The 57,671-nt window shown below is 64.6% G+C and carries 52 protein-coding genes (1 of these 52 running past the window's edge); 16 read left to right on the top strand and 36 right to left on the bottom strand.

Annotation, left to right across the window (positions count from 1 at the left end; translation table 11 throughout):
* Positions 1–32: 32 nt before the first annotated feature.
* The 3 genes from BLU88_RS03720 to BLU88_RS03710 form a co-directional block, all read right to left on the bottom strand.
* Positions 33–1,712 (bottom strand): flotillin family protein, encoded by a 1,680-nt coding sequence (locus BLU88_RS03720; RefSeq protein WP_092010119.1) that lies wholly within the window; start codon positions 1,710–1,712, stop codon positions 33–35.
* 130 nt (positions 1,713–1,842) lie between these two features.
* Entirely contained in the window at positions 1,843–2,304 is a 462-nt protein-coding gene (locus BLU88_RS03715; RefSeq protein WP_092010117.1) for a DUF3817 domain-containing protein, read from the bottom strand.
* A gap of 255 nt (positions 2,305–2,559) precedes the next feature.
* Positions 2,560–4,677, bottom strand: coding sequence for a M28 family peptidase (locus tag BLU88_RS03710; protein WP_092010115.1), 2,118 nt, complete (start codon positions 4,675–4,677; stop codon positions 2,560–2,562).
* 383 nt (positions 4,678–5,060) lie between these two features.
* Between BLU88_RS03710 and BLU88_RS03705 the strand changes: the two genes are divergently transcribed.
* Positions 5,061–6,164 (top strand): VIT1/CCC1 transporter family protein, encoded by a 1,104-nt coding sequence (locus BLU88_RS03705; RefSeq protein ID WP_092010113.1) that lies wholly within the window; start codon positions 5,061–5,063, stop codon positions 6,162–6,164.
* Complete coding sequence (locus tag BLU88_RS03700; protein WP_092010111.1) at positions 6,161–7,048, top strand: aminotransferase class IV; 888 nt, start codon at positions 6,161–6,163, stop codon at positions 7,046–7,048. The genes BLU88_RS03705 and BLU88_RS03700 overlap by 4 nt, the downstream gene beginning before the upstream one ends.
* Before the next feature lie 24 nt (positions 7,049–7,072).
* Here the strand turns inward: BLU88_RS03700 and BLU88_RS03695 are convergent, their stop codons facing one another.
* Positions 7,073–7,273, bottom strand: a complete 201-nt coding sequence (locus BLU88_RS03695) for a hypothetical protein (RefSeq protein WP_092010109.1) — start codon at positions 7,271–7,273, stop codon at positions 7,073–7,075.
* 246 nt (positions 7,274–7,519) lie between these two features.
* Between BLU88_RS03695 and BLU88_RS03690 the strand changes: the two genes are divergently transcribed.
* Positions 7,520–7,819 carry a DUF4235 domain-containing protein gene (locus BLU88_RS03690; protein ID WP_092010107.1) on the top strand — a complete coding sequence of 100 codons (300 nt, stop codon included), beginning with the start codon at positions 7,520–7,522 and terminating at the stop codon, positions 7,817–7,819.
* A gap of 85 nt (positions 7,820–7,904) precedes the next feature.
* On the opposite strand, the gene BLU88_RS03685 is transcribed toward BLU88_RS03690, so the two are convergent.
* Entirely contained in the window at positions 7,905–8,753 is an 849-nt protein-coding gene (locus BLU88_RS03685; protein ID WP_092010105.1) for a type I 3-dehydroquinate dehydratase, read from the bottom strand.
* A 57-nt stretch (positions 8,754–8,810) separates the two neighbouring features.
* On the opposite strand from BLU88_RS03685, the gene BLU88_RS03680 reads away from it, so the two are divergent.
* The 5 genes from BLU88_RS03680 (at position 8,811) to BLU88_RS03660 (ending at position 13,845) form a co-directional block, all read left to right on the top strand.
* Positions 8,811–9,611, top strand: coding sequence for an alpha/beta fold hydrolase (locus BLU88_RS03680; RefSeq protein ID WP_092017135.1), 801 nt, complete (start codon positions 8,811–8,813; stop codon positions 9,609–9,611).
* A gap of 336 nt (positions 9,612–9,947) precedes the next feature.
* The gene (locus tag BLU88_RS03675) at positions 9,948–11,258 is read left to right on the top strand and encodes a quaternary amine ABC transporter ATP-binding protein (RefSeq protein WP_092010103.1); all 1,311 of its coding nucleotides are present in this window, start codon (positions 9,948–9,950) and stop codon (positions 11,256–11,258) included.
* The gene (locus BLU88_RS03670) at positions 11,258–12,157 is read left to right on the top strand and encodes an ABC transporter permease (RefSeq protein ID WP_092010101.1); all 900 of its coding nucleotides are present in this window, start codon (positions 11,258–11,260) and stop codon (positions 12,155–12,157) included. Before BLU88_RS03675 ends, BLU88_RS03670 begins: the two co-directional genes overlap by 1 nt.
* Positions 12,158–12,211: 54 nt before the next feature.
* A complete protein-coding gene (locus BLU88_RS03665) occupies positions 12,212–13,117 on the top strand; it encodes a glycine betaine ABC transporter substrate-binding protein (protein WP_092010099.1) in 906 nt (301 codons plus the stop codon).
* A gap of 203 nt (positions 13,118–13,320) precedes the next feature.
* Complete coding sequence (locus BLU88_RS03660; RefSeq protein ID WP_092010097.1) at positions 13,321–13,845, top strand: methylated-DNA--[protein]-cysteine S-methyltransferase; 525 nt, start codon at positions 13,321–13,323, stop codon at positions 13,843–13,845.
* An 82-nt stretch (positions 13,846–13,927) separates the two neighbouring features.
* On the opposite strand, the gene BLU88_RS03655 is transcribed toward BLU88_RS03660, so the two are convergent.
* The 4 genes from BLU88_RS03655 to BLU88_RS03640 all read right to left on the bottom strand — a co-directional run bounded on the left by BLU88_RS03655 (position 13,928) and on the right by BLU88_RS03640 (position 17,529).
* Positions 13,928–15,241, bottom strand: coding sequence for a Dyp-type peroxidase (locus tag BLU88_RS03655; RefSeq protein WP_092010095.1), 1,314 nt, complete (start codon positions 15,239–15,241; stop codon positions 13,928–13,930).
* Positions 15,228–15,896: a copper chaperone PCu(A)C gene (locus BLU88_RS03650; protein ID WP_092010093.1), complete on the bottom strand. Its 669-nt coding sequence runs from the start codon at positions 15,894–15,896 to the stop codon at positions 15,228–15,230. Before BLU88_RS03650 ends, BLU88_RS03655 begins: the two co-directional genes overlap by 14 nt.
* A 261-nt stretch (positions 15,897–16,157) precedes the next feature.
* A complete protein-coding gene (locus BLU88_RS03645) occupies positions 16,158–16,853 on the bottom strand; it encodes a hypothetical protein (RefSeq protein WP_092010091.1) in 696 nt (231 codons plus the stop codon).
* 67 nt (positions 16,854–16,920) lie between these two features.
* On the bottom strand, positions 16,921–17,529 hold the full coding sequence (locus BLU88_RS03640) for a ferredoxin reductase domain-containing protein (RefSeq protein ID WP_092010089.1): 609 nt from the start codon (positions 17,527–17,529) through the stop codon (positions 16,921–16,923).
* A gap of 337 nt (positions 17,530–17,866) precedes the next feature.
* On the opposite strand from BLU88_RS03640, the gene BLU88_RS03635 reads away from it, so the two are divergent.
* The gene (locus BLU88_RS03635) at positions 17,867–19,573 is read left to right on the top strand and encodes an HNH endonuclease signature motif containing protein (protein WP_092010087.1); all 1,707 of its coding nucleotides are present in this window, start codon (positions 17,867–17,869) and stop codon (positions 19,571–19,573) included.
* Positions 19,574–19,645: 72 nt separating this feature from the next.
* Here BLU88_RS03635 and BLU88_RS03630 read toward each other — a convergent pair whose 3' ends face one another.
* The 13 genes from BLU88_RS03630 to dcd all read right to left on the bottom strand — a co-directional run bounded on the left by BLU88_RS03630 (position 19,646) and on the right by dcd (position 34,763).
* Positions 19,646–20,839 (bottom strand): N-acetylglucosamine-6-phosphate deacetylase, encoded by a 1,194-nt coding sequence (locus BLU88_RS03630; protein WP_092010085.1) that lies wholly within the window; start codon positions 20,837–20,839, stop codon positions 19,646–19,648.
* A 97-nt stretch (positions 20,840–20,936) separates the two neighbouring features.
* A complete protein-coding gene (locus BLU88_RS03625) occupies positions 20,937–22,952 on the bottom strand; it encodes a S9 family peptidase (protein WP_092010083.1) in 2,016 nt (671 codons plus the stop codon).
* 86 nt (positions 22,953–23,038) lie between these two features.
* Positions 23,039–23,755, bottom strand: coding sequence for a hypothetical protein (locus tag BLU88_RS03620; RefSeq protein WP_231939573.1), 717 nt, complete (start codon positions 23,753–23,755; stop codon positions 23,039–23,041).
* 5 nt (positions 23,756–23,760) lie between these two features.
* Positions 23,761–25,182, bottom strand: a complete 1,422-nt coding sequence (locus BLU88_RS03615; RefSeq protein ID WP_092010078.1) for a sensor histidine kinase — start codon at positions 25,180–25,182, stop codon at positions 23,761–23,763.
* Positions 25,179–25,931, bottom strand: a complete 753-nt coding sequence (locus tag BLU88_RS03610) for a response regulator transcription factor (RefSeq protein ID WP_092010076.1) — start codon at positions 25,929–25,931, stop codon at positions 25,179–25,181. The genes BLU88_RS03615 and BLU88_RS03610 overlap by 4 nt, the downstream gene beginning before the upstream one ends.
* Positions 25,921–26,316 (bottom strand): monovalent cation/H(+) antiporter subunit G, encoded by a 396-nt coding sequence (gene mnhG, locus BLU88_RS03605; RefSeq protein ID WP_092010074.1) that lies wholly within the window; start codon positions 26,314–26,316, stop codon positions 25,921–25,923. Before mnhG ends, BLU88_RS03610 begins: the two co-directional genes overlap by 11 nt.
* Positions 26,306–26,857, bottom strand: a complete 552-nt coding sequence (locus BLU88_RS03600; RefSeq protein ID WP_092010072.1) for a monovalent cation/H+ antiporter complex subunit F — start codon at positions 26,855–26,857, stop codon at positions 26,306–26,308. The genes mnhG and BLU88_RS03600 overlap by 11 nt, the downstream gene beginning before the upstream one ends.
* Positions 26,854–27,513: a Na+/H+ antiporter subunit E gene (locus BLU88_RS03595; protein WP_231939572.1), complete on the bottom strand. Its 660-nt coding sequence runs from the start codon at positions 27,511–27,513 to the stop codon at positions 26,854–26,856. Before BLU88_RS03595 ends, BLU88_RS03600 begins: the two co-directional genes overlap by 4 nt.
* Complete coding sequence (locus BLU88_RS03590) at positions 27,510–29,093, bottom strand: Na+/H+ antiporter subunit D (RefSeq protein ID WP_092010070.1); 1,584 nt, start codon at positions 29,091–29,093, stop codon at positions 27,510–27,512. The genes BLU88_RS03595 and BLU88_RS03590 overlap by 4 nt, the downstream gene beginning before the upstream one ends.
* Positions 29,090–29,725, bottom strand: a complete 636-nt coding sequence (locus tag BLU88_RS03585) for a Na(+)/H(+) antiporter subunit C (protein WP_092010068.1) — start codon at positions 29,723–29,725, stop codon at positions 29,090–29,092. Before BLU88_RS03585 ends, BLU88_RS03590 begins: the two co-directional genes overlap by 4 nt.
* Positions 29,722–32,769 (bottom strand): Na+/H+ antiporter subunit A, encoded by a 3,048-nt coding sequence (locus BLU88_RS03580; protein WP_092017131.1) that lies wholly within the window; start codon positions 32,767–32,769, stop codon positions 29,722–29,724. Before BLU88_RS03580 ends, BLU88_RS03585 begins: the two co-directional genes overlap by 4 nt.
* 180 nt (positions 32,770–32,949) lie before the next feature.
* Positions 32,950–34,188 (bottom strand): hypothetical protein, encoded by a 1,239-nt coding sequence (locus BLU88_RS03575; protein WP_231939571.1) that lies wholly within the window; start codon positions 34,186–34,188, stop codon positions 32,950–32,952.
* Positions 34,185–34,763, bottom strand: coding sequence for a dCTP deaminase (gene dcd / locus BLU88_RS03570; protein ID WP_092017127.1), 579 nt, complete (start codon positions 34,761–34,763; stop codon positions 34,185–34,187). The genes BLU88_RS03575 and dcd overlap by 4 nt, the downstream gene beginning before the upstream one ends.
* Positions 34,764–35,052: 289 nt before the next feature.
* Between dcd and BLU88_RS03565 the strand changes: the two genes are divergently transcribed.
* The 3 genes from BLU88_RS03565 (at position 35,053) to BLU88_RS03555 (ending at position 38,700) form a co-directional block, all read left to right on the top strand.
* On the top strand, positions 35,053–36,525 hold the full coding sequence (locus tag BLU88_RS03565) for an LPXTG cell wall anchor domain-containing protein (protein WP_092010066.1): 1,473 nt from the start codon (positions 35,053–35,055) through the stop codon (positions 36,523–36,525).
* A 6-nt stretch (positions 36,526–36,531) separates the two neighbouring features.
* Positions 36,532–37,677 carry an ABC transporter gene (locus BLU88_RS03560; protein WP_092010064.1) on the top strand — a complete coding sequence of 382 codons (1,146 nt, stop codon included), beginning with the start codon at positions 36,532–36,534 and terminating at the stop codon, positions 37,675–37,677.
* A 63-nt stretch (positions 37,678–37,740) separates the two neighbouring features.
* Positions 37,741–38,700, top strand: coding sequence for a hypothetical protein (locus tag BLU88_RS03555; RefSeq protein WP_092010062.1), 960 nt, complete (start codon positions 37,741–37,743; stop codon positions 38,698–38,700).
* A 29-nt stretch (positions 38,701–38,729) separates the two neighbouring features.
* Here BLU88_RS03555 and BLU88_RS03550 read toward each other — a convergent pair whose 3' ends face one another.
* The 3 genes from BLU88_RS03550 to mmsB all read right to left on the bottom strand — a co-directional run bounded on the left by BLU88_RS03550 (position 38,730) and on the right by mmsB (position 42,737).
* Positions 38,730–40,664, bottom strand: coding sequence for an NHL domain-containing thioredoxin family protein (locus BLU88_RS03550; RefSeq protein ID WP_092010060.1), 1,935 nt, complete (start codon positions 40,662–40,664; stop codon positions 38,730–38,732).
* A gap of 179 nt (positions 40,665–40,843) precedes the next feature.
* Positions 40,844–41,584 (bottom strand): YggS family pyridoxal phosphate-dependent enzyme, encoded by a 741-nt coding sequence (locus BLU88_RS03545; RefSeq protein WP_092010058.1) that lies wholly within the window; start codon positions 41,582–41,584, stop codon positions 40,844–40,846.
* 244 nt (positions 41,585–41,828) lie between these two features.
* Positions 41,829–42,737 carry a 3-hydroxyisobutyrate dehydrogenase gene (mmsB, locus tag BLU88_RS03540; protein WP_407922848.1) on the bottom strand — a complete coding sequence of 303 codons (909 nt, stop codon included), beginning with the start codon at positions 42,735–42,737 and terminating at the stop codon, positions 41,829–41,831.
* Between the two features lie 137 nt (positions 42,738–42,874).
* Here mmsB and BLU88_RS03535 point away from each other — a divergent pair, with 137 nt between their 5' ends.
* A complete protein-coding gene (locus BLU88_RS03535) occupies positions 42,875–43,750 on the top strand; it encodes a LysR family transcriptional regulator (RefSeq protein ID WP_092010054.1) in 876 nt (291 codons plus the stop codon).
* 345 nt (positions 43,751–44,095) lie between these two features.
* A complete protein-coding gene (locus BLU88_RS03530; RefSeq protein WP_092010052.1) occupies positions 44,096–45,172 on the top strand; it encodes an IS110 family RNA-guided transposase in 1,077 nt (358 codons plus the stop codon).
* Between the two features lie 63 nt (positions 45,173–45,235).
* Here BLU88_RS03530 and BLU88_RS03525 read toward each other — a convergent pair whose 3' ends face one another.
* The 7 genes from BLU88_RS03525 to rpmB all read right to left on the bottom strand — a co-directional run bounded on the left by BLU88_RS03525 (position 45,236) and on the right by rpmB (position 51,249).
* The gene (locus BLU88_RS03525; protein ID WP_092010048.1) at positions 45,236–45,982 is read right to left on the bottom strand and encodes a 3-hydroxybutyrate dehydrogenase; all 747 of its coding nucleotides are present in this window, start codon (positions 45,980–45,982) and stop codon (positions 45,236–45,238) included.
* A 162-nt stretch (positions 45,983–46,144) separates the two neighbouring features.
* The gene (locus BLU88_RS03520; protein WP_092010046.1) at positions 46,145–47,503 is read right to left on the bottom strand and encodes an MFS transporter; all 1,359 of its coding nucleotides are present in this window, start codon (positions 47,501–47,503) and stop codon (positions 46,145–46,147) included.
* 398 nt (positions 47,504–47,901) lie between these two features.
* Positions 47,902–49,959, bottom strand: coding sequence for a cytochrome c oxidase assembly protein (locus BLU88_RS03515; RefSeq protein WP_092010044.1), 2,058 nt, complete (start codon positions 49,957–49,959; stop codon positions 47,902–47,904).
* Between the two features lie 217 nt (positions 49,960–50,176).
* Positions 50,177–50,464, bottom strand: a complete 288-nt coding sequence (locus tag BLU88_RS03510; protein WP_025779153.1) for an HU family DNA-binding protein — start codon at positions 50,462–50,464, stop codon at positions 50,177–50,179.
* Between the two features lie 69 nt (positions 50,465–50,533).
* Positions 50,534–50,839, bottom strand: a complete 306-nt coding sequence (gene rpsN, locus BLU88_RS03505) for a 30S ribosomal protein S14 (RefSeq protein WP_025779151.1) — start codon at positions 50,837–50,839, stop codon at positions 50,534–50,536.
* Positions 50,840–50,845: 6 nt separating this feature from the next.
* The gene (gene rpmG / locus BLU88_RS03500; RefSeq protein ID WP_092010042.1) at positions 50,846–51,013 is read right to left on the bottom strand and encodes a 50S ribosomal protein L33; all 168 of its coding nucleotides are present in this window, start codon (positions 51,011–51,013) and stop codon (positions 50,846–50,848) included.
* Positions 51,013–51,249 carry a 50S ribosomal protein L28 gene (gene rpmB, locus BLU88_RS03495; RefSeq protein ID WP_039211930.1) on the bottom strand — a complete coding sequence of 79 codons (237 nt, stop codon included), beginning with the start codon at positions 51,247–51,249 and terminating at the stop codon, positions 51,013–51,015. Before rpmB ends, rpmG begins: the two co-directional genes overlap by 1 nt.
* Positions 51,250–51,813: 564 nt before the next feature.
* On the opposite strand from rpmB, the gene BLU88_RS03490 reads away from it, so the two are divergent.
* Positions 51,814–52,773, top strand: a complete 960-nt coding sequence (locus BLU88_RS03490) for a protein kinase (protein ID WP_092010040.1) — start codon at positions 51,814–51,816, stop codon at positions 52,771–52,773.
* 72 nt (positions 52,774–52,845) lie between these two features.
* Here the strand turns inward: BLU88_RS03490 and BLU88_RS03485 are convergent, their stop codons facing one another.
* The 3 genes from BLU88_RS03485 to BLU88_RS03475 are packed head-to-tail and all read right to left on the bottom strand — an operon-like array spanning position 52,846 to position 56,037.
* On the bottom strand, positions 52,846–53,172 hold the full coding sequence (locus tag BLU88_RS03485) for an AtuA-related protein (RefSeq protein ID WP_231939570.1): 327 nt from the start codon (positions 53,170–53,172) through the stop codon (positions 52,846–52,848).
* Positions 53,156–54,580 carry an acyclic terpene utilization AtuA family protein gene (locus tag BLU88_RS03480; protein ID WP_231939569.1) on the bottom strand — a complete coding sequence of 475 codons (1,425 nt, stop codon included), beginning with the start codon at positions 54,578–54,580 and terminating at the stop codon, positions 53,156–53,158. Before BLU88_RS03480 ends, BLU88_RS03485 begins: the two co-directional genes overlap by 17 nt.
* Positions 54,577–56,037, bottom strand: coding sequence for a CitMHS family transporter (locus BLU88_RS03475; protein ID WP_092010034.1), 1,461 nt, complete (start codon positions 56,035–56,037; stop codon positions 54,577–54,579). The genes BLU88_RS03480 and BLU88_RS03475 overlap by 4 nt, the downstream gene beginning before the upstream one ends.
* A gap of 87 nt (positions 56,038–56,124) precedes the next feature.
* On the opposite strand from BLU88_RS03475, the gene BLU88_RS03470 reads away from it, so the two are divergent.
* Positions 56,125–57,021 carry a LysR family transcriptional regulator gene (locus BLU88_RS03470; RefSeq protein ID WP_092010032.1) on the top strand — a complete coding sequence of 299 codons (897 nt, stop codon included), beginning with the start codon at positions 56,125–56,127 and terminating at the stop codon, positions 57,019–57,021.
* 170 nt (positions 57,022–57,191) lie between these two features.
* On the opposite strand, the gene BLU88_RS03465 is transcribed toward BLU88_RS03470, so the two are convergent.
* Positions 57,192–57,671 carry the end of a dihydrolipoamide acetyltransferase family protein gene (locus tag BLU88_RS03465; protein WP_092010030.1) on the bottom strand. Its footprint extends 945 nt past the window's final position, so 480 of the gene's 1,425 nt are visible here — the last part of the coding sequence; its start codon lies beyond the right edge, outside the window; it ends in the stop codon at positions 57,192–57,194.

Genomic DNA, 57,671 nt, shown 5'->3' with positions numbered 1-57,671 from the left:
CGTGAGGTGGGCGCCCCTCACCCGGGCGGCGGTCAGCTCTGGGCGCCCCTGCCGTCGTCCTGTTCATCGCCGGGCTCATCGCTGGCGGGGATGTCTGCCGCATCCGCCCCGGACGCGCCTGCACCGCTCTCGTCGAGGCGACGCTTTGCTTCGTCGATATAGGCCTGCACATCGAAGCCGGTGGCCTTCTTCACCTCGTCGCCGATGCGGTCGAGGTCGACGCCGCTGTCATCAAGGAAAGCCTTCGGATCGAATCCCGTGCCCTTCGATCGCGGACCGACAGACGCATCCTCCGCAACTACCCCGTCGACGACATCGTCCGACTTCTCCCCTGCCGGAGAAGAAGCGTCCGATGCTCCACCGCCAGAGCCCTTCGCCTTGGCCACGAGGTCGGTGAGGTCGACACCAGTTGTTCCGCGCACGACCTCGAGGACCTGCGAGAGATTGTTCGACACGGAGTTCGAAAGCTTCGACTCGCCATCGGTGGACACGATCGAGAGGTCCTTGATGTTCGCATACGGTGCGACGAGTTCGCCTGCCACGGTCGGCAGCACTTCGAGCACCTTCGACAGCACGGCCGCATCGTTGAACTGCTTGTAGGCCTCGGCCTGGGCACGCAGCGCCTCGGCTTCGGCCTCACCGCGGGCACGAATCGCATCGGCCTCGGCTTCACCTTCGAGGCGGATCGCCTCGGCGTCCTTCGACCGACGGTGGAGCTCGGCGGCGGCCTCGGCCCGACCCTGCGCCTCGATCTCATAGGCACGGGCATCGGCCGCGGCCTGCTGCCGGTAGCGTTCGGCGTCGGCCGGGCGGCGCACCTCGGCGTCGAGCTGTTCTGCTCGCAGCTCTGCGGCCTCCTTCGCCACGATTCGGTCCTTCTCGAGCAGCTTCTGCTTCTCGGCTGCGGCGGCCAACGGGCCGGCGTTGTCGGCCGTGGCCTGTCGCTGATCGGCCTCTTCCTTCAGCGCGGCCCGACGCAGCGCCAGCTGCTGCTGCTGTTCGGCGATCGCCTGATCGGTCAGCGCCTGCTGCTTCTGAGTCTCCTCGTTCTGCTGCGCCTGCTCGACGGCCGAGGCGCGGCCGGCGTTCGCCTCGGCGATGGCGGCGTTCTTCGCCACCTCGGCGGCCTGCGGGCGACCCCAATCGCGCAGATAGCTGCCTTCGTCCTCGACCGCCGAGATCTGGAACGTGTCGATGATGAGGCCCTGATTGTTCATCGAGTGCGCGGATTCCTCCTGCACCTGCGCGGCGAAGGAAGCGCGGTCCTGGATGATCTGCTCGACGGTGAGCGTGCCGACCACGGCGCGCAGAGTACCCGAGAGGATCTCCTTCGAGTAGTGGTCGATCTGGTCCTGCTGATCGAGGAAGCGCTGTGCGGCCTTGCGCACATCATCCTCGGTGCCGCCGACCTTGACCTGGGCAACGCCGCGCAGACGCAGGGCGATGCCGTTGATGGAGATGCCGTCGATCTCGACGGAGATCTGCCGCGAGGACAGCGAGAGGACGAACGCCTTCTGCACGATCGGATAGACGACCGAGCGACCCCCGATGACGATGCGACCGGTGCCCGAGGCTCCCGACGCGTTCCGCCCGGTGATGATGAGAGCCTCGGACGGTGAGGCGATCTTGTAGGAGCGCAGGATCACGAACAGCACGATCAGAATAATGAGGACGAGGACGCCGATTCCTCCGGCGCCTATGAGCAGGTCCATCGGTGGGCCTTTCATCGCGGTGGGGTGTGCCGACCGACCGAGAGCCGGCCAGTCCCCTTCATCCTATGGGAACGCCCCGACACGCAACAGGGCGGGTTTCCTCCGCTGAGGAAACCCGCCCTGTCCAAGTTCACTTGCCCCATTCCCATGGCGGGCCGGCGATGAGCAGACCCGAGAAGACGACGATGACGAAGATGATGCCGATGCCGATGGCCAGCCACGGAAAGCGGATGCACCACGACGTGAACTTCTCGAACCAGGTCTGCGGGGTGCGGCCGTTGCGGCCCAGACCCCAATCGCCTTCGAGGGACCCGGTCTTCTCCACCGAACGCTCGAAGGGAATCGTGGCGTAGGGGATGATCGCCGACCCGAGGCCCGTGGCGATGCGACGCTTGCTCCACTGCTGCGAGGTGCCGACGCCGATGACGGCGATGACGAAGCAGATGAAGATGAAGCCGTGGATGCCTCCGCCGATGCGAACACCGATCTCGGTGGTGTGCGTGACGTATTTGAGGAACATGCCCAGCAGGAGCAGCGTCCACGTGACGGTCTCGGCGATGGCGAAGAATTTGAAGAAACGTTTGGGATTCACAGAAGACCATTGTCCCTTGACGGGTTGGGCGTCAGCTGAGGACTGCCGCTGACTGAGCGGAATCGTCTCAGCGCGGCCTCCCGGGTGCACGGAGTCGATACGACCTGGTCCGGGCCGGCCATGGACATGACCGCGCGGGCCGGCGACATGTTTCTGTCACCGGCCCGCTCAGTTCGTGCCCGCCACCGAGGCGCCGCGTCATCGACGATCAGATCTCGACGAAACCCCGCCTCGGCGAAGGTGCGGCTCTGCCGCTCAGCCGCGACGGCGGCGCGAGCCCAGCGTCATCGCCAGACCGAGGGCGATGAGCGCTCCGGCCGAAAGGATCAGCGGCAGGGCCTCGTTGCCGGTGCGCGGCAGGTCTCCTCCGCCGCCACCGTTGCCGCCGTCACCGGCGCCCGGTCCGTCACCCTCGGCGACGACCTCGAACGATCCGGTCAGTGGATCTCCGCCTTCGCAGTCGACGGTGACGTCGTAGGTGCCGATGTAGCTGTCGACCATCGACTCATCGAGTCCACGGACTCCGAATCGGGCGGTTCCGTCGGCACCGACCTCGGCGGTCTGTTCGAACTTCTCGATCTTCCCGTTGTTCGGAGTCACTGTCATCGTCGCCGTGGTGTCCGCGGTGCAGCCGGTAGCCGCAACCTGGACTCCCTTCTCACCGACGAAGTCCGGTGCTTCGATCGTCTTCGGATCGATGCTCAGCGCCCGTTCGTCAGGAGCCTCGGTCGGCGTCTCCGTGGGCGGATCGGTGGGATCCGTGGGCGGAGTCGTCGGATCGGTCGGCGGATCCGTCGGCGCGTCGGCCAGCTCGTAGGCCAGCGTGTGGACGGCGAATCCGATGGCGGGAGCGAAGATGTCGATGGATTCCTTGCTCACGTTCTCGATCGTGTCCGTGGGCTGGTGGTAGTTCGTGTCGTGCTTCTCACCGACGGTGCCTCCGAACATCTCGGCTTCTTCGGCGGTCTTCGTGCCGTCTGCTCCGGAGAACAAGCCGCTGGCCGGGATGCCGTTGTCGATGAACGCCTTGTAGTCCGAGCGTCCGGAGAAGTCAGTGCCCACGTTGGGCTGGTCGTTATCGGCGAAGTAATCCGTGAAGATCTTCTCGAGTTCAGCCGAGCCTTCCGGGACGTTGACGCCGTCGGGGATCGGCACATCGGAGCCGTCGGAATCAAGCGTGCCGACGATGTAGTTGTCGGAGCCGATCATATCGAAATTCATGTACGACTTGATCTTGCCCAGTTCGGCATCGTCGAGGCTCGCAACATACTCCGTCGATCCGACGAGTCCGACCTCTTCTGCACCCCACCAGCCGAAGCGGATGGCGTTGTCAACTTCGGTCGGCTGCTCGGCCAGCGCTTCGGCCGAAGCGAGGAGGGCCGCAGTTCCGGAGCCGTTGTCGTTGACCCCCGGGCCCTCTTCGACACCGTCGAGGTGGGCACCGAACATCTGCACGTTGTCATGGTCACCGGCCTTGGTCTCGGCGATGACGTTCCAGGTCTTCTCGGTGACGAACTCGGTCTCGAGCGTGAAGTCCGCGGTCAGGCCCGCAGCTTCGGCGGCAGCGTCGTCGGCGGCTTCATCGGCCTCTTCGGCACCCTGGCCGAGGCCCGCCTCGGCGCTTTCCTCGCTGCCGGCTTCGGCACCGGCCTCCGCGCCTGCGGCCTCGACCTTCTCAAGGAGGTCGGCGCCGACGTTGTAGGTGACCGTCACCGTCGGGGCACTGCCCTCCATGCGAGCGCCGAGAGTGGCGTTGAGGTCTTCATCGGGATTGGCTTCGTCGTTGTTGTAGATGATGACCGCCGCGGCACCGGCTTCGGTTGCGGCCTTGGTCTTGTCACCGAAGGCGCATTCGCCGCGGGACACGAGTACGAGCGCCCCTTCGGCGCTGTCATCAAAGTCGCTGGCCTGGCAGCCGAGCTGTCCGCCGGCGTAGTCGCTGTTGTCGTCATCGACCGGCAGCGCCACGGGCAGATCGGTCAGCGGCTCGGTCGTGCCCTCCGTGTATTCGGCGGTCGTGACCTTGACGGTCTCTCCGTCGACCTTGACGTCGACGGTGCCGAAATCCTGGCTCTCGACGTCGAAAGCCTGACGCTTCACATCGAAGGCGCCGGTCGCCTCGAGGGTGGATTCGACGTACTCCACGGCCTCTTCGTAGCCGGGGTTGCCGAGCGAGCGGAATCCCTCATCCGCGTGCGAGGTGGAGATATCGGAGATCTTCTGCAGATGCTCCATCACGGCGTCACCGTTGACGCCCATATCGGTGTGTTCTGTCGGTCCCGGGGTGCCCGCCGCCAGTGCCGGACTCACCCCGCCGAGGACCAGACCGGCCGTGGCGGTGGCCGCCAGCCAGCTCTTCGTGCGCAACTTCATGGAGTTCCTTTCGCTCCTTTGTCTGTGTCCAGAGGAATCGCACATGACGGCGCACCGGAAGCGACCGCCACGGCATGACAGTTTGTCGATACCCGTGTCGGCCTCTCCACGGCTGCACTTGCGGGGAAGCTCGATTCTGACGCTTCGCTATGACTCGTCATTGGTAACGAATCACATGCTTCTATAACGAAACGGTGACACAACTCACATTGGTTATTAATCTAACCCACCCCAGTCGGCTTTAATGTTACGAATTGATAACAAACGGTCACCGATTGGTTTCACGAGCAAGGACGGCCTGCGGTCCGCATGCGGATTCGCTGCGGCCGCTCACCACCGCCCGCCCCGTGCCGGACTCGAGTCGCACGACTAGACTTGGACCAGTGACGACTCATGACTCCGCAGGAGGGACTCCGCCCGCGTCCCCCGACAGACGGACCATTCGCCGCTGGCAGCGCTACCTCGCCAACGAACGGCTCGAGGAACGGGTGTATCGCAACCTCGCCGATCGCCGCAAAGGCGAGGACCGCGAGATCCTCCTCAGCCTCGCCGCCGCCGAATCCCGGCATCAGGAGCACTGGATCACGCTGCTCGGCGAACATGCGGAGAAGCGCCGCTCCGCCGACCTCCTCACTCGCTGCCTGGCGTTCCTCGGACGCATGTTCGGCTCCGTGTTCGTCCTCGCTCTTGCTCAGCAGTCCGAGACAAGCTCGCCGTATGACGAAGACGAAGCCGCCTCGGCGGAGATGGCCGCCGACGAACGCATCCACGCCGAGGTCGTCCGTGCCTTGGCCGCCCGTTCCCGTGCCCGCCTGTCGGGGAACTTCCGCGCCGCCGTCTTCGGCGCCAACGACGGCCTGGTCTCGAACCTCGCGCTCGTCCTCGGTGTCGGTGCTGCAGGAGTCTCGAATACCGTCATCCTGCTCACCGGCGTCTCCGGACTGCTGGCCGGCGCCCTGTCTATGGGCGCGGGCGAGTACATCTCGGTCCGCTCCCAGCGCGAACTTCTCGATGCCTCCACTCCGGACCCCGAGTCCCGGCATGCTCTGGCCGACCTCAACATCGACGCCAACGAGCTCGCCCTCGTCTTCCGCGCCCGGGGACTGGAGACCCGCGAGGCCGAGGCCCGCGCCAACCGCACTATTGCAGCGGCGAAGAACAAACAGGCACCGAGGCTGCCGAACCTCGATTCCGAAGTCGACCGTGACGAACTGGGCACCGGCATCGGCGCCGCCCTGTCCAGCTTCTGCTTCTTCTCCTCCGGCGCGCTCATCCCGATCCTGCCCTATATCTTCGGCATGTCCGGACTGCCCGCCGTATTCCTGTCCGCCGGCCTCGTCGGCATCGCGCTGCTGTTCACCGGGGGCGTGGTCGGCCTGCTCTCGGGCAAGTCGCCCGGCCCCCGCGCCCTGCGCCAGCTCGGCATCGGCTTCGGTGCCGCCGCCGTGACCTATGCCCTCGGCCTGCTCTTCGGAGGTACCGCATGACCGATCTGCTCATCCTCGTCGACCCGGAAGCCGCCACGTTCGAGCTCACCGATCTGCGTGCCGCTCAGCTGCCCGTTACGGACCTCTCCGCTCATCGCGGGGACGGCATCTTCGAAACCGTGCTGGTGAGCAAGGGCGCCCACGGCGCCACCGTGGTGTCGCGGGAACGGCACTTCACACGGTTCCGCGCTTCAGCCTCGGCGCTGGATCTGCCCGATCCGGACCAGGGACTATGGGATCGGGTCATCGATTCCCTCATCGCCGAGCTGGCCGCCGCCGAACCCGAGGACGTCGAGTTCGGGATCCGCTATGCCCTCTCCCGCGGGGAGCACGGTGCGGACGGGCAGTTCCGACCCCGCGGGTGGGCGTTCCCCGTGCCCGTCGACGACCACATCCGTACGGCCCGGAAGCAGGGAGTCACCGCCGTCAGCCTCGACCGCGGGTTCGACGCCTATATCGGCAGCAAAGCTCCGTGGCTGCTCATCGGCGCGAAGACTCTGTCCTATGCGGTCAATCAGGCCGCCGGCCGTCACGCCGCCGCGAACAATGCCGATGAGGCCCTGTTCGTCTCCCACGACGGAATCGTGCTCGAGGGGCCGACCGCGAACCTCGTCATCCGCCGAGGCGACCGCCTCCTCACGCCGAATCCGGACGCGGGTCTGCTGTTGGGTACGACGCAGCGCCTGATCTTCGATCATGCGGAGGATCTGGGCCTGCGGGCCGAATACGCCGATCTTCGTCTCCACGACGTCAAGGACGCGGACGGGGCCTGGTTCGTCTCGTCGATGCGCACGGCGGTTGCACTGCGCGAACTCGACGGCCATGCGATCTCTGTTGATCAGAATCTGACCGACCGGTTCCAGACGATCGTCCGCGGACGCTGAGCAGGGATGGGCCGCCCCGAGCTCTCAGGCTCGGGGCAGCGCGTCGGCGGGTTTCGCCGAGGGGAGAGTGAAGGCAAGGACGAGACCGAGGATGCAGGCTGCGCAGCTGATCAGCCACACCGGCCAGAACAGGCCGGACAGTCCGGGCAGCAGCGCAAGCAGGAATCCGAGAGCGCCGCAGACGAACAGTCCGGTGACGACACGCGTCTTCCATTTCCTCAGCATCGTGTGCCTTTCTCTTCACGTTTCGGCCCAGACCTTCCCTTGCCCGACCGAAGCGTGCTCTCACGCTATCTCGCTCGGTCTGCCCGGCACATCCCCCAAAAGTATGAAATGACCGAACTTTCTCGACCAGGTTCGACCGCAGGTGGCCCCGGCTGCACTGTTCTGCGTTAGTGTTGTCTTCGACGGAATACGTCCCTGCGGCTCGCCAGAGTCCTGGGACCCAAGGTTCAAGGAAAGGACACGAGCATGGGAAAGCTCGCTTGGCAGATCATCGGCGTGGGAGCGCCCATCGCAGCCGCGTTCGTCGCTCGCAAGACCCTGACCTTCGCGTGGGAGAAGTCGACGAAGCGCCCGGCGCCTTCGAACCCTGTCGATGACGAGATCTCGATGTCCGAGGCTCTGGCCTGGACGATCGTCTCCGGTGTCGGCGTGGCCGTGGCTCAGCTCGTCGTTCAGCGCATCGCCGCGAACACCGTGCGCAACAACTTCGGCGATGAAGCCCTGCCGAAGAAGTTCCGCAAGCAGATCGAAGAGGTCACCGACTGATCCTCCGCTGACCTTGCAGCAGAGGAATCGGCCCGCGAAGCAGTGCTTCGCGGGCCGCCTGTCTATCGGCTGCCTTTCGGCGTGGTCAGCCGGTGACTCGGTCGAGGACCTCGGCGAGGACTGATGCCTCGATCTGCCCCGGAGCCGAGGCTTCACCGATCTGCGCGAATGTGGCGCAGCTGCCGAAGTCGGCGCCCATGATCCGGCTCGTCCGACCCAAGGGTCCCATCGAGATCCCGAGCACGGGATGCGCCGAGGATGCGTCCGCCATGGCGGTCGCTTCCAGGAGATGCAGAACATCGGCCGGTGTCTGCGGCATCATCGCCACCTTGGCCACATCGGCGCCGGCTTCGTTCATCGCGGCGAAGGTCGCGAGCAGGCGTTCAACGGAGTCCGTGGCCCCGAAATTGTGGTGTGAGGCGACGACGGTCACGCCCGCTTCCCGCGCCGAGGTGATGAGCGAGCCCGACTCCGCCCGGTCGATCTCGACGTCGATTGCGACGGGAACACCTGACGAGGTCGGGCCGGCAATGGCGGGGTTGCCGGCCGCGACCCCATCCACCGCCCCAGCCTCGGCGACGCCGGAGATCAGCGCCCGCACCGCCTCGGCGTAGTCGTCTTCCGTGATCTCCACCCGGCCGCCTTCGTATCCGGTGCGCACGGTCAGGAGGATCGGCAGCCCGGCTGTCAGCGCGCGTGGAAGCAGACTCAGGGCCGCCTCGGCGCCGGCGAGCGCAGTACCTGGAGCGGCGGCGAGCAGCGGATCGATGCGCCATTCGACGGCGTCCACGATCCCGGTCGCGGCGGCTGCGGCGCACTCGGCCGCGAGCTCCTCGGCGTCGACCGCCTGCGTCGGCACGATGACGGCCGGTCGGCCGGGATTGCGCACCGCGGGCGATCCTGCGGCAGGATTGAGGAACGGCAATGGTTTCATCTCTCAAGCGTAGGCGGTGACGCGGTGCGCGCGGGCAGGAGGACACGGGTGGAGACGATGCAGGTGGACAGGATCACCGCACGCGATGGCTTCCCTCTCGAAGTCCAGGTCGGAGGGCCGGAGGACGCGCCCGCACTGCTCCTGCTGCAGGGTCAGTCGAATTCGCACAAGTGGTGGGACGATCTGCGCGCGGACTTCGAATCGGACTTCCGCACGATCACTTTCGACTATCGCGGAACGGGCGGCAGCCGGGGCGAGCTCGGCGAACTGTCGACGGCGAGCTTCGCCGACGATGCCGCGGACGTGCTCAACCACCTCGGGGTGGATCGGGCCGCAGTCTACGGCACGTCCATGGGCGGCCGCATCACGCAGATGCTGGCGCTCGATCACCCGGAGCGGGTGAGCGCCATCGTTCTCGGGTGCACCTCTCCCGGCGGTCCGCATGCAGTCAAGCGTCCGCGCGAGGTCGGCCAGGCACTGGCGAGGCTGAGCGGCGATGAGCACACTCAGTACCTCTTCGACCTCTTCTACACCCCCGAATGGACGGTGTCGGCGGAGTACAGCAAGATGCTCGGCGACAACTCGATGACGGCGGCCGAATCATCCGCCCATCTGCGCATCAGCGCCAATCACAATGCCTGGGGTCGGCTGCCGGAGATCTCTGCTCCGACGCTCATCATGCACGGCGATGCCGACCGGATGAACCCGGTCGGAAATGCCCGAATCCTCCACGACCGCATCCCCGGTTCTCAGCTGCGCATTCTGCCGGAGGGCCGGCACGGATTCTTCGAAGAATTCGCCGAGGTGGTCACTCCGGCCGTGGTCCGCTTCCTCACGGAATCGCTGCCGCAGTCCTGAGAGCAAGGCCGCCTACTGCATCAAAATCCCATATCCGGTAGCAAATCCATTAACGGCATATCTACATGCTCCAATCGACGATTATAACAATCAAGTAACGCGCGGGCTTCTGTTTGCCCAGGTCAGAGCGCCAGTCAAGGGTGACGCGCCGCGCAATGCCAATAAAATCTCTACCGAAAATCCTGAACAAAACTACAATGGTGGATCAGATATCCGTGTGCGGTGAGGCGCGTGCGCAATTGAGCTAATCGGATCTGATCTGCGAGCACCGAACCGTGCAAACGGGGGTGAAGCCTCTCGTTCTTGCGGACTGCCAAGAATGCAAGGAGGAAGCACGTGAGCGTTGTCAAAGCGTCACACGTCTACAAAGTCTTCGGAAAGCGCCAAAACGAAGTCGTCAAACGGCTCGAAGAAGGCGCCGACCGTGATGACCTGACGAAGCTCGGGACGGCCGCCGTCATCGATGCGAGCTTCGAAGTCCAGGCCGGCGAGATCTTCGTGGTCATGGGCCTGTCGGGATCGGGTAAGTCGACCCTGATCCGCACCCTCAACGGGCTCTGGGCACCGACAGCCGGTTCGGTCGAGGTGCTCGGCACCGACATAGCGAAGATCGATTCGGCCGCACTGCGCAAGGTCCGCAGCGAACACATTTCGATGGTGTTCCAGCACTTCGCATTGCTCCCCCACCGCACTGTCCGCGACAACGCCGCCTATGCGCTGGAGATCCGCGGAGTAGCGAAGGCGGAACGGGACAAGGCAGCCGACAAGTGGCTCAAGGCCGTCGGCCTCGAAGGCTGGGGCGACACGTTCCCCGAACAGCTCTCCGGCGGTATGCAGCAGCGCGTCGGCCTGGCCCGCGCGCTTGCGGCTGAGACCGACATCCTCCTCATGGACGAAGCCTTCTCCGCCCTCGACCCGCTGATCCGCCGCGAGATGCAGGAGCAGCTCGTCGAGCTGCAGCGGGAGCTGAAGAAGACCATCATCTTCATCACCCACGACCTCAATGAGGCGATGTTCCTCGGTGACCGGATCGCGGTGATGCGCAACGGACGCATCGTCCAGGTCGGCACCCCGGAGGACATCCTCACCGACCCGGCCAACGACTACGTCGCACAGTTCGTCCACGACGTCGACCGGGCACGAGTCCTCACCGCCAACAACGTCATGGAGAAGGCCCGTCTGACCGTGACCAACCAGAACGGTCCCCGAGTCGCGCTGCGCACCATGCGCGAGAACAACTCTTCGGGCGTCTATGTCACGGACAGGGACCGGAAGTTCCTCGGTCTCGTCAGCGACCGCGACTGCATCGATCACATCCGGAAGGATGCCACGACTCTCGACGACATCATCAAGCCGGTCACCCACCCCGCTTCTCCGGACGACCTGCTCATCGACCTCTTCCTGCCCACCGCAGAGATGCCGATGCCGGTGCCCGTCACCGACGCAGACGGCGAACTCGTCGGGGTTGTGCCGCGGGCCACCCTGCTCGCCGCGCTGGGCAACCAGAACGGCAATGACGAGCAGGCGACGGAAGCCGCTGTCGAAGACTGGCCCGAGCCGGTCGACACAGGGATCATCGACCAGGTGCTCGCCGAAGGTGATGATGCCGTCGCACAGCAGACCGCCGGCGAAAGGGGTGAGCGCTGATGGAGAACATCAGAATTCCGATCGGAGCCTGGGTCGATACAGCCTTCGACTGGCTCAAGGAGAACGTCGCCTGGTTCTTCGACGCCGTCACCTGGCTGTTCAACTTCCTCATCGAGGTCCTCACCGATGTACTCGTCGACCTCCACCCGCTCGTCATCATCATTCTGCTGGCGCTCATCGGCTGGATCTTCCGCTCGTGGCAGATGGCCGTGGGCACTCTCATCACCCTGTTCTTCATCATGACGATGGACCAATGGGTAGCCGCGATGCAGACCCTAGCGCTGATCATCATCGCCGCCGTCATCGCCATCATCATCGCCGTCCCGGTCGGCATCCTGGCCGCACGCAGCAACAGAGCTTCAGCGGTCATCAAACCGATCCTCGACTTCATGCAGACGATGCCGGCATTCGTCTACCTCATCCCTGCCGTCACCTTCTTCGGCATCGGCGTCGTTCCCGGCCTCGTGGCAACGGTGATCTTCGCTCTGCCGCCGGGTGTGCGCTTCACTGAGCTCGGCATCCGCGGAGTCGATTCGGAGACGGTCGAGGCCGGACAGTCCTTCGGTGCGACTCCCGGCCAGATCCTCCGCGGAGTCCAGCTGCCGTTGGCCACACCGACGATCATGGCCGGCATCAACCAGGTCATCATGCTCGCACTGGCCATGGCTGTCATCGCCGGCATGGTCGGCGCCGACGGACTCGGAAAGAACGTCGTCGAAGCGATCGCCACTCAGAACCTGCCGCTCGGTGTCGAAGCCGGACTCGGTGTCGTGATCATCGCGGTCTACCTCGATCGCGTCACCGCGGCCCTGGGCAATGCGAAGGACTACCCGCGCTCGCTCGTTGCAGGGATGCGTCGTCGCAGCGCGAAGAACAAGGCAGCTGCGGCAGCGGCCTGAGTCGATGGACTCATACAGTCTGAATTGTCGATCACTAGAGAAAAGGAACAAACAATGAAGAGAAGATTCCTCACCCCGATCGTCGCTGCAGTCGCAGCCCTCGGCCTTGCTCTGACCGGCTGCTCGCAGGAAGCGTCGAAGGACGACGGCGGAAGCGGCGACAAGGGCGACATCAAGCTCGGCTACGTCACCGGCTGGACCGACGGCCAGAGCATCTCGCTTCTGCTCGAAGATCAGCTGGGCAAGATGGGCTACAACGTCGAGACCGAGACCTTCAACGACGCCGCCGTCCTATATGCCGGTGTCGCCAACGGCGATATCGACATGTATCCGTCATCGTGGCCCGAGGTCACGCACAAGCAGTACATCGACGAATACGGTGACGACCTCGAAGATCTCGGCGCCTACTACAACAACGCCGTCCTCACGATCGCCGTCCCGAAGTACATGAAGGACATCAACTCGATCGAGGACCTCAAGGGCAAGGGCAAGGATTTCGGCGGCGAGATCATCGGAATCGAGCCCGGTGCCGGTCTGACGAAGGCCACCAAGGCGATGATTCCCGAATACGGTCTCGATGGCGAATACGAACTCGTCACCTCGTCGACCGCCGCCATGCTCACCGAGCTCGGCAATGCGACCGAAGCGAAGAAGGACATCGTCGTCACCCTGTGGCGTCCGTTCTGGGCGAACAACGAGTACCCGGTCAAGGATCTCAAGGACCCGAAGGGCGCGATGGGCGACCCGGAGAAGCTCCACTTCACCGCGACCAAGGGCTTCGGTGAAGAGTTCTCCGATGCCGCCGACTACATCGGCAACATCAAGCTCGATGACAAGCAGTACGGAGAGCTCGAGGACCTGGTCGTCAACAAGTACAAGGATGATGGCAAGAAGGCCATCGCCGAGTGGCTGAAGGCCAACCCCGACGCCTACGAAGGCGAGCTGCCTGACGAGAAGTGATTCTGCCGCCGCGGCAGCAGCCGCTCTGACGACGACTTCGTCTGCTCGGCTGCGGACTTCCCCGCAGCGCGGCGTACGGTCATGAATATGCTGTGCCCTCTCGACCTGGATGAGTCGGGAGGGCACAGCTGTGTGGGTAGACTCGGCTGAGTACCGCCGCCGACGCCGTGTCCAGTGAGCGGGCCGCGAACGGAGGACATCCCATGGCGACCATTTCGGCAGCCGTCGACACCTTCGTCGGCCCCCTCGCCGTGTCCAGCGATGGCCGGTCGATCGTGCGACTCGAATGGGGCACCTCCGCCGAAACGGCCGATGACTCTGTCTTGATCCCCGCCGAGGCGGCCGCCACCGAGGATCCGATCCTCGCCGAGGCGGTCGCTCAGTTGCGTGCCTACTTCGACGGCCGCCTCGGCGATTTCGATCTGCCCGTGGATTTCGGCAAGGTATCGGACATCGCCAGGACCGTGCTGACGACCCTGGCCGAAGTGGTCCCGGCCGGGACCACGGTCACCTATGGCCAGATCGCGGAAGCCAGCGGCACCGGGATTCCCGCGCGTGCCGTCGGCGGGATCATGGGACTCAATCCGGTCCCGATCATCGTCCCCTGCCACCGCGTTGTCTCAGGTAGTGGACTCGGCGGGTACTCGGGCGGACTGCCCGGGCACGAGCTCGAAACCAAGAGGCGTCTGCTCGAACTCGAAGACGCCCTGCCGCAGCCGCTGTTCTGACCGGCCCCACCGTCTGCGAATCACTCCCGACCGACGCGGCCGCCGAAACCGCTTCTGCGGGCTCGGCGGCCGCGCCGCTTTCTCACCCTTCGAACAGCTCCTGTCCGACGTATCCGTCCTCGGTCGCTCCGGGCGGGATCGCCCACACGGTCGACCCGATCGGGGTCGTCCATTCGTTGAGCAGATCAACCTCGGCGAGGCGGCGCTGGATCGGCAGGAACTGCCGTTCGATATCGGCCTGGAAGGACGCGAACAGCAGTCCCGAATCCCCACCCGCTCCGGTCTCGTAGTTGAACGTGCGCCGATGGATCTGCACCTCAGGCCTCAGTCCCTCGCGGGCCCGAGCGATATGCGCGACCGGCGAGATCTTCGTCAGTCCGCGCTCGTCGACAGCGGTGAAGTCCGGAACGTCGAACTCGGCCTTGCCTGACAGCGGCGCCCCGGTGTCCATGGTCCGCCCGACCGAGAACTCCCGGGCCGGACGGTCGGCCTTGTCCCAGGTATCGAGGTTCATGGCGATATCGCGCAGAACCAGCGTCGTTCCCCCATGCATCCACGTCGGCAGATGCGCACCGAGGTCGGCAGGCGGCTCCCCTCGTGCGGAGAACACCGGATCGGCGGTGTCGGTACCCTGCCCCCAGACGATCCGTGCGAAGTCCTCGGATCCGGGGCCCGGATTCGCCGTACCGTCGAGCTGGCCGAAGAGATTCCGCTGGGTCGCCCCCTCCCCCGAGCTGCCGTATGCACGTCGGAATCCGTCCCGCTGCCAGGCGACCTCGGCGAACGATCGCGAGTCCTTGAACAGCATGCGCCGAGCATGTGCCAGGGTCAGCGGATCGTCGCCGCAGATCTGCAGGAGCAGGTCGCCCTTGCACCGGTCCTGATCGAGGCGATCGACCGAGAATGCCTCCAAAGGTTTCAGCCAGTCCGGAACGTGCTCCTTTCCTGCCAGCACAACGAGCTCGGGACCGAACCCGAAGGTCACCGTCAATCGGGCGGGATCGACAGCGAGCTCGGATTCGGAATCGGCCAACGGCGCCTGCCCCTGCGTCAGCGCAGCTGCATCCGCGGTGAGCAGACGCAGCCAGCGCACCGCCTCGGCGGCCTTGATCCCGGGCTTGAGCGTGAACGCGATGAAGTGCGCGTACGACTGCGTCGGAGTCTCGACCCCGGATTGATGAATGCCGAAGAACGGTTCGGCCTGGGGCCCGTTCGCCCCGTCCAGATCTCGCCGAGGCGGCCCGCCGTCACCGGCGTTCGTGCCCTGAGATCCGGTGCCGCGGCCGAACGCATACCCGCTCGTGGCCCCGACGATTCCTGCACCGCCGGCCGCGGCCGCCGAGGTCAGGAGACCTCGGCGGCTGAAGCCGGTGCGACCGGGCTCAGTGGTCACCATGGTCTCCGTGGTCGGAGTCCTCCTGATCTCCGCTGTCGCCGCCGGTGTGTTTGCCGTCGTCGCCGTGCTCACCATGGTCGCTGTGGTCATCGCTGGAACCTTCGGCCTCACCGGGCGCGTAGTCTTCCTGGGCTCCCGAGTACTCCTTGGCCACGGCCGTGACCTCGACGGTCTCGTCATCGGCGGTGACGAGATCGAGCTTGATCTGCTCGCCCGGTTTGATCGCCTTCTTCAGTCCCATGATCATGATGTGATCGCCTCCGGGCTCGAAGCGGAGGCTCTCCCCGGCCGGGATGGTGAAGCCGCCCTCTTTCTCCTGCATGGACATTCCGCCGGAGCCGTCGCCTTCGGTTTCGTGGAGTTGGACCATCTCCGCGTCCGCGTATTTCGCCTCGACGAGGTTGATGTCGGCGTCGGTGTTGTTCTTCAGTTCCCCGAAGACTCCGGTCATTCCGTCGTCGGCGGACTTGACCCAAGCGCCGTCGAAGCTTAGCGCTTCGGCGTCGACCGCGCTTTCCGAGGATTTCGCCGAAGTAGAGCTGCCTCCGTCGGTCTGTGTCGAACCGGCGGCCTTGCTGTCGTCTTGGCCGCAGCCTGCCAGGCCGATGGCGACGGCGATGGGCAGGGCAAGGGCCAGAGTGATGTTCTTTCGCATGATGTCTGCACTTTCGTCATTCAGGTGCAGTCGAGCACATAGCTGTGCGCGCCTCTGGCGTCAGCACTGCTTTCGCATGCCTATTCGCGATGCCGGATTCGGCCCGCGAGCGGTCCGCGCACCGGGCTGTGCACAGCAGTATGCGTGAATGTGTTCGACTGTCACCGATGAGCAGGTCGCCGCTGATTCGACGAACGCCCGAAGGTGGATGGTCACCCGGAAGCCGGGTGTGAGTCGACGGTGTGACCGCCGAGTGAGGTGTCAGACAAGCACAGGTGGGCCACGGCGGTAGTTCGGTCCGACCACCGCCGAGGTGACCGGCTGCGGCACTCGGAACGAAGCGCAGAGCTTGCGGACCGGTTCGTCGGCCAGGACGCCGGCGGCCTCGGCGAGGGCACGCAGTGCACCGATCACCGGGCCCAGGGCGAGCTGCAGAATGCTGAGGACGATATCCTCACCGCGCTTGAGGATCACGGCGGTGACGAGGACGGCGACCAGGTGGGCGATGATCATCCCCACCGAGGTGGCGCCGTGGTTCGCATGCCCGAGCGCGGATGCGGCCGGGCCCAGGTCAAGGGAGCCGGAGGCCGGGACGATGTGTCCCGCATGGGCGTTGAGGGCCGCCTCGGCGGAGGTGGATCCGGTACCTGCAGCTCCGGCCTGCCCGCTTCCGGATTGAGCGGGTCCCGCGTGGGCCCCCGCATGGGCGAAGGTGTGTGCGGACCAGCTCATCGTCAGGTGCATGAGCACCTGTCCGAGGCCGAGCAGTCCGGCAAGAGTCACGTAGCCCAGGCGCCTACCGGCGACGATCATCGCCGCCCAGAGGACGAGAACGAAGACGACCACAGTGCCCGGAATCGAGACCGAGCCACCGGCGCCGAGGTGCATGAGCAGGGCAAGGAGAGTCGTGAAGAGCGCGGCGAAGAGCGCGCGCACGGATTTCGTCCATCCGGTCATGGGCCCTCCTCTCAGCTCGCTCCCACATTCTACTCAATGTAGAAACATTTCCGGAAGGCCGCTGAGCCTACATCCGCAGCCAGGTATCGGCGGTCTTCTTGACCATGGCACCGGCACCAGCGGCAGCATCGCCCCAGGCGACGAGGTTGCCATCGGGGTCAGTGGTGGAGTCGGAAAGGACGACCACATCGAAGTTGCAGACAAGGGCAGCCATCGCCGAGGCGTAGACGGCACCGGAGGCGTTCGCCGAGTCAGCACTGCCGTCCGTGGCGCCCTCCACCTGGTCAGCGGTGGCGCCTCCCTTTTGAGAGGCAGGGCCAGCAGTGACGCCATCAGCAGCGGTGGCTCCGTCACCTCCAGTTCCGGCCTCCCCTACTGTGGCGTCGGCGCCGGCGATGATGATCCGGTCGACGGACAGGTCGTGCAGACCCGCAGCCAGGTCGTCGACGCCTTCGAAGATATCGGGGCTCCCGGAACGGAGCACGAGGTCCTCTTCGTCGGGCACGAAGATGCTCAGCTCCTCGTCGGGAGTGTCGACCAGGTCAGCCTTAGTCGAAGCGAAGATGAGCACACCGCCCACAGCGCGGGTGCGGGTGACGATATCGCCGAGAGTCTCCATGGCGTCATCGCTGGGGTAACTGGCGTCGTCAGTGTCAATGAGGAGCAGGGCATCCATACTCCAATCGTGCCACGACCGGCTGACACATTCGAAGCCGGAGCGCGACGACAGGGGTCGCGGCGGCGCGGGTCGGGGCAGGCGGCAGGGGTCGCGGCCGCGCGGGCCAGGGGCAGGCGACAGAGGTCGCGGCAAGGCGGACCAGCGGCAACCTCAACACTCAACGCCGGGCGCAGGCACCATTCCCAAACGACAATCCTGGTTGATGCAGATATCGAACATCGGGGAACAATTGATTATTGTTCTATATTTTTTTCGATCACCTATGGTTTTCCATCTCATTGGAGAGTAAACTGGATCCCAACAACAACGATGTTGGTGAACGGAAATCATCCCCATGACCCTCACTCCCGAACGCAGCTCCGGTCAATCCGATCGGAACTCCGACAAGTCTCTCCAGACCAGCGGTCACCCGCTGCTGGCCGACGAGGAGTGGGCAGATCTCAGCCGCTTCGCGCCCGAGGTCACCTCTTCCATCACTCAGCTGATGAGCCTCAAGGATGAGCTGCGCGCGTTCGACCGTCCCATGGGGCCGGACCAGGCCATCATGCTCGTAGATGGCGTCGAAGCGATCACACGCATCAATGATGCATTGTCGACACTTGCGCTCTCCGTCTGCGAGCGCGTCGGGACGCCCAGCGACTTCGGCGCCAAGTCGACGAAGTCGCTCATCGAGAACCGTTTCAACCTCACCAGCGCGGAGGCGAATCGTCGGACGGATATGGCCAAGAACCTCGGCGGTCGTGTCGACATGGCAGGACAGGCGCTTCCGCCTCTCTACCCGGTCGTCGCGGATGCGCTCCATGCCGGCACCATCTCTGCCGCACAGGCGTCCGTCATCGAAGACTGCATGCGAAAGCTGCCCACGTGGGTCAGTCAGGCGATCCGCACCGACGTCGAGTCGCGACTGGTCAGCAACGCACCCAAGGTCCGCCTCAAGGACCTGCGCGAGATCTTCAGCAAGCTCATGGGGTACATCGACCCGGACGGCGAGGAGCCGAAGGACTCAGCAGACCGCTCTGCATACAACATGTCCATGCGCGCCAAGGCCAACGGCGACTGGGAGCTGCGTGGACTGCTCGACCCCGTCACCGGCGGCACGCTCAACGGACTGCTGACCTCGCGCATCCAATCTGCTGAAGAGGCCGATCAGGACGGTGTCGCTGCGACTGCAGACGGGACCGACACGACGGTTGGTGCCGCCAGTGCTCCGGGTGCTGCGGGTGTTTGGAACTCTGCTGCCGAAGCCTCCACCGCCACTGATGAGGGGACAGGCTCGCCGCTTCCCGACAAAGAGCTGCTCGAGATCGTCGATGCGGTGCTCTCCGGCGACCGCTATGACGCGAAGCGCGTTCCGGAACCCGACCTCAAGGCCGTTCGCAAAGCCGGAAATACGGATGCCATCCCCGGCGTTGGCATCCGCGAGGACGGCGGAATCGTCGATGTCAGCGCCGAACAGCCTTCGGCCCGCGAATGGATCTACGAACGATTCGCCGGCCTCGTCACCACGATCGACAAGCAACGGACGGCTGCAGGAGCGCCTTATGCTCTCGTCATCAACGCCACCGCCGAAGATCTGGCCAAGGGCACGGGCCACGGCACCACAGGCGCCGACAATCCCATTCCCATCAAGGAACTGATGAGAAACGGTCTCAACGGCTCGCTGTTCTTCCACCTCATGAGCGACAAGGCTAAGACGATGCAGGTGGCCACAGAACAGCGCTTCGCCAATCGCAAACAGCTGGCAGTGATCACCGCCCGTGACCGAGGTTGCACCTTCCCCGGCTGTGATGCCCCTCCCGGTTGGTGCGACGCGAACCATGTGCTGCCTTTCGCGCAAGGTGGCAAGACGGAGATCAACAACCTCGCGCTCCTCTGCGGCTATCACCACCACCTGCTCGACCGCAGCGATTGGGAGACCCGGATGCTCTTCGATGGCCGGCCGGCCTACATCCCGCCTGCCGCAAAGGACCCCACTCGTACGCCGATCCTCCACGCCCGCTTCATCGCGGACGACATCGTCGACACCTTGTTCGACAAATAGCTGCCCCGGCTCCCAGGGGACGACTGTGCCCATTTCCCGGACCCGGGAAGGTTCGACCTGGCTCAGCGGGATTCAGCCGCCGATCCGCGATCCTCGGATGCTCATGTCCTGATCAAGAATCAAGAGGTCAGCCGGCATTCCGACTGCCAGCAGGCTGTCCGCGTCGGCAGCGCCGCCCACTGCATGCAGGGGCACGGAGCTCGCGGCCCGCACAGCCTCGAACGGGCTGAGTCCCACCTCGGCGACGGCCCGCTGCACGGCAGCATCCATCGTCAGCGTGGACCCCGCAATGGCACCCTGAGTGCCATCCGCGGTGACCAGACGGGCTACCGAATCCTTGACTTCGACCGGGAGCGAGCCGAGGTGATAGCTCCCATCGTGCAGACCGGTCGCGGCCATAGCATCGGTGATGAGCGCCAGGCGACCGGGCACGAGTTCGTTGAGCATACGGGCGACCGGAGCGACGACATGGACACCGTCATTGATGAGTTCGACGGTGACATTCTCGGCCTCGGCCGCAGCCAGAACCGGCCCCGGAGCACGGTGATGAATGCCGGGCATCGCATTGAACGCGTGAGTGAGAATGCTCGCGCCCGCGTCGAACGCCTGCGCGGTCAGCTCGAAGTCGGCGGCCGTGTGACCGACGGCCACACGCACCCCTGCCGCAGAGAACCGAGCGATCGCGTCGAGAGCACCGGGAAGTTCGGGCGCAATGGTGATCTGCGCGAGAGTTCCATCCGCCGCCTCGAGGATCGCCTCGACCGCCTCCGAAGTCGGCGGTGCGAGCACCTCTGGCGCATGCGCACCCCTGAAATCCGGGGACAGGAACGGACCTTCCGCATGCAGACCCATGACCATGGCCCGATCATGGACGAGCCCCGCACCCGCGCGCAAAGACCGACACAGACCCTCGATCGTGTCCGAGACGAAAGACATTGCGAGCCGGCCGGTGCCATGAGCCCGATGCACGTCGAGGATCGCATCGATCGCCTCGGCCCCGCCTTCGGCACTCGCGCCGCCCGCACCGTGACAGTGGATATCGACGAACGCGGGAGCCACGTATCCGCCGGCCGCGTCGATGACCTCGCCCCTCCCCGAGGCGACTCTGTCCTTCCAGCCGTCCCCGCGACCCCGTTCAGCGACCGTTCCGTCTGCGATCGCGATCCACGCATCGGCGGTCTCCTCGGTGAACGTCGCCCGATCACCGTCGAGTATGCACGCATTGTGGATGATCGCCTCGGCGGGGATCTGTTCGGTCTGTGTCATCGGGGTCCTTCTCTCTTTCTGCGAACGCCTCATTCAGGGTACGGAACGGCTCCGCACTGCTCGCCACCCACTGGGCGCGAACCGATCGACCGCCGACTCACCCCAGAGTGCGGACTCGGTTCGCGTCGATGCCGAGCACATGCGTATCGAGGAACGCGAGCACGGTGCGGTACCAGACCTCGGCATTCCCGCGGCCGAGGATCCAATGCCCCTCGTCTGGGAAATAGAGGAAACGATGCTGAGTGTCGCCATCGGCGTCGAGCGGAGTCTTCGCCTGAGTGAGCAGATCCAGCCACAGTTCCTGCCCCTGTCCGATCGGCACGCGGTAGTCCTTGTCACCGTGGATGACGAGCATCGGCACCTCGATGTCTTCGGCGAAGAGGTGCGGCGAATACTGCGCCGACTGCTCCCGCATCGCCTGATCCCAGGACGAATTGTCCGTCGTTCGACCCATCGACGTGGTGTTCCACAGTGAGGCGTGGGTGACGATGCACTTGAACGCGCTGCCGGTGTGCCCGGCCACCCAGTTGGCCATGTACCCGCCGTAGGACCCGCCGGCCAGGGCGATGCGTTCGGAATCGATGTCCGTCCGCTTCCCCGCGGCCTCGGTCAGCGTCATGATGTCTGTGAATGGTGTGCCGCCGAGCTGCTGCTGACCGCGATCGATCATCGCCTGCCCGTAGCCGGTGGAGATCGCCGGATCCGGCAGCAGCACCGCATACCCGGCAGCCGCGAAGGGGCCGGGGTTCCATCTGTAGGTCCACGCATTCCACGACCCCCACGGTCCGCCGTGCGCGAAGACGACGAGCGGATGCGGCCCCTCCCCCTCCGGCAGCACCAACCACGCACGGATCGGCGTGCCGTCCTCGGCACGGACCTCCACCTCGGTGAGGGTGCCTTCCTCGTCGAGCACCGTCGCCGGATTCGCGAGCTCGCTGATCACCCCGGTGCCGAGGTCGACGGAGATCGGCAGGGGTGCGACATCGATCGCCGAGGCGGTCGCCACGACGGTGTCCTCGCGCAGGGCAAGTCCCGAGAACGAATACTTCTGATCGACTCCCCCGACGAGCCTCCGAGGCTGCGCATCATCGAGACCACCGATGAAGATGCTTCCGCGGCCGTGATCATCGGCAGTGGCCACGATGGTCGAATCGTCGACCCAGATCGGGGAGAACCAGAAGTCCGCATCGGGCCACACGGGATTCAGTTCCGCGGTTTCGAGGTCGAGGACCATGAGTTCCGCCGATAGGTTGGCCTGCGGCGTCCAGGACTGTACGCGGGTGATCAGCGCTTTCGCCCCGTCCAGGCTGATGGCCTCGATATCGAAGCTGTGATCGGTTGCCGGTTTCGTCAGCCGGTGCAGCTCGGGCTCTCCATCGAGATCGACGCGCCAGATCTCACTGGCTTCGAGTTGGCCGGGGATCGGCTTCTCGAGTTGGACGAGGACGAAGCGAGCCTCATCATCGACGGCCCAATCGACCAATCGTCCGGACGGCAGAGACAGGTAGCGGAAGCTCAGGCCCGCTGGAGCACTCAGCTCGTCACCGACCTCGGGAAAGTCGGTGGCCGCCTCATCGAGAAAGGCCACTGCCAGAGTCTGCCGGCCCGGCCCCAGATCATGATCCCACCGGCGGATCGGGAACCCGGTGTGGAGGATTCCGCTGACCTTCGCGTCGCTGCGTTCGGAGCTGAACTCCTGATGGTCGTTCTCATCGGCGGCCCATGTGTGGACGGGGAATTCGACGATGATGGTCTCGCCCTTGACCTCGATGCGAGAGAATCCGCCCTCGTGATCGGCGAGCTTGCGGGCCTCTCCGTTGTCCGGCAGAGCCCAGAGGCTCGGGGACTCGGCATCCTTGCCGTCCTCGCCCTTGCGCTTGGAGGCGAAGACGATCGTCCCGTTCTCGCTCAACGCGGCCGGCCCGATGGACTGGTCGCCGCGGGTGATGCGCCGGGCAGTCTCCCCACTGATATCGGCGAGGTGGCTGAGGGAAGAATTGCCCTCGGAGTTGAGGAACGAGTACTGGGCGATGACGCGGCCGCTCTGATTCGTCAAGAGGCCTTGCAGGCGGCGGGCGTCGAGGAGTCGGGTCACTGCGTCGTGGGTCGTCATCTTCCCATCCTAGATCCCAACCTTGATTCCGGGGCGAAATCCAAAGAAACCCCAGGTCGCCGAGGTGCTCGGAACCCACCCCGAGGTCACCGGAAGCTGGGTGCCGGAACCCTCTCGCCATCGATCGTCACCGTCGGCAACATCTTCTTGAAGTCCTCCGCCACTTCGGTGTTCGTCTTCAGTGTGCGCATCTCGATCGATATATTCACCAGACGTCCGTTGATCTTGTAGCCGGCCTGGACCCCGAAGGCAGACGTCGGTTCACCGTTGAGCGCGAGGATCTCGGTGGGACCGAGCTCCCCCTGGTAGCTCCAGAACTCTCCTGCGGCCAGAGAACCCGTCTGCTCGGCAATCACCTGCGAGTCCTGTTCAGAGAAGTTATAACGCCTCTTCTGATCGATGACTTCCTGCGCGCTGTCACCGTATTCGTCAGTGCAGTTGACGAGGATGATATCGCCGCGAGAAGCGTCTTCTCCATGATTGAAGACATGGAACTCTGCGTTGCTCCCTGAGTTGTCCCTCCAGTCATCGCCGAGCGCGAAGCTGAGTTCGACCGGGCAGCTGTCGCCGAATGTCACCGAAGTCTTCGACATCCCTTCGGGGATTCCGGCTTCGGTGGGTTTGCCCGTGGGCTCGGGGCCGGCGGTCTCCTGGACACCGATCCGCACGGGACCGTCAGCCTTGTCTTCGGTGCGGATCTGAAAGACCGAACACCCGCTGAGCAAGAGGGTCAGTGCAAGTGCGCCGGCAGCCGCGCCTCGCCGCACTGAGGCGGGTCTCGGCGAGCCCGTTCGCTTGGTCACCGGACTCACTGCTGGTCACCTTGTTGGCGACGGTCCGGGTACCCCGCTTCCGGGCCGTTCCGGTTCTGCTGGGGCTGTCCGTACCCGTGCTGAGGAGGCTGCCCAGTGGGCTGGCTGCCGACAGGCGGCTGTCCGAATTTCTGCTGACCCGAGTTCGGCTGACCGCCGACAGGCGGTTGACCGGTGGGCCGAGAACCGCCGGCAGGCTGACTGCCCATCGGAGGCTGCCCGTAACCGGGGTACTGCCCTCCGGCGTTCGGTACCTGCCGCGGCGGTTTGAACTGCGAATGCTGACCCGAATCCGGCGGGAATCCACCAGAGACGGACTCCCCTGTCCGGCGGTTGACCAGATTTCCGTCGACCCGCTCGAGGCGACGCTTCGACGTCCTCCGCGGAGTGCCGAGGATCCGCCCCTGCAGTTCGGCCTCATTGGGCTGACGGGGAGGCAGGAATCCGGGCGCCTGCCGCGAATCCGCCTGCTGCATGGGTTGCACCGCATGCGAACCGGCGGCAACTCGATCCATATGATCCGACATCTGCGGAACGGTCACGGGCGCGGCATCGGCGAGGACGGGAAGGACCATGCGCACCGAGGTCCCCACACCCTCCTGGCTGAAGAGCTGCACAGATCCGCCGTGTCGGGTGACGATGGCGCGCACGAGCGAGAGGCCCATTCCGGAACCGGCGACCGCCCGCACGCGAGAGCCGCGCGAGAGCTCGTCCCAGACGTTCTCCTGTTCGGCCAGCGGGATGCCGCTGCCGGTATCGGCGACCTCGACGACGACCCAGCGGTGACCGTCGATGATCTGCTCATTGGCACGCAGCTCGACGACTTCGGCCTGAGACGAGTATTTGAGGGCATTGCCCAGCAGGTTGAGGATCGCGGTGAGCAGCAGATCCTCCTCACCGGCGACATCGGGCAGTCGCCACGGAGCTCGGGCGACAGTGGCCACGATCATCCGATCCTCGGCGCCCGGCGCGGTCGAGGCATCCTCGACGGCCTGATGGATGAGCGCATCGAGATCGACGCGTGCGTATTCGATGATGCGGGTCTCGACATCGGCGAGCTTGCGCAGATCGGCCAGCAGTCGGGCGACCCGACGCGACGACACATCGACCTGTTTGGCGGCCGGCTCCACCTCGCTCAGGTTGCCGCCGTCTCGGACGACCTCGCGGATGCTCGCCGCCGAGGTGCGCAGCGCCGTCAGCGGATTCTTCAGCTCATGGTCGAGTCGGATGAGCATCCGATTGCGCTTCGTCATCGAGTCCTCGGCCGCAGCGGTCTCGATGGATTCCCGCAGAGCGGCCTCACGCTTCTTCAGATACCGCCAGCCGAACCAGGCACCGACGGCCAGACCGCCGAGCACGATGACGAGCAGCAGCAGGAACAGCCAGACCTGGATTTCGAAGACAAGGAAGTTCGTCATATACGGCTCTGTCCGTCCTCGCCGCGAACCTCACCGACGAAGCGGTAGCCGCGCCCCTGCACGGTGGCGATCCACCGTGGTTCTGCAGCATCTTCGCCGAGCACGCGACGCAGTTCGGCGACTCGCGAATCGACGGCGCGGGTGCCCACGGCTTCTTCGAATCCCCACAGCACCTCAAGCAGGCGGGAGCGTTCGATGAGCTCGTCCTTGTGCACCATGAGGTACTCGAGAAGGGTGAAGCCCTTCGGAGTGATGACGAGCTCCCGCTGCCCCAGCCAGGCGCGGCGACCGACTCGGTCGACGCGCAGGCCGAAGCTGGACACGAGCACCGGGGCCGTGGCCAACGGCGGTCCGTCATTGCGGGTCCGACGCAGCACGGCACGGATGCGAGCGACGAGCTCGTGCGGGTCGAAGGGCTTGTTGAGGTAGTCGTCGGCACCCTCTTCGAGAGCCATTGCCCGCTCGACCCCTTCGCCGACCTGAGTCAGCAGCAGCACCGGAACCCAGTTCTCCTCCTGGCGCAGACGGCGCAGCACCTGCCGGCCGTCAGCTCCGGGCATGAGCACGTCGAGGACGCACACATCTGGGCGGTGGCGGTGGATCTCATCGAGAGCGAGCAGTCCGTCGCTGGCGGGCAGCACCCGGAAACCGGAGCGTTCGAGGAACGGTACGACCGCTCCGAGGACATCGGGCTCATCATCGGCGACTAAGACGAGTGGTTGGGGCTCGGTGTGATTGTCAGCCGTCATGGTGGTCTGTTCCGGTTCCTCTCTGGCGTTCCCAGGCAATCTCTCTGGCCTCGGCACGGTCGACCGCCTCGGCGAGTTCATCTCGGTACAGCATAGATCGACGCAGGTGCTTGGTGCGATATCCGGCGCGACCGACCATATGCGTGGCGACGGGGATCGTCACGAGCTGGAAGGAGATGATGATCGCCAGTGTCGTCACCGTCGCCCATGTCGGGAACTGGATCGCGATCGCCACAGCGACGAGCATCAGGCCCAACACCTGGGGTTTCGCACTCGCGTGCATGCGCGAGAGAAGGTCACCGAAGCGGACGAGACCGACCGCGGCGGCCAGGGACAGGACCGCGCCGAGGAAGATGAGCACGGCCGAGATGATGTCAAGAACCACGGCTGTTCTCCTCTCCGTCGCGCTCCGACATGTGTTCGGCGTCGTCGGGCCCCGGGTCGGGCCCGGTTCCTTCGCCCTCGCCGCCGCTGTCGGCGTGGGCGTCGTAGGTGGGATCCGCGATCTCGGTGACCTCGACGTCCTCCGCCGTTCCAGCATCGGCCGCTCCGGAATCAGTCATCTCGGAACCCTGCTCCTCCGCGTCACGGGGCATGTGCCAGTCGGAGGAGCTGAACTCGGACAGGGCGCCCGCCTCGGCGCCGGGAGTCATCGAATCGGACTTCGACACATACCGCGACACGCTGACCGAACCGACGAAGCCGAGCATCGCGAGCACGATGAGCACGGGCAGCAGATCAGTCCGGTCGGACAGGGCCATGTACCCGCCGAGGCCGCACATGATCGAGGCGAGTACGACGTCGGTGCCGATCATGCGATCGAGGATCGACGGACCCCGAACGATGCGGAAGAGCGCAATGACCACCGAGGCGGCCAACAGCACCGACCCGGCGACGACGAGCGTGTGGAGGACGATCTCACTCATGAACGGCCTCCTTCGGTCTCGCCCAGCGGATCCGGTCTGGCACGCAGGGCGGCGAGGTCACGGTGCGAACCGAGAGTGCGGATGAGCAGCGCTTCGATGTAGTAGACCTGCGCTTTCGCCTTGCGCACCTTCTCCTCGGAATCGCAGTCGAGGAAGTGCAGGTAGAGCATGCCCATGGCGCGATCGCTGTCGATGATGATCGACCCGGGGATGAGGCTGGCGGTATCGGCGATGAGGGTGAGCACGAGGTCCGAGCTCGTGCGCAGATCGCAGGCGACGACGGACCCGGCGCCGACCGCTTTGCGACGGAACGCATACCAGGCGACTTCGACGGAGGCGTGGAGGACCGAATAGAGGAACCACAGACCGAACACCAGCGCATGCCAGACGTTGAACCGTCCGGAGAGCACAACGGGCGGGAGGTAGAAGACGCGCGTGATGACGAAGGCCAGCACGATTCCGGTGACCACGGTGACCACCGTGATCGAGTCCCACAGCATCAGCCACAGCAGAACCAGCGAGACCAGCAGCACGAGCTGCTGGATGATTCCGCGGCCCCGACTCATCCGCGCCCGGTTCGCCGGTGCACGGTCCTGACCCGGAACCCGGACCTGTCCCTGATCTGGGTACTGGTTCTGGTCTCGGTCGGGGCTCATGACTCATCACCTCCGAGCACGTTCGTGACGTAGTCGATCGGTGTCGAGAGGTTCTCGGCCGCCCGGTTCGACATGTCCCACAGAGGTTCGGCTGCGACGGTGAGAACGATGGAGGCGATCACCACCACCGAGGTGGCCGCCACCATGGCAGGGGGAACGCCGATCTGAGATTTCCACTTCTTCCCCGCCAGCAGCGTCTTCTTCCGCTCCGTGAATTCCTCGACGAGGTCCTCGTTCGGCTCCTCCACATCGGCCGGGTCACGCCAGAATGCGAGGTTGAAGGTACGTCCGATGACGTAGAGAGTGAGCAGGCTCGTCACGGTGCCGGCGACGATGAGGACGGTCGGCAGCCACGCGTGGTCGTCGAAGCCGGCGAGGAAGAGTGCGACCTTGCCGATGAACCCGGAGAACGGCGGAATGCCGGAGAGGTTGAGAGCCGGGATGAAGAAGATGATCGTGATCACCGGCGAGAGCACCATGAGACCGCCGAGAGACCTCGTGGAGGTGGACCCGCCGCGCATTTCGACGAGGCCGATGGCCAGGAACAGCGCGGTCTGGACGATGATGTGGTGAACCGTGTAGTAGATCGCCGCAGACAGGCCGACACTCGTGCCCAGCGCCACGCCGAAGAGCATATAGCCGATATGGGAGACCAAGGTGAAGGACACGATCCTCTTGATCTCCGACTGCGCGATGGCGCCGAAGATGCCCACGAGCATCGTCAGCCCGGCCGCGATGAGCAGCGGCACCCGCAGGGAGGATTCGGCGAACAGCAGGGTCTCCGTGCGGATGATCGCATAGATGCCGACCTTCGTCAGCAGTCCTGCGAAGACCGCTGTCACCGGGGCCGGTGCCGTCGGATAGGAGTCGGGCAGCCAGAAGGACAGCGGGAAGATCGCGGCCTTGATGCCGAAGCCAAGCAGCAGGAGGACGTGGAGGATCATCTGCACATCGGCCGGCAGGTCCGAGATCCTCCCCGCCAGCTGCGCCATGTTCACGGTGCCGCACGCTGCGTAGATGATGCCGATGGCGGCGAGGAAGATCACCGAGGACACAAGCGAGATGATCACATAGGTGACTCCCGCCCGGATCCGCTCCGCCGTGGCACCGAGGGTGAGCAGCACATAGGAGGCGACGAGGAACATCTCGAAGCCGACGTAGAGGTTGAACAGGTCTCCGGCGAGGAACGAGTTCGCAATGCCCGCGCACAGCACCAGATAGCTGGGGTTGAACACGGAGATCGGGGTCTCGTTCGAGTCGTCGTTGGCGTCCTGACTCAGCGCGTAGACGAGCACGCACAGGGTGACCAGCGCGGACACGATGAGCATGAGCGCCGACAGCCGGTCGGCGACGAGCACGATTCCGGCTGGGGGCTGCCAGCCGCCGATGGCCACGACCTGCGGTCCGTGCGCATCGACGCCGACGAGGATCATCGTGGCGATGACCATGACCGCGACCAGGATCGCGATCGACACGATGTTCTGCGCCCGCGTGTTCTTGGACAGGATGAGCGCGATTCCGGCACCGATGAGCGGCAGCAGAACGGGCAGGGGAACGAGTACGGGCAGAAGATCGATCATGAGTCGTCTCCCTGCTGTTTCGCGTCCCGGGCCTCTTCGGCGACTTCGGCCTCCTCAGCGCTGTGGGCTTCCGTCTGGGAGTCCACGGCCGCCTCGGCGATGGCATCGGCTTCGGCCGAACTCGACGCCTCCTCGATATCGTCGACGACGTCCTCCCGCTCTGCCGGTGTTCCGTCGTCGTCGAGGTCGATGGCGCCGGTGATCGGGGACTCTGCCTCGTCACCGAACTCGGTGTCGTCGTAGTCCGTGCTCGCCTCCGCCTCGGAGTCGATGAGCTTCGTGATCGCCACCTGGAGGTCGGTGTCGTCATCCTGCAGCGAATCGGCGCGCATGAGCCTCCAGGAGCGGTAGATCATCGCCAGCAGGAATGCCGTCACGGCGAAGGTGATGACGATGGCCGTGAGGATGAGCGCCTGCGGCAGCGGATCGGACATACCCTCGGTCGACAGGTTCTCTCCATCGGTCAGGGGCGGGGATCCGCGGCCGGCGGTGAGGATGATGAGCAGGTTCACTCCATTGCCGAGCAGGATGAAGCCGAGCAGAACGCGGGTCAGCGAGCGTTCGAGCATGAGGTAGATGCCGGCGGCGAAGAGGACGCCCATGGCCAGGACCATGATGAAGGAGACGCTCATAGGCGGCCTCCTTCCGCACCGTTGTCGACGTCGAGTTCGTTGACCCGGTCGATGATCTCGGACACGGCACGGTGTTCGGCGGTGGCGCCCATGTTCTCGGAGAAGTTCACATTGTCGTGGATGCGGTTGGTCAGCATCATCTCGTCGCGTTCCTGGTGCAGGTCGACCTCGGCTCCGAGTGAGCGGAGGATGTCGAGCATGAGGCCGACGACGATGAGATAGACGCCGATGTCGAAGAACGTCGACGTCCCGAAGGACAGGTGGCCCAGCAGCGGCAGATCACCCTCGAGGTAGACGGATTCGAAGACCGTGTCACCCCAGATCCACCCGCCGATGACGGTGAGGATCGCGGTGACCAGACCGGTACCCAGCATTCCCGAGGGAGTGAAGGGGGCCGCCTCGGCGAGTTCGTACTTGCCACCGGCGAGGTAGCGCACGACGAGCGCGAGCCCGGCGACGAGGCCCCCGGCGAATCCGCCGCCCGGATCGTTGTGGCCGGCAAAGAGAAGGTAGACGGAGAAGACGATGACGGCGTGGAAGATCAGGCGAGCAGTGACCTCGAGGATGATCGACCGGTTACGCGGAGCCAAGGTCCGTCCGGCGATGAGCCACGACGCCCGCTTCTGCGACAGCCCCTCCCCGCGGCCGGCGTGGTGAAGGTCGACGACGTCCTCGGCCACGGGTTGGAAGCGGATGCGACCGGCCGCCTCGGTGCCGTCCCTCTTCCTCTCGAACCGATGCAGGTGGCCTTCGCGTCCGCGCACGAAGATGAGGCCGGCGATACCGGTTCCGGCGGCAACGAGCACCGAGATCTCGCCCATCGTGTCCCACGCGCGGATATCGACGAGGGTGACGTTGACGATGTTCTTGCCGTGGCCGAGCTCGTAGGCGAGCTGACCGAAGTCGACGGAGATCGGATCGGCCACGCGCACACCTGTGGCGATGAGGACCACGAGCATCATGGTGATGCCCACGGCGCCGCCGATGATCGCCCGCCGGGCGGGAGTCAGCCGCCCGGTGGACTCGCCGATGCGTGCCGGCAGCCGGCGGAGGACGAGGACGAAGACGACGATCGTGATGGTCTCGACGAGCACCTGGGTCAGGGCCAGGTCGGGAGCGCCGACGAAGGCGAAGTAGGCGACCATGGCATACCCGGAGATGCCGGTGACGACGACGGCGGTGAACCGCTTCTTGGCCCGGGTGGCACCGATCGCGACGATGACGAGCACGGCCGCGACGATGAGGTCCAGCGGAGTGTCCCAGAGCCGGAACGTGATGCTCCACGTGTCGTTGGCGATGATCGCCAACCCCAGTCCGGCGACGAGGACGAAGTAGACCACGCCCTGGTAGAACGGCAGCGAACCACGCTGGGTGCGGGCGGTGACCCACAGCGCCAGGGCCTCCATCCAGCCGATGAGCTTTCGGTAGAGCTCGTGGAAGTCCAGGCCCGACGGCAGCGTCGACTGGACCTTCGCGAACGATCGGCGGAAGATGAACAGGGCGAGGCCCGCGGCCACGGTCACAGCGGTGAAGGCGAGCGCCGGTTCGAATCCGTGCCACAGCGCGAGGTGGTAGTGCCCATCGCCTTCGGCCACGGCCGGCAGCCCGGAGGTCCACGCGGAGAAGTAGCCGTCGAGCAGACCGACTCCGGGGCCCAGCGCCAGAGTCAGTGCGGTGAGGATGAGCGGGGAGACGACGAGGGTGAGCTTCTCGTCGCGGCGGGCGATGTCGTCGACTCCCGGCTTCGAGGAGAAGGCGCCCCAGACGAACCGGGCCGAGTAGGCGACGGTGAGGATTGAGCCGATCATGATGCCGATGAAGGCGATGACCGAGATCTTGTCCGGTGAGGACAGGAGGGTCGAGTATGCGGCTTCCTTCGCGGCGAACCCGAGCAGCGGAGGAAGTCCCGCCATCGAGGCGGCCGCGATCGACGCACACACGGCGACGACGGGGAAGGCCTTCCAACCGCCGGAGAGCTTCGTCAGGTCACGCGTGCCGGCGCGGTGGTCGATGATGCCGACGCACAGGAACAAACAGGACTTGAACAGGGCATGGGCGATGAGCAGGCCCAGGGCCGCTTTCGTGATGTCCGGAGTGCCGAACGAGGCCATGGTGGTGAGGAATCCGAGCTGGGAGACCGTGCCGAAAGCCAACAGCAGTTTGAGGTCGGTCTGCTTCAGCGCCTGCCAACCGCCGATGAACATCGTCAGCAGGCCCAGGGTGAGCAGCACCTCGGACCAGCCGGGGATGTTGTTGTAGCCGGGAGCCAAGCGCAGGACGAGGTAGATTCCTGCCTTGACCATGGCCGCGGCGTGAAGATAGGCGCTGACCGGAGTGGGTGCGGCCATGGCGCCGGGCAGCCAGAAGTGGAACGGCATGAGCGCGGACTTCGAGACCGCACCGACGAGGATGAGGATGACGGCCGGGACGATGACACCGCCGGTGTCCATGCCGGACTGGGCACGGTCGACCAGGGTCGAGATCTGCCCTGTGCCGGTGGCGGTGATGAGCAGGATCATGCCCACGAGCATGGCCAGTCCGCCGGCGGTGGTGACGATGAGCGCCTGCAGGGCCGCCTGCCTCGAGCGGCGGCGGGACTGGCTGTGCCCGATGAGCAGGTAGGAGAAGACTGTGGTGCCTTCCCAGAACAGGTAGAGCATGAGCAGCTCATCGGCGACGACGAGCCCGTACATCATTCCGGCGAAGGCCATGAAGATTCCCGCGAAACGGGCCAGTCCCGGCTCATCGGGCGGGAAGTAGCGTGCGCAGTAGACGAAGACGAGGGCTCCAACCCCGGTGACCAGCAGCGTCATGATCCAAGAGAGCACGTCGAGGCGGAAGACTCCGCTGAGGCCGAGCTCGGGCAGCCAGTCCAGATTCTCCACAAGGGGCTGAGCGGCTGGGCCGAAGAGATCGGAGATCGTCGACAGGCTCCACAGGAGTCCCGCGAGAGGGACGAGAGCGAGAAGGAAGAAGGCGTTGCGGCCGAGCAGGCGAACCAGTGGGTAGGCGATGACAGACGCCCCGAAGAAGGCCCCTGTCATGATGATCACCGGCGGCCACCTCCGTCAGATGCCTGTGTGAGAAAGGTTCGTCAGGTCATTTTCGCACGGACAGGTGTCGTTTCCCCAATCCCAGGGTGTGAGCTGAGACAGGGTCCGCCCCGGCACGGCACCGATCAAGAGCGCTGTTTTCGGCTGGTCACGCACAGAGACGACGAGTGGTCAGGAGCGCAGCTGACGGCTGGTCACGAGGAAGCCGTTCTCGTCGAGGCCGATGCCTGCGGAGCCGACGAGCAGTTCGGCTCCGATCGCGTCGGTCAGCCGGGCCACCTGGCTGCGCATCCGCCGGAATCGGCGTCGCTGGTTCGGCTGATAGCGCTTCGACTCGGTGTCCATCCAGTGCACGTGGTATTCGATCTGCGGAGCATCGGTGTGGGCGGCGATGATCGGCGGAACCCATTCGGCCTCCATCACACGGATCTCGAGGCTGCCGGCGGTTTCATCGATCTCGCCGAGAGGGACGAGCAGGGCGTAGCCGTCGAGGACGACTGGCGCGGAAGGATCGAAGAGCGGGTCGTCGATGCTCGCCTGGGCCAGCACATCCTCGTCGGGGGTGGGCAGGGCCTGCTGGAAAGCGTGCGGGGCATGGCGGCGCACGAAGTCGAGGGCGACGGGCGGTTCCATCCAGTAGGAGGAGTAGATGTAGAGGTCGACCTTCGCCTCGGGGTCGGGAATGATCACGCGCGTCGGCAGTCCGGACTCGTCGGCCAGGCGCACGCCGGTGTGGAGTCGGGAGGCGACGGAGAGCATGAGGCTGAGCATCCGCTCCTCCTCCCGGTCCGGCATCCCGTTGGGAAAGGCCTCGTGGAGTCCGTCGGAATCGGCGAACCAGTCCGGCGGCGGGGTCGGCTGGCGGTCCCGGGGGCAGTCGATGACGATGGCATGCCGAGCCCACTCGGGAACCTCGAGCGCGGCGGCATCGGCGGGATCGAGGGTGACCCCCGAGCTCAGTCGGGAGTGCCGGCTCAACCGCATCTGCCCGTGTTCGTCGAGCGCGGGGCGCAGATCGGGCAGCTTGTTGTGGATGAGCGCGAGGACGTCGGATACCTCGACGGCGTCATCGAGGAGGATGAGGTGGAAACCCCGCAGATCCGCCGAGGTGGCCGTGTCCTCGGGCGCGGAGGCGCCACCGCCGTAGCCGGGCCGTCCCGTCGACGGCATCCCGGTCCGCCGCCGGCTCGCGGCCTGAGCTTCGGGAGCCTGAGTCTCGGGAACCGGGGCGGGTGCTCCGGGGACGGCTTGGTCTCCTGTCGCTTTCGAGACGCCCGATGCGTAAGCGCTCGGTGTCGGGGTGCCCTTCGCCTGGGTATCGGGTACCTGGTAGCGTGCGGCGTCAGCCTGTTCCCGGGCTGCGCGTTCAGCGGCTTCGCGTTGCAGCCGCAGTTCGCGGCGGGTGGTCACATGTCCCTCCGGTAGAAGTTGAGGTGCGAACGGGATGCGGTCGGACCGCGCTGGCCCTGGTAGCGGTTGCCCGTGGCTTTGGAACCGTAGGGATTCTCCGCTTCCGAGCTGAGTCGGAAGAAGCAGAGCTGACCGATCTTCATCCCCGGCCACAGGGTGATCGGCAGAGTCGCGACGTTCGACAGCTCCAGGGTGACGTGGCCGCTGAAGCCCGGGTCGATGAATCCGGCCGTCGAGTGGGTCAGGAGGCCCAGACGCCCGAGCGAGGACTTGCCCTCGAGTCGAGCCGCCACATCGACGGGCAGAGTCACAAGCTCGTGAGTGGAGGCGAGGACGAATTCCCCCGGATGGAGGACGAAGGGCTCCCCCGGAGCGGCTTCGACGAAGCGCGTGAGTTCAGGCTGCTCGAGGCTCGGATCGATGACCGCGTATTTGTGATTGTCGAAGAGCCGGAAATAGCGGTCGAGACACACATCCACGCTGGCCGGCTGGATCAGCGAGGGGTCGTAGGGGTCGAGGGCGATGCGTCCGGAGTCGAGCTCGGCGCGGATGTCGCGGTCGGAAAGGAGAGTCACGTTTCCGATGGTAGTCGTTCCGGGCCGCGCACGCTCGGGATCACCTGCACCGAGCGCACCGTAACGGCGAAAGAATCCGGCCGACACGCCGAAACTATATTACAAACAGATAACGATTTTCGGGAATTCTCCTGATTTCTACCCGTGTGTCTCCACATAGCGGCGGATGAATGCTTTAGGGTAATGAGCTGTACGGACCCGCGCACGATGGTGCCTTCCCCTTCTTAAGCCAAGGAATGCCGGGAGTCCATCGTCTTTCGTGGGTAGACAACAATCGAAAGGCATTACTGTGAAGACCTCGCGTCTTGTGCTTGCCCCCGCAGTAGCCGTTGCATTGACAGGTCTTGCTGGCGCCCCGGCGTTCGCAGCGACAGAGTCCACCGCTTCGGTCCCTCAGCAACCGCTGTGCGCCCAGGGTGATCAGCAGTCATCGAGCAGCTCCGAATCGGATTCCTCGGTTCCCGAGAAGTCGGATCCGCAGGCCACACTTGCGCAGGCACAGGTGACCCGCGCCGACATCGCTGACGACAAAAAGGGAATCGGCTTCTCCGGCACCGGATTCACCCCGGACGAGAAGGCCACGGTGACCGTCGTCGGCACCGATGGCACCGAATACTCTCCGGAGAAGAAGCTCACGGTCGACGAAGACGGAAAAGTCTCCGGAACCTACTTCTTCACCGTCACCGACGGTGCCCAGGTACCTGTCGGCGAATACTCGCTCTACCTCACCGACCTCAAGTCCGAGAAGAAGTCCTCGAAGGTGACTTTCGATGTCGTCTCCAAGGCCTCCGAGGTCGACGATCCCGGCAAGGGCGATAGCAAGGACGACGACAAGTGCGACTCGGCCACCGGCCCGATCAAGACTCCGGACGAGACTCCTAGTGAAACGGAGTCCCCGAAGCCGTCGGAGACCAAGACCGAAGAGCCCACCACCGAGGCTCCCAAGCCTTCGGAGACGAAGACCGAGGATCCGACCACCAAGGCCCCGGAACCGACAGAGTCCAAGACCGAGGAGCCCGCAACCGAGGCACCGAAGCCGAGCCCGACCGAGACCGACAAGGCCGAGGACGACAAGGCTTCTGCCGACGATGTGAAGCCGGGACCGGCCAAGGCCCCGGAAGAGGATCCCGCCACCGAGGCTCCCAAGCCGAGCCCGACCGAGACCGATACCGAAGAGCCGAAGGTCGACGAGACCGAAGGGTCCGAGGCCGAGGAGGAGGCTCCCGAGTCCACCGGTCCGGCCAGCCCCGGCTCCGAGGAGAAGAAGCCTGCCGCTGCCGCTCAGGCGTCGATGTTCATCGACCCGACCGAGGTCAGCTCCGAGGACTTCCTCAATGACGGCGTCAAGATCGGAGTCAGCGGTGCTCAGCCCGGCGAGAAGGTCTCCATCACGGTCGAGCATGCCCAGGGCAAGGTCGACCGCTACACGATGACCAAGGAAGCCGATTCCGAAGGCAAGGTCACGTTCGGTGTCCAAGCCAAGGTCAAGGCCGTGCTCGGCACCTACAACGTGCGTGCTCAGGCCGAGAGCTTCGATGAGCCCCAGGGCGGAAGCTTCACCGTGCTCACCAACGGCACCGCCGTCGACGAGGGCGGAAACGGAAACGGCAGCGGCCAGGGCGATTCCGGCAGCGACCTGCCGCGCACCGGTGCCGAGATGACCGGACTGGCACTCGGTGTCGGTCTGCTCGCAGTCGGTGCAGCAGCTGTCATCATCACCCGTCGGCGGATGAACGCCTCCGACGATCCCGCGGAGTTCTAAGATCCGTTGAACGAAGAATTGTCCCTCGCGGGGCTGCAGCTCGACGGACGCGAGATCGACCTCGGACGTCTGCGGGCAGGGACAATGCTCGGACTCATGGGCAGCCCGGACAGCACCACTTCGGTGGTGCTGTCCGCGGCCGCCCTGCCGCACGTTGCACCGCCACCACGCTTCCCGACCGGACGCCGGTCGGGTCGTTCGCGTGTTCGCAGCTGGATGAAGAGCTACCTTCGCGAAGCCGATGCCGGATCTGGGGAGGCGGCATCGGCAGCGGATCCGACTGCTGCGCTGACATCATTCGGACTGCGGCCCGATATTCTGCGCCGTCGCATCGACGACCTCGACGCGACCGATCGTGCTCGCCTCGCCCTGGCCGCGGCTTGGGCGAGCGGCGCGAAGTGGCTGACCCTCATCGACCCGTTCGGTTCGGTTCCCGGCCATCTGCGCACCGGGCTGCGGAGTCGCTTCGCCGAACTCATCGCCCAAGAGGGCCGTGGGGTCGTCTTCAGCTCGAATTCGCTGACCGACCACTCCATCGCCGAGGCGGGCGTGGCCGATATCGAAATGGACCAACTCGTCGCGTTCGGCTCCTTGGAGCAGATCGTCACCGAACCGCGCGGTTCGCTGCCGGCCGAGCTCAGCGGGGTCAACGTCTATTCCGGGCTGGCGCGGAAGGGATGGCTGTCCATCGGCCATTCGGCCGTGCGCGCCCGCACCGAACTCGACGGGAAGGTGTTCGTGACTCTCGGGTGGCGTGCCGCCCTCCTGTCACTGGACGAACACGATCCGGCGTTCACCTCGGCGACGGTGTTCGAAGCCATCGTCACCGGACTGCGCGATCGCGGTTCCTGCTTGCAGGCGAAGCTCTCACCGGTCGACACGGAGATGGGCCTCGCCCTCGACGTCGACCTCGCCGATCTCGCCGGCGTGCCCGGCAGGCAGATGGAACCGAAAGGATCGGACACAGCTGCCGAACCCGCTGCGGATTTGGCAATGGCCGTCGACGCAGGCGAGAAGCCGACCGTCGGATTCGGCGTCCTGCATCCGGGACTCGGTGCGACGATCACCGAACTGCGTGCCAACGTCAAGGTCGGCACACATGTCTTCGTCGAAGTCGACACCTCCGCATTGCACGCCTACCCGGTTGAGTGACGGGCGGAAGATAGACTGGGACCTGCCCAGTCCCCTTCAGTCCCCAAGCGAATCAGGAGCGCCATGCGAACGTCGCGCAGACTTCTGATCTCGGCGCTGATGGTCGTCGTCCTCACGGTTGCAGCGGTCCCCCTCCTCAACTTCACCGTCTACACTCCCGCACGGGCCGCCGAGGCCTATATCTCGGCGATCGAACGCGGCGATGCGCACAGTGCCTTCTCCTACCTGTCGGCACCGACTCCGTCGTCGACCTTGGCGCTCAGCGACGAGGTCCTCTCGGCGGCCCCCGACCTGCCGCGCGAACCCGAGGCCGAGACCGTCTCCGTCGACGGCGACCATGCGAAGGTCCGACTCAGCTATAACCTCTCCTCGCAGGAGCAGACCGTCGACCTCGAGATGGTCCGCCTGCCTGCCAGCGCGGGACTCTTCGACCGGTGGGCCATCGAACAGCGGGAATGGCCGACACTCAGTCTCGACGTATCCGGTTCGTCGACGGCGACGGTCAACGGCTACGGGGTCAGCACGGGAGAAGTGCCCGTGCTGTTCCCGGCGAGCTACCTCGTCGGGTTCGATGCGACGTTTCTGAAATCCAATTCCCAACGCGCCGAGGTGACCGCCCCCGGCGACTCCCCCACCGTGAAGCTCTCGCCGGAGCCCACACCCAAACTCGAGAAGACGGTGGAGGAGCAGGTCACCGAACACCTGCAGGACTGCATAAAGTCGAAGACTCTCATGCCGGCCGGCTGCGTCTTCGGCTACGACACGGACAATGAGATCATCGGTGACGTCTCCTGGTCGCTCGAGCGCAGTCCGCAGATCGGGCTGACCTCGTCCGGCAACGATCTCGAACTCACTCCCTCGACCGTTGAGGTGCGGGTCAAGGGACGCTACCGGGACATCGTCACCGCCGCCGAACACGACTTCGACGAGAAGCTCTCCTTCGTCCTTGGAGGCTCGGTGGTCGTCAAGTCCTCACAGGTGAGCTTCGAGCCGCGCCGCCTCGGCGACGTCACCATCGCCTGAGCGGGGTCCGCCATCGCCTGAGCGGGCGCTCATGCTCCGCGGAGATCGAGGGTGAGTTCGTTCGGCGCCGAATCCGCGAGCTCGACGGGGATTCCCCAGTCCTGCTGGTAGAGGTGGCAGGCGGCGTGCAGCGGGATCTCTCCCCCGGGCTCACCATCGCAGGCGGCGGCCCGCGCAGTCACGTGCAGAACACCCTCGGTGAACTCGGGATCGATGACGATATCGCGACTGAGTCCCTCGGCTCCGCCGTCGCCTGAGACGATGAGTTCCGGCGGCGTCGCAGACACCTGCAGGAATGTGGGGTCGCCCCACCGGTCATCGAGCTTCTGACCCGCCGGAACAGTGAAGCTCACGGTCAGCGACACCGGACCGGAGGCGAGCTCCGTCGACGGGCGCTTCGTCGTCAGTGCGCCTTCGTCGACCTTCTGAGCATCCTTGGGCAGCTTCACCCGAGTCAGAGCGTGTGCGGCGGACTCGACGACGATGAGTTCGGCATCGTCGGGGGTGCCCTCGTTGTCAATGAGGACGATGTCCGAGGGTTCGCGCAGGCCGCGCGCCAGAGTCGTGACTTCCTGGGTCTGAGGGTCGAAACGGCGGATCGCACCGTTGTAGGTGTCGGCGATCGCAACCGATCCGTCGGGCAGGCTGCGCACGCCCAGCGGGTGCTGCAGGCGCGCCTCGGCGGCCGGTCCATCGCGGAAGCCGAAGTCGAAGAGTCCGACGCCCACCAGCGAGGACACCTCACCGGTGGCGGGGTCGAGACGGCGGATCGCCGAGGTCTCGGAGTCGGCGACGAACACCTCTCCCCCCGATCCGAGGTCGAGTCCGGAGGACTGCGCGAACCAAGCGGACTCGGCGTCGCCGTCGACCAGGCCTTCGTTCATCGTGCCCGAGAGGATGCGGATCGTGCCGTCCTTCGGATCGAAGGACCAGAGGGTGTGGTTGCCCGCCATCGCCACGACCACCTCGGCGGTGGAGGGGACGAAGAGGACGTCCCACGGCGAGGACAGCTTCACATCACGAGCGGGTCCGTCGTATCGGCCCAGCTCACCGGGCTTGCCGCGGACATTGTCGATGGCGCCGACCATGTGCTGCTCACCGGTGCCGGCGATCGTCGTGACCGCCTCGTTCTCGAGGTCGATCCCGCGCAGGGTGTGGTTGACGGTGTCGGCGACGATGAGCTGGTAGCCGACATCGGCGGCCAGCTCGGCGGGCAGCACGGTGATGCCGCCGGGTTCGCTGAAGCTCGCCGAGGCGAAGTCGCCGTCGTCGGATCCGCGCACGCCCGTGCCGATGCGGCGGATGATCGTGGCCGCATCGTCGTCGTATTCGACGAGGCTGTGGTGTCCGGAATCAGCGACGAGGAGGTGGCCCGAGGGCAGGCGCGTGGCCTTTCCGGGGTAGAACAGGTCCGTCTCCGGCGCCGGCGGCGGAACGTAGGGACCGTCACCGGAATGGAGAGTGCCCTTGGCCGAGTGCTCCTCGATGAGTCCCTCGATGATTTCGGTGAGACCGGCCGCGTGGCCCTCACCGGACATCGTCGCCACGAGGTAGCCCTCGGGGTCGATGACGGCCAAGGTCGGCCAGGCACGGGCGGTGTAGGCCTGCCAGGTGACGAGGTCGGGATCGTCGAGGACGAGGTGCTCGACCTGGTAGCGCTCCACGGCCTGATCGACGGCTTCGACGGTGCGTTCGAACTCGAACTTCGGCGAGTGCACGCCGATGATGACGAGTTCCCCCGCGTACTTCTCCTCCAGCGGACGCAGTTCGTCGAGGACGTGGAGGCAGTTGATGCAGCAGAAGGTCCAGAAGTCGAGGAGGACGACCTTCCCGCGCAGGTCGGCCAGGGTCAGGTCCTTGCCGCCGGAGTTCATCCACCGGCGGCCGACGAGTTCGGGCGCACGAACCTTGACGTCCCGTGCCGATGAAGTGGCTGACGCGGAGAACTCTAGACTGCTGTTCATGGTTCTATGATCGCAGATCCCCCGCCGAGGCGGCCTCCCCGGTGTCATCAAGTGACGGTTCTCTCCCGCGCACGTTTCCGAGGAGGTTGCGACCGAAGTTGAGGACGTCGTGCCTCGCGCCGGGGAAGACGTATTCGGCAGTGGGGAGGTCGTCTCCGGTTCCGGAAAAGACGGCCCGGTCAGGAGTATTCGCGGGCGCCGAAGATGCTCGAGCCGACTCGGACCATCGTCGCTCCTTCCGAGATGGCGAGTTCGAAGTCGCCGCTCATGCCCATCGACAGTTCGGCCGCCTCAGCGGGCATGGCCCCGGAGTCGCGCAGCCTTTCGCTGAGTTCGCGCAGGTCGGAGTAGCTGGGGCGGATCTCTTCAGGCGTGCTGCCGGGCAGGCCGATCGTCATGAGTCCGCGCAGCCGCATCCGGCCGAGTTCCCGGGTCGCGGTGATGAGCTCCTCGGCGTCTTCGGGTGCGATGCCGAACTTCGAGTCCTCGCGGGAGGTGTTGACCTGGATGAAGAAGTCGATGGTCTCGTCGAGGACGTCGAGGCGGTTGTTGATCTTCTCGGCCAACGGCAGGTTGTCAACGGACTGGATGCATTGAGCGTGGCGCAGAGTGTGGTTGACCTTGTTCTTCTGCAGGGGTCCGATGAGGTGGGTCTCGGGGTTGAGGTCGGCGAGCGCCTCGGCCTTGCCGGTGATCTCCTGCACTTTGTTCTCACCGATGAGGGTGAACCCGTGTTCGAGGGCGACGCGGATCTTCTCCGCCGGCTGCGTCTTCGTGGCCAACAGCACGCGCACATCGTCTCCGCTGCGACCGCTGGACTCGGCGGCGGCGCGAGCACGGTCGGCCACCTCGTCGAGGTTGCCGGTGATGGCTGCGATGTCGTCCGTGGACAGTGGAGAGGGAGAATCAGGCGTACTCATAACACCAGTCTTGCATGAGCCGCACGAAGTTTCAGGTCGTCGAGGATGCCCGGACGGCGGCGTCTCGCGCCACGTGTAGGGACAGGGTCGGGCCCGCCTCTGGGCCAGGAAGCGAAATGCGGACGATCCGGGTCGAAATCATCATGATTCTTCGACCTGGATCGTCCGCAGCTCGGTGCTGCCGCAGTGGGCGTGCTGTGCTTGCTACAACCGCCTCGGCACCGGTTCCGTGCCGGTTCAGTGCTTACTTCGGCAGACCTTCGGCGTTCGAGTCGATGTTCCTGATCAGCGCGGAGGTGTCGAGACCGCCGAGGTCTTCGTCCATGAGTTTCTGCAGCTGTGCGTGGACGAGGGCAGCGGCCGGGAGGTCGACGCCCTGGGTCTCGGCGCCGGCGAGGGCGAGGCCGACGTCCTTGTGCATGAGTGCGGCGGCGAAGCCGGGCTTGAACTCGTTGTTCGCCGCGGCCGTCGTGGTCACACCGGGCACCGGGTACCAGGTGCGCAGCGGCCAGGAGTCGCCGGAGGAGACCTTCGCAATATCGTGGAAGACCTTCGGATCGAGGCCGAAGCGATCGGCCAGCACGGCGCCTTCGACGACGCCCTGGAGGCTGATCGAGAGCATCATGTTGTTCACGATCTTCGCTGCCTGACCTGCGGCGTCACCGCCGGCGTGGAAGATGTTGCCGGCCATCGCCTCGATGACGGGGCGGGCCTCTTCGACATCGGCGTCGGCGCCGCCGAGCATGAAGGTCAGGGTGCCGGCTTCGGCACCGGTGACTCCGCCGGAGACGGGACCGTCGATGAGGCGGAAGCCTGCCTTGGCCGCCTCGGTGTGGAGGAGACGGGCCGAATCGAAGTCGATCGTCGAGGAATCGATGAGAAGAGTCTTCTGGTCCGCGTTGGCCAGGACGCCATCGGATTCGAGGTAGGCGGTGCGGGCGTGCTCACCCTTGGGCAGCATTGTGAAGACGATATCGGCACCGGCGACCGCCTCGGCGATGGAGTTCACAGGGTTCACCCCGTTCTTCGCGGCCGCCTCCACGGCCTCGGGGACGAGATCAAAACCGTTGACGGTGTGACCGGCCTTGACCAGGTTCGCAGTCATCGGGCGGCCCATATTTCCCAGGCCGATCCATCCAATCGTCGACATAATATGCCTCCTCGCATCATGTTCAGCAACTCTGAAGTGTTCCCTCTCACAGTACGCCAGTCGACGCGGAGAGGCCCGCCGGGGAGCCTCACCTATTCCGCACCGGATATGTGCACGTACGCAGATAGAATGGGAACCCTATGGCTTCCTATGCACCTGGCAGTTCCGGTCCGCAGATCGCCCCCGAGGATCTGCTGACTCTGCTCGCCGTCGCTCGATTGGGGAAGTTCACGGCCGCAGCGCACAGCCTCGGACTCAACCACACGACCGTGTCCAGGCGCATCGCCGCGCTCGAGAAGGCATACGGCGATCGGGTGCTCGTGGCCTCCCCTGACGGATGGGAACTCAGCGCCGCCGGGCGTCAGCTGCTGCCGATCGCCGAGGACATCGAGGCCGCTCTGGGGCGCATCGATGCGCATTCGAACTCGGCCCTGTCCGGGACGATCCGACTGGCCTGCCCGCAGGCCTTCGCCCTCGAGTACGCCGTTCCGGCGCTCACCGAACTGCAGGAGCACCATCCGGGGCTGCAGATCGAACTGATCACTGCCACGCAGCGGGCCAGGCAGTACAGGTCTGGTGTCGACATCGAGATCGTCGTCGGGCGTCCTGATGCCCCGCGCTCGATCGCCAAGCACATCCGCGACTATCGGCTGCAGCTCTATGCTTCACAGGATTACATCGCCTCGCACGCGATGCCGCAGTCGCTGGATGACCTGTCCGACCACCGGATGGTCTACTACATCGAGAATTCGCTGCGGGTCGATGATCTCGACGAGGCGGCCGATGCCCTCCCCCGCGGAAAGGGCTTCTTCAGGTCCACCTCGGTGCACGCGCATGTGCTCGCGACCTCGCTAGGGGCCGGGATCGGCATCCTGCCGGACTTTCTCGCCCACGGCAATTCCCGTCTGGTGCAGGTGCTGCCGGAGCTGTTCTCCAAACAGGTGTCCTATTGGGCCTCGGTCCGCCACGAGTCCCTGCGCAACGCCGGAGTCCGCAAAGTCCTAGAATCCCTCTAATTGCTACCTGACGGCGGCCCAGATACCTCGCGCTGTGAGTATTGACAGTGGCTGGTCTGGGACTGGCTGGCAGAGTAGGTGTTGGCCTCTCCGTCCAGTGATCGTGACTCCACCTCGCGCTGACCCACACCGTGGTGTCTTGCCCTCGATTTGTCCGATCACATGGATGGTGCGGCCGGCACCAGCTCGGCCCACATCGGTAACTTGATCAGAAGGCTGTCCACCCCCGAAAATCCAGGGGTGTGACTCATCACAGTGTTGTTCCGAAGTGATCTCTAACCCGGACCGGTACCGGCCGCAAGCGGCCACGCAACCCATCGGTCAAACAGGGAGCTTCGAACCGCTATGTCTATTGTCGCGCACTTATACAGTTTCTTCATCGGTGTTGATACACACGCCAGAAACCACGTGTATTCCATCGTCACCAACACTGGAATTCTCGTCGAAACCCGTTCCTTCCCCACCACGTCAGCAGGAATCAAACGAGCCCTCACCTGGGCCGGCAGGCGCACCAGCGGTGACCTCGACACCCTCTGGGTCGTTGAAGGTGCTGCCTCGTACGGTGCGGTGCTGACCGGACACATCGCCGCAGCCGGGTATCCGGTAGTCGAAGCCGGGCGTATGGATGCCAAAGCCCGCCACGGTGTCGGTAAGAGCGACGAGCTTGATTCCCGCCGGATCGCGGCATCTGTATTGCCTCTCGACGCCGATCAACTGCGGTGGCCGCGTCACGGTGAAGGTGTCCGGCAGGCGCTGCGTGTCCTGCTGGCAGCCCGGGACGCGATGACCACGGAACGGACTCGGATGATCAACTCCCTGACAGCTCTGGTGCGCACCATCGATCTGGGCATCGATGCCCGCAAGTCATTGACCAGTGACCAGGTCGACGAGATCGCGAAATGGCGGACCCGCAACGAAGACGTCGACTTGTCCACCGCCCGGGAAGAAGCGATCCGTCTGGCCAAACGCGTCCTCGTTTTGAACGATGATCTGCAGACCAACCATGACAGGCTCACCGAGCTTGTTGAAGCTAGTCCGGCCGCACCCTTGCTGGATGAGCCCGGGATCGGCCCATTCAGCGCCGCTGTGTGCTTCACCGCGTGGTCCCACCCGGGGCGGGTGCGGAACGAGGCCGCGTTCGCAGCTCTGGCGGGAGTGAACCCGATACCTGCGTCGTCGGGCAACACGCGCCGGCACCGGTTGAACCGGGGCGGGGATCGGCAGTTGAACCGGGCCCTACACACAGTGGTCATGAACCGAATGGTCCATGACGAACGGACCAGGAACTACGTGGCCCGCCACTACGGTGAAGAACCGACGAAGAAATCCAAGAGGGAGATCAAGCGCAACCTCAAACGGTATCTAGCGCGCCGGGTCTACAAGATCCTCAACGCGCTCGATACCGTTCCTCAACCCGCTTGACAAGACATAGAAGGATCGAGGTATCTGGGCCGCCGTCAGGTGGTAATTGAACGCCGGGGTGGGTCAGGCGGCGACCCAGCCGCCGTCGATGCTGTGGGCGCTGCCGTTGATGACCGCGGCGTGGTCTCCGGCGAGGAAGAGTGCGATGGCCGCGACGTCCTCGGGTTCGGCGAGCTTGGGCACCGCAGAATGGCCGAGGAAGACCTGTTCGAGGACTTCCTCCTCGCTGATGCCGTGAGTCTTGGCCTGGTCCGCGATCTGTCCCTTGACCAGAGGCGTGAGCACATAGCCGGGGTTGATCGCATTGCATGTCACCCCGTACGGACCGGCCTCGAGCGCGGTCGTCTTCGTCAGCCCCATGAGGCCGTGCTTGGCCGCGACGTAGGCGGATTTGTTCGCCGAGGCGCGCAGACCGTGGACCGAGGAGAGGTTGATGATGCGTCCCCAGCCGCGGTCGCACATCTTCGGCAGCACCGCTTTCGTGAGCACGAACGGCGCCTCGAGCATGAGGGTGTTGATCAGCCGCCAGTCCTCGAGCGGGAACTCCGTGATCGGATGGATCCGCTGGATGCCGGCGTTGTTGACGAGGATATCGACGTCGAGATCGGTGCCATCCAGCGCCGAGGTGTCCGCCAGGTTGACGGCCCACGCTTCGCCCCCGATTTCGTCCGCAACGGCCTGAGCCGAGTCTGCGTCGACGTCGGCGACGGTGACGGAGGCTCCCGCGTGGGCGAAGGTCTGAGCGATCGCCTTACCGAGGCCGGACGCTCCACCTGTGACGAGAGCGCGTTTGCTGGTGAGATCTCCCATGAGATGCCCTTTCGTGGTTCGGGTCTGAAGTGCGTATCCATTTTCCGCCTTGCGGGAGCCGATGCTTCATCGAGGTGAGCGTCGAGCACGCGCATCGGCAGGAATTGGGGGCGGTGCCGATATGCACCGACACCGCCCCCATCAGATAATCGCCGATCGGTTTCAGCTGGCCGTCGCGACTCCGCGACGGACCTTATCAGCATGGTCGAGAGAACGCAGGTCGATGCCCTTGGTCTCGCGGGTGAACACGAGCGCGACGAACGAGATGATCGCAGCGGCCAGCAGGTAGAGAGCGATCGGAAGCGAGGAACCGGTCGCATCGAGCAGCGCGGTGGCGATGATCGGGGCGAAGGATCCCGCAACGATTGCCGTCACCTGATAACCGGTCGAGACACCGGAGTTGCGCATGCGGGTCGGGAACATCTCGGACATGATCGCCGGCTGGCCCGCATACATGAGCGCGTGGAAGACCAGACCGATGAGCAGGGCGAGGAAGATCATCACGGCACTGCCGGTGTCATACATCGGGAAGGCGAAGAAGCCCCATGTCGCTGTCAGGACGATGCCCACGCCGTAGGGCATCTTGCGTCCGACCCGGTCGGTGGCCGCGCCGACAAGCGGAACGAGGACTGCGTGGATCGCGTGAGCTCCGAGGAGGAGTCCGAGGATCTCGGCCGATTCGATCTTCACCTGTGTGGTGAGGTACGCGATCGAGAAGGTCACCACGAGATAGTAGTGGATGTTCTCGACGAAACGCAGGCCCATCGCGGCGAAGACCTCACGCGGGTAGCGCTTGAACACGGCTTTGACTCCGTAATCGACGCCCTCTTCGATCTCTTCGGACTGCACCTCGTCGAAGATCGGAGCATCGGAGACACGGGTGCGGATGTAGTAGCCGATGAGAACGATGACGGCAGAGAGCCAGAACGACACTCGCCAGCCCCACGACAGGAAGTGCTCTTCGGTGAGCGTCGAGGTGAGGATGAACAGCACCGCGGTGGCCAGCAGGTTGCCCAAGGGCACTCCGGATTGCGGGAACGACGACCAGAAGCCGCGTTCCTTGTCCGGTGCATGCTCTGCCACGAGGAGGACTGCTCCGCCCCATTCGCCGCCGACGGCGAAGCCCTGGACCACGCGCAGCAGCACGAGCAGGATCGGAGCCAGCATGCCGATCTGGTCGAATGTCGGCAGACAGCCCATGAGGAAGGTGGCCGCACCGACAAGGACGATCGAGAGCTGCAGCAGCTTCTTGCGTCCGTATTTATCACCGAAGTGACCGAAGACGATGCCGCCGACGGGTCGGGCGATGAATCCGACGGCGTAGGTGGCGAAGCCGGCCAGGATAGGGGTCAGCGGATTGTCCGACGGCGGGAACAAGATGTGGTTGAACACCAGGGCGGCGGCGGAACCGTAGAGGAAGAACTCGTACCACTCGACGACCGTTCCGGCCATCGAAGCGACGACGACCTTGCGCAGCTGAGCGCGGATCGACTTCCTCTCAGCATTGTTCTGAGAACTCATGGGACTCCTTTGTTTCCACAATCCGCGTCACCATTGAGTGCGCGAATCGACTTTCCTGGCGCCGACCGGCTGACACCCGAGTCACTCAGACCGCATCGGCGCGGACGTCGAACTCCTGGTTCAGCGCAGTGTTTCGGGCGCTTGGATACTTCTCATCCAAGACTCAGTGTGCGCTACGCTACAGAGAATTTGGTAACGACCTGGCCATAATCCGAGAATTTCCGGTACACATTCATGCACAGCAGATGTGCGATCGTCAGATGCTGCTGCCTTCAGTTCGCAAGGCTCATTGCGACACGGATTGCCCGATGCGCCAGGTCGGCACGCCTGCGAAGAATCACCACTGCAGTCTCAAGGCAACACAGCGGTCTGCGCAGAGCACAAGCACGCCTGCGACCTCACGGACTGCGCGGCGGCGCCTTCGCATCGCGTTCGGCCATGGAGGCGAGCATTGCGTTGTAGGCGCGCAGCTCGGCGTCGTCGGTGCGGTCTTCGCTGCGATCGATGCGCTTGGCTTCTCGGTCCGAGGACTTCGCCCATTGGACGCAGACCATGATCGCGATGAACAGGGTCGGGAATTCACCGATGCCCCACGCGATGGCACCGCCGAGCTGCTGGTCGTCGATGGCCGTATAGCCCCATCCTGCGCCGACGTTGCCGAACCAGTCACCGGCGATCAGCACGTTCGAGCTCATGATCGAAATGCCGAAGAATGCATGGAAGGCCATCGTCACCAGCAGCATCACGAGCCGCATCGGGAACACCGGGCGCTTGACCCCTGGATCGATGCCGATGAGGGCCTGCGCGAACAGGTACCCGGCGCCGAGGAAGTGAGCGATCATCAGCTCGTGCCCGATATGCGTATCGAGCGCGTAGAACATGATTCCCGAGTAGTAGAAGACGACCAGCGAACCCGCGAAGTTCACACTCGCCACGATCGGGTGAGCGAAGAAGCGCAGGTAGGGAGTGTGGACGAGCCAGAGCACCCATTCACGCAGGCCGACGGACCCGTCCTGCCGGGCCTTCGTTCCGCGCATGAGCATCGTGATCGGTGCGCCGAGCACCAGGGGCAGGGGCACGACCATAACCAGGAGCATGTGCTCGATCATGTGTGCGGAGAACTGCACCTCGCCGTAGACGCGGGGTCCGCCCGAGGTGACGTAGACGAGGAAGACCATGCCCACCAGCCAGCTGATGAGGCGCAGCACCGGCCATTTGTCGCCTCGTCGGCGGAGATTGATGAACGCGACGACATAGGCGATCGAGGTGCCCCCTGCGATGGCGATCCACAGCGGATCGATCGACCATTCGCTGAAGTAGCGGGACAGGTCCGGTTTCGGCGGCAGCGGGTCACCGGTGAGGATTTCGGCCGGGGTGGGATCGCCCACCGGCTCCTGCGGCACCGGCGGCTGCGACCGGGCCAAGGCTACGGCCATTCCCATCGTGATCCCGAAGAGAATGAATTCGACGGTGATGAGGCGCCAGAATTCCACCGTCGCCGAGGCGGCCGTGCCCAAGCGTGAGATGACGAACTGACGGTGCCAGAATCCGATCAGGCCTAGCAGCACCGTGGCGAACGCCTTCGCGAGGATGACCTCCCCGTAAGGAGTCATGAGGTCGTCGAAGCCGTGCACGCGCAGCATCGAGTTGACGACACCCGAGAAGACGATGAGGCCGAAGGCGATGAGTGCGATCGTCGAATACCGTTCGACGATCGGCTTGAGGTTCTTCGAAGCGGCCAGCCGTGTGCCCAGCAGGGCGATGACGAAGAGTCCGCCGAGCCAGAGGACCGCACCGAGGATGTGCAGGCCGAGGCTGTTGACGGCCTGAGTGTGGCCGGAGGCTTCTGCGGAGTGGCCCATCAGGGCCAAGGGCAGGATCACGGCGACGCTGAGCACTCCGGCGGACGCGATGCCGACATGGGAGCGGGTGCCGAAGCACAGGGTCGAGGCGACGGCGATGAGGACGACGATGAGCACCCACAGCTGCCCGTATGCGATCTGAGTGACGAACACGCCGAGCTGGTTCGAGAAGTCGAGGTAGGCCTGAGCACCCACTGTGTCGACGAATGAGAAGACGAGCACGGCGACTGCGGCCAGCGTCCACACCACCGAGGAGTATTCGGCGATCCCGACGGCCCTCGTCCACAGCGGGTCGAGCGAAAGGTCTTCGTCCGCATTCTTGTGTCGTCGACCGCGGCCGCCAGCGGTGCGAGGAAGGATGAGGACGGCGAACATGAGGGCGCCGACGGTCAGCGACATCGCGATGTTGAAGACGAACTTCGCTGCGGGCAGACCGAATCGGACGACGGAGCCGGGGTCATTGAGCAGGGTTGGGTTGGCCGCTCCGGTGAAGAAGAGCGCGGCCAGTCCGGCGATCAGCCCGAGGAAGACGACGATGGGGACCGTGGCTCGTTGAACGAACCGTGTGATCGGCTCGAAACCTGAAGAACTCACTGCGTGCGGACCGCCCCTTCTGACATGACCCAAGGATATCGTTCGGCGTCGCCGCACTGCCAACCGGGAGATCTCTTCGTGGCCGAGATCTCGGGGAGCCGCCTCGGCGAGGATGGGTTCCGTCCTTCGGGACGACGATTCCAGCTATTCCGGAGCATTCGGAGACAGCAAATGGCCCGGATCAGTCGATCCGGGCCATTTGACGCTGCTGCGTCGATCAGTTCGGGCTGCCAGCGGCACCCTTCAGCTTCGAACCAGCGGACAGCTTCACGGAGTAGCCTGCCTTGATCTGGATCTCTTCACCGGTCTGCGGGTTGCGACCCTTGCGAGCGGCACGCTCGGTGCGCTCAACGGAGAGCCAGCCGGGGATGGTGAGCTTTTCGCCCTTGGCCACGACGTCGGAGAAGACATCGAAGACACCATCGAGCACGTCCGAGACCTGCTTCTGGGTCAGGCCGGACTTCTCGGCAACTTCTGCAACGAGCTCACTGCGGTTCTTAGCCATAAAAGTGTCCTCCTTAGGACAAGTCGGTAGGTCACCGGTCCGTTTTTCCGATGACGAACTTCCTCGAGATTACCAGCTTGACTTGGTAACGCCGGGCAACTCGCCGTTGTGGGCCATTTCGCGGAAGCGAACTCGTGAGAGTCCGAACTTCCGGAGGTAGCCACGCGGACGGCCGTCGACCTGGTCGCGGTTGCGAACGCGAACCGGCGAAGCATCGCGGGGAAGCTTCTGCAGGGCGAGGCGTGCCTCTTCGCGCTGCTCGTCGGTGGAATCAGGGTGGGTCAGCTGACGCTTGAGAGTCGCGCGGCGCTCTGCATAGCGTTCAACGATGACGCGACGCTGCTTGTCTTTTGCGATCTTTGACTTCTTAGCCATGTGCGCTCAGCGCTCCTCTCGGAAATCGACGTGCTTGCGGACTACGGGATCGTACTTCTTGAGCACGATGCGGTCCGGGGTGTTGCGGCGGTTCTTGCGGGTCACGTAGGTGTACCCGGTGCCGGCCGTCGACTTGAGCTTGATGATGGGACGAACATCCTGTGCCTTAGCCATCAGAGCTTCACTCCCTTGGCGATGAGTTCGTTGACCACAGCGTCGATTCCGCGAGCGTCGATGACCTTGATGCCCTTAGCGGACAGGGTCAGCGTGACGCTGCGGCGCAGCGACGGAACGTAGTAGCGCTTTTTCTGAATGTTCGGGTTGAAGCGGCGCTTCGTGCGGCGCTTCGAGTGGGACACGTTGTGTCCGAAACCGGGGACGGCCCCGGTTACCTGGCAGGTTGCTGCCATTTCTCTCCTCCAGTTCACAAGTTACCGACTCTCGAAACAAGCTCCTGCGGGATCACACTTAAGTGTTCTCCCCGCTCGCTTGCGCCGATGTCGGAAGACATCAACAAATTTTCTCGACTGTCACCGTGAAAATTGTGTACGCCGAAACAGGTCTGCCCGTTCGGGCGAGATGTCTCACCAGCGCTGAAGCCGTAGCCTGTGAGAGATGGCCGAAGCTGGAGTGCAGCGGTGGGTGAGCACCATGCGTGTCCTAGCAGATCGATCAGTGACCTGGCTGCTACGACACAACAAGAATCAATCTTACGGAGATCGCGGGCCGAAGGGCAAATTCATCCCGGTTTCCGTGATGGGGTCTTCGTCACTGAATTCGAGCTTCCGGCGGGCCTTCTGCGTCCCCTGTCGATGCCCACAGGAACTTTCTCAGCTGGGGCCAAGCCAACTCGGTGATTTCCGCAGTAGGCTTTCGTCGGCAACGCGTCCTGTCGGCGATCTTGTTGAACGCCTGCTCGACTCGTGCCAAGGTAAGTAGATGATTGCCACCACATCTGGCATTCAGGAGGACTGATGAGCGACGTTCCACAGAGGCCGCGCATTCGTCCGGCGACTAGCGACGACTGGCACAAGGGTTCTAGTGAATCCGCTGGTCAGACCCCGTCGTACGGGAATGAGGCGGACCATTCGTCTGCCGATTTCGACAACTCGACCTACTACGAGTACCTCGAACGGCATACCGGGGAACAGTCGATCGCGAAAGCGCGCAGCGGCAATGTCTTCGCCCCTGCCGGACACTCTCCTTTCGACTCCGCGCACTCGTCCGGTCCACATCCGTATGCGAATTCTCAGCAGGCTCAGCGGTCTGCCGGTGGTGGTGCCGGCAATGGCGTCAGCGGATCGGCACGGAGCGGAACACAGACTCCTCCCCCACCGCAGTTTCCGCCCACCGTGCACAGCGATTCGTCTTCAGGCAATGGCCTGAAGATCGCCATTGTCATCATCGCCATCCTGATGATTCTGGCCCTGGTCGGATACTTCGGCATCCGGTGGCTCGCTCCCTCGTCGGGAACCGTCCCTGTCGACGTCGGATCCGATGAACCGGCGAGCCCGTCCCCCAGCTCGTCCGACGATCTCGTCCAACCGACGAAGAGCCCCGAGCAGCAGCTCGACGACTATACGAAAGAAGGCACCGAGAAAGCCGCTGACCTCGAAGGTCAGTGGGTGACTCAGGTGAGCGCGAAGAACGTCGGGCTCAAGGCCGACGGGAAGACATGGTCAGCGCAGGACATCCTCAACGAGTACGAGGCCAACAAGGTCAAGTATCCGGGCGCGATCCTCATCCACAGCGGCGATTGGGCCTCTTATAAGGAGGGCAGCTACTGGGTCACGGTCGTCGACACCGGCTACAGCGATCCGGAGCAGGCCCTCGACCAATGCCGCTCATGGGGCCTCGACCGCAACCACTGTATAGCCAAGCGTCTCGTCAAAGACGGCAGCCCCAAGGACAACAGCGCCTACCTCGACGGGTAGACCGAGCAGTCGGGACGATTCGGTTTTATCCCGCCGGCGCGCACGCGGATCAGCCTGGAGCGAATACACTGCCTAATGTGCCGCCGGCATTGTCAGCAGGTGGTAGCTCAGAGTCTTGCCATGCCCATCGAGATGGCTGACTCCTGTGACTCCGCTGCCCAGCATCCCCTTGAGTTCGATGCTCATGGCATTGAGCTGCGACAGCGGAGAGCGTTTGACTCGAGAAACCGGCAATCCGAAGTGATCTGCCACTGATTCCTCGGTGATGGCGTGACTCAGAACGGAGAAGTCGACATCGTCACGGGCGACGACGCCGAGTATGAGCGTGTCCCCCTTATCACCGGCCCTGACAGTGGCCAGGTCATCGACAGTGACTGGCTGCTCAGACTTCACGGTCACTATTGGCCTCCTCATGATCAGTCAGCTCGCTGGTGTGAACCACAGCTGCCTCCGTAAGTGCGCGCGGCAGCGAACAAGATTTGATACTCAGGCTCTCGCGAATGGACGTTCGGGCGCCTCCGCCTCCGGCCGGCCCGTTTGTGTAGAGAGCTTCGACCTCTGAACCGATCGCAGAAGCGCGACTGCGACTCTCCGCAACACCTGCCACACGCAGCCGGACTTCGGGCGGGCCCACCACTTCGCTGAGGCCCCTGAGGCTGGCTCCTGCGCCGATGAATTCGACCGAGAGCTCGGATTCTCTGAATCCGTGAATGCGCTCCAACCGGCGTACGACGATGTCGGCCGCCAACTGTGCTCGTTCCAGGGCCCGGGGGCCTGCGTAGGTGATCTGCCCGTCTGCTTCCCATCCTCCGAGGTAGCCCAGTGTCACTTTCAGGTCGGCGGGGGCACCAGTTCCCTTACCGCCGCTCACCTCGATCCGGTCGGGCTCGACTTCTCGGAGCACTGTTGCTGTGAAGTCCGCGACTACGTCCGGGGTGATGTAGGCGCTGGGATCGGCCACCTCGTAGAGCAGCTGCTCCGTGCAGGTCCGGACGGTGACCACTCCTCCGGTGCCCTGAAGTTTCCCGATGATGGCATCGCCGTTGTCTCCGACATCCGCATATGGGAATCCCAAACGGTCCAACCCCGCCACGGGCTTCGTCTCAGGGTCAGCGAAGTATCCGCCAGTGACCTGCCCACCACACTCGAGGAGGTGACCGATGACAGTGGCCTGACCGATGAGGTCGGAGTCGTCGTTCGGCCAGGAGAAGCTGTGGCTCAGCGGTCCGACATACAGTGAAGGGTCGGCAACCCTGCCGGTGATGACGATGTCTGCGCCCTCGTCGAGAGCCTTTCTGATGCCAGCTGCACCGAGGTAGGCATTGGCAGAGACCAGTCGGGCCTCTCCGCTGTCGGCTGGCAGCGAATCCTCCCAGGTGTGGGGATTCGTCGCGTGCACCTGGTCGAGCACATCGTCACCGGTGACAACCGCCACCGACATGTCGATGCCCAAATCATCGAGCATCGCAGTGACGGCGCGCCCTGCTTCGAGAGGATTGGCTGCTCCGCCGTTGGTGATGATGCGAGTTCCATTGGTCGAACAGTGCGGCGCGGTGAGTCTGATCCGCTCGAGCAGGGTCGGATCATAGCCCACAGAGGGGTCGTTCAGCCGGGCTCTGTGAGCGTTCGCGACCGTCCGTTCCCCGAGGAGCTCGAAGACGAGGAAGTCGAGATGCCCAAGCTGTGCGAGCTCGAGGGCCGGGTCTAGACGATCTCCGGCAAACCCTGCTCCGGAACCGATGCGAACTGTCCCCGGTTTCGGTGGATCAGCTTCTCGGGCCTCAGAACCCAGATCATGTGCTTTCACGATACCCACAGTGGAATCACTCCTAGTGCGATGGCGACGATGGTGACGACGATGCTGACCAGCCACAGCCATCCGGTGGCGCGGAGGATGTGTTTGCTGAGAGGCACTCCGGCCAAACCGACGAGCAGATAGAAGGAGCCGGTCAATGGGCTGATGGGGAAGCCCAAGGTTTCCTGCCCGATGATCGATGCCTGACCGAGGACCACCGGATCGATGCCGTAGCTGCTGCCGACGCTCGCGAGCACGGGCAAGAGCCCGAAATAGTACGCGTCCGGACCGAACAGCAGACTCATGGGCACGCCGAGCACGGCGACGATGATCGGAAGCACCGGCATGATTCCGGCGGGGAGGATGGCCGTTGCCGACTTGGCCATCGCCTCGATCATTCCGCTTTCGTCGAGCACACCCAAGAGCACCCCGGCGGCCAACAGAGTGCTGGCCATGAGCATGCATGATTTGGCATTGAGATCGAACTGTTCGGACTGTTCGGCCAATCCGCGATGGTTGATCAGCAGAGCGAGAATCGTTGCGACCATAAAGGTCAGCGCGGGTGAGATCACTCCCGTCATCATCGCCGCCAGGGCGGCGACGAGCACGAGTCCGTTGAGGGTCAGCGATAGTGCCGTCGGACCCGCTTCAGCTGCTCCGCGAGTGTCGTCTGAGTCGCCTGAGGCGTCGGTTCCGCCGGGCGCATCCGATCCAGCAGGTTGGCCGGTCTCGGTCAAGGCCTCCGAGCCCCGAGAAGAACGAACCCTGTTGGATGCCTCCGCCGAGTTGCCGATTTCTGCGACCAATGTCGCGTCGGCCATGGCTGCGTTCGCAGAGTCGGCGACAGGCACACGGTTGAGCCGCATGACTTCACGATGCCCGAGGTACCAAGCCACAGCCAGAGCTGCAATGATGCCAACGAGCTGGGCCGGAATGAGCGGGACCCACAAGTCGTTCGCGTCGACCTTGATCGTTGCCGCCGCTCGGGCCGTCGGACCTCCCCAGGGAAGCATATTCATGACGCCTGCGCCCAGGGCCACACAGGTCGACAGGGTCAGTCGACTCATCCCGAGACGCTGGTAGAGAGGCAGCATCGCCGGGATTGCGACCAGAAATGTCGTCGCACCTGCGCCGTCGAGGTGAACGACACAGGCCAGGAGTGTGGTCGCGACGGCGACCGTCCGCGGTGAGGATCCGCCGAACCTGATGATTCGGTCGATGATCGGATCGAAGAACTTCGCATTGCGCAGGATTCCGAAGAAGACGATGGCGAAGATGAACATGACGACGACATCTGCGACTCCGGCAATTCCGACCGAGACGAATTCGCTGATATCAGTCAGCGACTGTCCGGCGATCAGTGCCGCAACGAGTGGCACTCCGGCCAGCGCGACGACCGGAGAGACCTTCTGCGTAAGCAACAACGCCAGGATGACAAGCATGGTGACATAGCCGATAAGTGAAAGCACCTTTGATTCCCTTCTCGATGAACGTATTCATCCTCGCGGAGCATGAGTATGAGCGTCCAATATCCATCGTGGCTACACTTATGATTCATGGTTATCAATCTGTCTATGCATCACCTGCGAGCGATCGAGGCAGTGCATCGCACGGAGAACTTCACTCGCGCGGCAGAGGAAATCGAGGTCAGCCAACCGGCGCTCAGCCGGACCGTCGCTGAAGCAGAACGGCGCATCGGAACTCCCCTGTTCGAGCGGACTACTCGAAAGGTCACCGCCACCGTCGCGGGCAATGAAGTGGCTTTGTACGCCGCACACGCAGTGCGGTCGTTCGATTCCTCACTGACGCGGATCTCCGACTTCGTCACCGGCAGTTCAGGGCAGGTGAGGATCTCCTGCCTGCCCTCATTGGCAGCGACAGGCCTGCCCCAAGTCGTTCACGCATTTCGTCGGGATTATCCCGACGTCGAACTCGTCATCCACGATGCGGCTCAGGACCAGGTCGTGCCGATGGTGACCGACGGGACGGTCGACATCGGCCTCGTCGCGCTCACCGACACCCTCCCGGCCGACCTCACTGTGACACCGTTCCTCTCCGATCCCTTCGTCGCCGTCGTTCCCCGTGATCATGCGTTCGCTGCCCGCTCGTGGGTGCGATGGGAAGATTTCCACGGGGAGAGTTTTGTCGGGTTCAACTCCGTGACGAGCATCGCGCCAATGGTTCGCCATGCTCTGCTGCAAGCCGGGGCTGAGACGAACGAGGTGCAGAGGGCCGACACCGTTCCGGCAGTCGGCGGACTGGTCGCAGCGGGGATGGGCATCACTGCTGTGCCGCGGCTGGTCGTCCCGCTGATGAATTTCAGCGATCTCGTCAGCATCCCGATCGCGCCCACCATTGAACGCAAACTGGTGCTCACCTCTTTGGCTGGTGCTCCGCTCCCGCGTCCGGTCTTCAATTTCAAGCAGCGACTGCTCGAGTCAGCCCAGGCTTGACGTCGCGCCGTCCGACTCAGGTTGGGCGGCCGATCTCGATGACATCAGCAGCCGTGACACCCCTCGACCGTCCACATGATCGGTGACCACGAAGCGCCCCGGTCTCGCACTGTGCGAAACCGGGGCGCCACGTTCCCAGAGCCGGCGAGGAGCCGACGCCAGGGCGAGGATCAGGCCAACATCAGAGTCGGGTCCTCCAGACCCCGTCCGACGTCGGCGAGGAACTTCGAGATGATCTCGCCGTCGACGACACGATGGTCGGCGCTGACCGACAGCGTGGTGATCTCGCGCGGAACGATCTCGTCGTCCACCACCCACGGCTTCTTCCGGACCTGACCGAACGCGAGGATCGCGGCCTCTCCCGGATTGATGATCGGCGTACCGGCATCGACTCCGAAGACACCGACATTCGTGATCGTGATCGTGCCGCCCGCCTGATCGGCCGGCGGAGTCTTCCCCGACCGCGCCAGAGCGGTGAGATCCTGAATGCCCTGCGCCAGTTCGCCCAGCCCCATGGCCTGCGCGTTCTTGATGTTCGGCACGATCAGTCCGCGCGGAGTGGCGGCCGCGATGCCGAGGTTGACGTACTTCTTCACGACGATCTCGTCACCTTCGAGGCACGAGTTGATCCGCGGGTTGCGTCCCACGGC

The sequence above is a fragment of the Brevibacterium siliguriense genome (assembly GCF_900105315.1).
GTDB lineage: Bacteria > Actinomycetota > Actinomycetes > Actinomycetales > Brevibacteriaceae > Brevibacterium > Brevibacterium siliguriense.
The sequence above is the reverse complement of the archived record's forward strand: the minus strand, read 5'-3'. Positions and strand labels throughout refer to the sequence as shown.

Coding starts and splice junctions, on each gene's coding strand:
- BLU88_RS03720 (WP_092010119.1), bottom strand. CDS start 1,712: ATGGACCTGCTCATAGGCGCCGGAGGAATCGGCGTCCTCGTCCTCATT.
- BLU88_RS03710 (WP_092010115.1), bottom strand. CDS start 4,677: ATGAAGTTGCGCACGAAGAGCTGGCTGGCGGCCACCGCCACGGCCGGT.
- BLU88_RS03700 (WP_092010111.1), top strand. CDS start 6,161: ATGACCGATCTGCTCATCCTCGTCGACCCGGAAGCCGCCACGTTCGAG.
- BLU88_RS03695 (WP_092010109.1), bottom strand. CDS start 7,273: ATGCTGAGGAAATGGAAGACGCGTGTCGTCACCGGACTGTTCGTCTGC.
- BLU88_RS03690 (WP_092010107.1), top strand. CDS start 7,520: ATGGGAAAGCTCGCTTGGCAGATCATCGGCGTGGGAGCGCCCATCGCA.
- BLU88_RS03685 (WP_092010105.1), bottom strand. CDS start 8,753: ATGAAACCATTGCCGTTCCTCAATCCTGCCGCAGGATCGCCCGCGGTG.
- BLU88_RS03680 (WP_092017135.1), top strand. CDS start 8,811: ATGCAGGTGGACAGGATCACCGCACGCGATGGCTTCCCTCTCGAAGTC.
- BLU88_RS03670 (WP_092010101.1), top strand. CDS start 11,258: ATGGAGAACATCAGAATTCCGATCGGAGCCTGGGTCGATACAGCCTTC.
- BLU88_RS03665 (WP_092010099.1), top strand. CDS start 12,212: ATGAAGAGAAGATTCCTCACCCCGATCGTCGCTGCAGTCGCAGCCCTC.
- BLU88_RS03660 (WP_092010097.1), top strand. CDS start 13,321: ATGGCGACCATTTCGGCAGCCGTCGACACCTTCGTCGGCCCCCTCGCC.
- BLU88_RS03655 (WP_092010095.1), bottom strand. CDS start 15,241: ATGGTGACCACTGAGCCCGGTCGCACCGGCTTCAGCCGCCGAGGTCTC.
- BLU88_RS03650 (WP_092010093.1), bottom strand. CDS start 15,896: ATGCGAAAGAACATCACTCTGGCCCTTGCCCTGCCCATCGCCGTCGCC.
- BLU88_RS03645 (WP_092010091.1), bottom strand. CDS start 16,853: ATGACCGGATGGACGAAATCCGTGCGCGCGCTCTTCGCCGCGCTCTTC.
- BLU88_RS03640 (WP_092010089.1), bottom strand. CDS start 17,529: ATGGATGCCCTGCTCCTCATTGACACTGACGACGCCAGTTACCCCAGC.
- BLU88_RS03635 (WP_092010087.1), top strand. CDS start 17,867: ATGACCCTCACTCCCGAACGCAGCTCCGGTCAATCCGATCGGAACTCC.
- BLU88_RS03630 (WP_092010085.1), bottom strand. CDS start 20,839: ATGACACAGACCGAACAGATCCCCGCCGAGGCGATCATCCACAATGCG.
- BLU88_RS03625 (WP_092010083.1), bottom strand. CDS start 22,952: ATGACGACCCACGACGCAGTGACCCGACTCCTCGACGCCCGCCGCCTG.
- BLU88_RS03615 (WP_092010078.1), bottom strand. CDS start 25,182: ATGACGAACTTCCTTGTCTTCGAAATCCAGGTCTGGCTGTTCCTGCTG.
- BLU88_RS03610 (WP_092010076.1), bottom strand. CDS start 25,931: ATGACGGCTGACAATCACACCGAGCCCCAACCACTCGTCTTAGTCGCC.
- BLU88_RS03600 (WP_092010072.1), bottom strand. CDS start 26,857: ATGAGTGAGATCGTCCTCCACACGCTCGTCGTCGCCGGGTCGGTGCTG.
- BLU88_RS03595 (WP_231939572.1), bottom strand. CDS start 27,513: ATGAGCCCCGACCGAGACCAGAACCAGTACCCAGATCAGGGACAGGTC.
- BLU88_RS03590 (WP_092010070.1), bottom strand. CDS start 29,093: ATGATCGATCTTCTGCCCGTACTCGTTCCCCTGCCCGTTCTGCTGCCG.
- BLU88_RS03585 (WP_092010068.1), bottom strand. CDS start 29,725: ATGAGCGTCTCCTTCATCATGGTCCTGGCCATGGGCGTCCTCTTCGCC.
- BLU88_RS03580 (WP_092017131.1), bottom strand. CDS start 32,769: ATGACAGGGGCCTTCTTCGGGGCGTCTGTCATCGCCTACCCACTGGTT.
- BLU88_RS03555 (WP_092010062.1), top strand. CDS start 37,741: ATGCGAACGTCGCGCAGACTTCTGATCTCGGCGCTGATGGTCGTCGTC.
- BLU88_RS03550 (WP_092010060.1), bottom strand. CDS start 40,664: ATGAACAGCAGTCTAGAGTTCTCCGCGTCAGCCACTTCATCGGCACGG.
- BLU88_RS03545 (WP_092010058.1), bottom strand. CDS start 41,584: ATGAGTACGCCTGATTCTCCCTCTCCACTGTCCACGGACGACATCGCA.
- BLU88_RS03535 (WP_092010054.1), top strand. CDS start 42,875: ATGGCTTCCTATGCACCTGGCAGTTCCGGTCCGCAGATCGCCCCCGAG.
- BLU88_RS03530 (WP_092010052.1), top strand. CDS start 44,096: ATGTCTATTGTCGCGCACTTATACAGTTTCTTCATCGGTGTTGATACA.
- BLU88_RS03525 (WP_092010048.1), bottom strand. CDS start 45,982: ATGGGAGATCTCACCAGCAAACGCGCTCTCGTCACAGGTGGAGCGTCC.
- BLU88_RS03520 (WP_092010046.1), bottom strand. CDS start 47,503: ATGAGTTCTCAGAACAATGCTGAGAGGAAGTCGATCCGCGCTCAGCTG.
- BLU88_RS03510 (WP_025779153.1), bottom strand. CDS start 50,464: ATGGCTAAGAACCGCAGTGAGCTCGTTGCAGAAGTTGCCGAGAAGTCC.
- rpsN (WP_025779151.1), bottom strand. CDS start 50,839: ATGGCTAAGAAGTCAAAGATCGCAAAAGACAAGCAGCGTCGCGTCATC.
- rpmG (WP_092010042.1), bottom strand. CDS start 51,013: ATGGCTAAGGCACAGGATGTTCGTCCCATCATCAAGCTCAAGTCGACG.
- rpmB (WP_039211930.1), bottom strand. CDS start 51,249: ATGGCAGCAACCTGCCAGGTAACCGGGGCCGTCCCCGGTTTCGGACAC.
- BLU88_RS03490 (WP_092010040.1), top strand. CDS start 51,814: ATGAGCGACGTTCCACAGAGGCCGCGCATTCGTCCGGCGACTAGCGAC.
- BLU88_RS03470 (WP_092010032.1), top strand. CDS start 56,125: ATGGTTATCAATCTGTCTATGCATCACCTGCGAGCGATCGAGGCAGTG.